This window comes from Pantoea sp. AN62, assembly GCF_050432985.1.
GTDB lineage: Bacteria > Pseudomonadota > Gammaproteobacteria > Enterobacterales > Enterobacteriaceae > Pantoea > Pantoea brenneri.
Window position 1 is genome coordinate 1 of sequence record NZ_JBNPYB010000015.1, and the last position, 57,671, is coordinate 57,671.

Annotated in this window: 51 protein-coding genes, 3 tRNA genes and 1 rRNA gene (1 of these 55 running past the window's edge); 32 read left to right on the forward strand and 23 right to left on the reverse strand. The window is 55.8% G+C overall.

From position 1 onward, the window contains the following. Positions 1–88 (forward strand): 5S ribosomal RNA (gene rrf / locus FHW04_RS17575); the annotation flags it as partial. Between the two features lie 168 nt (positions 89–256). On the opposite strand, the gene FHW04_RS17580 is transcribed toward rrf, so the two are convergent. The 14 genes from FHW04_RS17580 to msrP form a co-directional block, all read right to left on the reverse strand. Then, positions 257–1,018 (reverse strand): amino acid ABC transporter ATP-binding protein, encoded by a 762-nt coding sequence (locus tag FHW04_RS17580; RefSeq protein WP_031375137.1) that lies wholly within the window; start codon positions 1,016–1,018, stop codon positions 257–259. Positions 1,019–1,026: 8 nt separating this feature from the next. Then, positions 1,027–2,127, reverse strand: coding sequence for an amino acid ABC transporter permease (locus FHW04_RS17585; protein WP_089561901.1), 1,101 nt, complete (start codon positions 2,125–2,127; stop codon positions 1,027–1,029). A 15-nt stretch (positions 2,128–2,142) separates the two neighbouring features. Continuing rightward, on the reverse strand, positions 2,143–3,321 hold the full coding sequence (locus FHW04_RS17590) for an amino acid ABC transporter permease (RefSeq protein ID WP_031375135.1): 1,179 nt from the start codon (positions 3,319–3,321) through the stop codon (positions 2,143–2,145). A gap of 69 nt (positions 3,322–3,390) precedes the next feature. Beyond that, a complete protein-coding gene (locus FHW04_RS17595) occupies positions 3,391–4,416 on the reverse strand; it encodes an amino acid ABC transporter substrate-binding protein (RefSeq protein WP_031375134.1) in 1,026 nt (341 codons plus the stop codon). A 546-nt stretch (positions 4,417–4,962) separates the two neighbouring features. Next, positions 4,963–5,259, reverse strand: a complete 297-nt coding sequence (gene fis / locus FHW04_RS17600; RefSeq protein WP_003855228.1) for a DNA-binding transcriptional regulator Fis — start codon at positions 5,257–5,259, stop codon at positions 4,963–4,965. Positions 5,260–5,282: 23 nt separating this feature from the next. Next, positions 5,283–6,248, reverse strand: a complete 966-nt coding sequence (gene dusB, locus FHW04_RS17605) for a tRNA dihydrouridine synthase DusB (protein WP_031375133.1) — start codon at positions 6,246–6,248, stop codon at positions 5,283–5,285. A gap of 369 nt (positions 6,249–6,617) precedes the next feature. After that, positions 6,618–7,499: a 50S ribosomal protein L11 methyltransferase gene (gene prmA, locus FHW04_RS17610; RefSeq protein WP_031375132.1), complete on the reverse strand. Its 882-nt coding sequence runs from the start codon at positions 7,497–7,499 to the stop codon at positions 6,618–6,620. Positions 7,500–7,515: 16 nt separating this feature from the next. Continuing rightward, the gene (gene panF / locus FHW04_RS17615; RefSeq protein ID WP_031375131.1) at positions 7,516–8,961 is read right to left on the reverse strand and encodes a sodium/pantothenate symporter; all 1,446 of its coding nucleotides are present in this window, start codon (positions 8,959–8,961) and stop codon (positions 7,516–7,518) included. Further along, positions 8,951–9,193, reverse strand: a complete 243-nt coding sequence (locus FHW04_RS17620) for a YhdT family protein (RefSeq protein ID WP_069729022.1) — start codon at positions 9,191–9,193, stop codon at positions 8,951–8,953. The genes panF and FHW04_RS17620 overlap by 11 nt, the downstream gene beginning before the upstream one ends. Before the next feature lie 72 nt (positions 9,194–9,265). Further along, positions 9,266–10,615 carry an acetyl-CoA carboxylase biotin carboxylase subunit gene (gene accC / locus FHW04_RS17625; protein ID WP_031375129.1) on the reverse strand — a complete coding sequence of 450 codons (1,350 nt, stop codon included), beginning with the start codon at positions 10,613–10,615 and terminating at the stop codon, positions 9,266–9,268. An 11-nt stretch (positions 10,616–10,626) separates the two neighbouring features. Next, positions 10,627–11,088, reverse strand: a complete 462-nt coding sequence (gene accB / locus FHW04_RS17630) for an acetyl-CoA carboxylase biotin carboxyl carrier protein (protein WP_031375128.1) — start codon at positions 11,086–11,088, stop codon at positions 10,627–10,629. 25 nt (positions 11,089–11,113) lie between these two features. Then, complete coding sequence (gene aroQ / locus FHW04_RS17635) at positions 11,114–11,566, reverse strand: type II 3-dehydroquinate dehydratase (RefSeq protein ID WP_031375127.1); 453 nt, start codon at positions 11,564–11,566, stop codon at positions 11,114–11,116. A gap of 232 nt (positions 11,567–11,798) precedes the next feature. Further along, positions 11,799–12,404, reverse strand: coding sequence for a protein-methionine-sulfoxide reductase heme-binding subunit MsrQ (gene msrQ / locus FHW04_RS17640; RefSeq protein WP_031375126.1), 606 nt, complete (start codon positions 12,402–12,404; stop codon positions 11,799–11,801). Continuing rightward, a complete protein-coding gene (gene msrP, locus FHW04_RS17645; protein WP_031375125.1) occupies positions 12,405–13,409 on the reverse strand; it encodes a protein-methionine-sulfoxide reductase catalytic subunit MsrP in 1,005 nt (334 codons plus the stop codon). Between the two features lie 285 nt (positions 13,410–13,694). Here msrP and csrD point away from each other — a divergent pair, with 285 nt between their 5' ends. The 8 genes from csrD to tldD all read left to right on the forward strand — a co-directional run bounded on the left by csrD (position 13,695) and on the right by tldD (position 26,204). Beyond that, positions 13,695–15,644: an RNase E specificity factor CsrD gene (gene csrD / locus FHW04_RS17650; protein WP_089561902.1), complete on the forward strand. Its 1,950-nt coding sequence runs from the start codon at positions 13,695–13,697 to the stop codon at positions 15,642–15,644. 310 nt (positions 15,645–15,954) lie between these two features. Then, positions 15,955–16,998 (forward strand): rod shape-determining protein MreB, encoded by a 1,044-nt coding sequence (gene mreB / locus FHW04_RS17655; RefSeq protein ID WP_003855260.1) that lies wholly within the window; start codon positions 15,955–15,957, stop codon positions 16,996–16,998. Between the two features lie 148 nt (positions 16,999–17,146). Further along, the gene (gene mreC / locus FHW04_RS17660; RefSeq protein ID WP_031375124.1) at positions 17,147–18,169 is read left to right on the forward strand and encodes a rod shape-determining protein MreC; all 1,023 of its coding nucleotides are present in this window, start codon (positions 17,147–17,149) and stop codon (positions 18,167–18,169) included. After that, positions 18,166–18,654 carry a rod shape-determining protein MreD gene (mreD, locus tag FHW04_RS17665; RefSeq protein ID WP_031375123.1) on the forward strand — a complete coding sequence of 163 codons (489 nt, stop codon included), beginning with the start codon at positions 18,166–18,168 and terminating at the stop codon, positions 18,652–18,654. Before mreC ends, mreD begins: the two co-directional genes overlap by 4 nt. A gap of 8 nt (positions 18,655–18,662) precedes the next feature. Further along, positions 18,663–19,256: a Maf family protein gene (locus FHW04_RS17670; RefSeq protein ID WP_089561903.1), complete on the forward strand. Its 594-nt coding sequence runs from the start codon at positions 18,663–18,665 to the stop codon at positions 19,254–19,256. Then, a complete protein-coding gene (gene rng / locus FHW04_RS17675) occupies positions 19,246–20,715 on the forward strand; it encodes a ribonuclease G (RefSeq protein ID WP_046289276.1) in 1,470 nt (489 codons plus the stop codon). Before FHW04_RS17670 ends, rng begins: the two co-directional genes overlap by 11 nt. 157 nt (positions 20,716–20,872) lie before the next feature. Beyond that, positions 20,873–24,694: an AsmA2 domain-containing protein YhdP gene (yhdP, locus tag FHW04_RS17680; protein ID WP_089561904.1), complete on the forward strand. Its 3,822-nt coding sequence runs from the start codon at positions 20,873–20,875 to the stop codon at positions 24,692–24,694. Positions 24,695–24,758: 64 nt separating this feature from the next. Next, positions 24,759–26,204 (forward strand): metalloprotease TldD, encoded by a 1,446-nt coding sequence (tldD, locus tag FHW04_RS17685; protein WP_031375120.1) that lies wholly within the window; start codon positions 24,759–24,761, stop codon positions 26,202–26,204. A gap of 33 nt (positions 26,205–26,237) precedes the next feature. Here tldD and aaeR read toward each other — a convergent pair whose 3' ends face one another. Next, complete coding sequence (gene aaeR, locus FHW04_RS17690) at positions 26,238–27,155, reverse strand: HTH-type transcriptional activator AaeR (protein ID WP_031375119.1); 918 nt, start codon at positions 27,153–27,155, stop codon at positions 26,238–26,240. 232 nt (positions 27,156–27,387) lie between these two features. On the opposite strand from aaeR, the gene aaeX reads away from it, so the two are divergent. The 5 genes from aaeX (at position 27,388) to FHW04_RS17715 (ending at position 32,382) form a co-directional block, all read left to right on the forward strand. After that, positions 27,388–27,591, forward strand: a complete 204-nt coding sequence (gene aaeX / locus FHW04_RS17695; protein WP_031375118.1) for a p-hydroxybenzoic acid efflux pump operon protein AaeX — start codon at positions 27,388–27,390, stop codon at positions 27,589–27,591. 7 nt (positions 27,592–27,598) lie between these two features. Next, positions 27,599–28,531 carry a p-hydroxybenzoic acid efflux pump subunit AaeA gene (aaeA, locus tag FHW04_RS17700; protein WP_031375117.1) on the forward strand — a complete coding sequence of 311 codons (933 nt, stop codon included), beginning with the start codon at positions 27,599–27,601 and terminating at the stop codon, positions 28,529–28,531. 9 nt (positions 28,532–28,540) lie between these two features. Continuing rightward, positions 28,541–30,493 (forward strand): p-hydroxybenzoic acid efflux pump subunit AaeB, encoded by a 1,953-nt coding sequence (gene aaeB, locus FHW04_RS17705; RefSeq protein ID WP_069729028.1) that lies wholly within the window; start codon positions 28,541–28,543, stop codon positions 30,491–30,493. Positions 30,494–30,605: 112 nt separating this feature from the next. After that, positions 30,606–32,057, forward strand: a complete 1,452-nt coding sequence (locus FHW04_RS17710; RefSeq protein WP_046289275.1) for an NAD-dependent succinate-semialdehyde dehydrogenase — start codon at positions 30,606–30,608, stop codon at positions 32,055–32,057. A gap of 55 nt (positions 32,058–32,112) precedes the next feature. Beyond that, the gene (locus tag FHW04_RS17715; protein ID WP_031375115.1) at positions 32,113–32,382 is read left to right on the forward strand and encodes a barstar family protein; all 270 of its coding nucleotides are present in this window, start codon (positions 32,113–32,115) and stop codon (positions 32,380–32,382) included. Positions 32,383–32,435: 53 nt separating this feature from the next. Here the strand turns inward: FHW04_RS17715 and yhcN (FHW04_RS17720) are convergent, their stop codons facing one another. The 4 genes from yhcN (FHW04_RS17720) to argR all read right to left on the reverse strand — a co-directional run bounded on the left by yhcN (FHW04_RS17720) (position 32,436) and on the right by argR (position 34,390). Next, positions 32,436–32,699 (reverse strand): peroxide/acid stress response protein YhcN, encoded by a 264-nt coding sequence (gene yhcN / locus FHW04_RS17720; protein WP_031375114.1) that lies wholly within the window; start codon positions 32,697–32,699, stop codon positions 32,436–32,438. A 100-nt stretch (positions 32,700–32,799) separates the two neighbouring features. Then, positions 32,800–33,072 (reverse strand): YdgH/BhsA/McbA-like domain containing protein, encoded by a 273-nt coding sequence (locus tag FHW04_RS17725; protein ID WP_031375113.1) that lies wholly within the window; start codon positions 33,070–33,072, stop codon positions 32,800–32,802. Between the two features lie 95 nt (positions 33,073–33,167). Then, a complete protein-coding gene (gene yhcN, locus FHW04_RS17730) occupies positions 33,168–33,431 on the reverse strand; it encodes a peroxide/acid stress response protein YhcN (protein WP_031375112.1) in 264 nt (87 codons plus the stop codon). Between the two features lie 488 nt (positions 33,432–33,919). Next, positions 33,920–34,390 (reverse strand): transcriptional regulator ArgR, encoded by a 471-nt coding sequence (gene argR, locus FHW04_RS17735; RefSeq protein WP_031375110.1) that lies wholly within the window; start codon positions 34,388–34,390, stop codon positions 33,920–33,922. A 431-nt stretch (positions 34,391–34,821) separates the two neighbouring features. Here argR and mdh point away from each other — a divergent pair, with 431 nt between their 5' ends. Beyond that, the gene (gene mdh / locus FHW04_RS17740) at positions 34,822–35,760 is read left to right on the forward strand and encodes a malate dehydrogenase (RefSeq protein WP_069729029.1); all 939 of its coding nucleotides are present in this window, start codon (positions 34,822–34,824) and stop codon (positions 35,758–35,760) included. A gap of 46 nt (positions 35,761–35,806) precedes the next feature. Here the strand turns inward: mdh and mscM are convergent, their stop codons facing one another. From mscM to rsgA, 3 genes are all read right to left on the reverse strand, one after another. Continuing rightward, the gene (gene mscM / locus FHW04_RS17745) at positions 35,807–39,139 is read right to left on the reverse strand and encodes a miniconductance mechanosensitive channel MscM (protein WP_089561905.1); all 3,333 of its coding nucleotides are present in this window, start codon (positions 39,137–39,139) and stop codon (positions 35,807–35,809) included. A 14-nt stretch (positions 39,140–39,153) separates the two neighbouring features. Further along, complete coding sequence (asd, locus tag FHW04_RS17750) at positions 39,154–40,053, reverse strand: archaetidylserine decarboxylase (RefSeq protein ID WP_031375108.1); 900 nt, start codon at positions 40,051–40,053, stop codon at positions 39,154–39,156. Between the two features lie 212 nt (positions 40,054–40,265). Next, positions 40,266–41,315, reverse strand: coding sequence for a small ribosomal subunit biogenesis GTPase RsgA (rsgA, locus tag FHW04_RS17755; protein WP_069729031.1), 1,050 nt, complete (start codon positions 41,313–41,315; stop codon positions 40,266–40,268). 101 nt (positions 41,316–41,416) lie between these two features. Here rsgA and orn point away from each other — a divergent pair, with 101 nt between their 5' ends. From orn to FHW04_RS17775, 4 genes are all read left to right on the forward strand, one after another. Continuing rightward, complete coding sequence (gene orn, locus FHW04_RS17760) at positions 41,417–41,965, forward strand: oligoribonuclease (protein WP_089561906.1); 549 nt, start codon at positions 41,417–41,419, stop codon at positions 41,963–41,965. Between the two features lie 154 nt (positions 41,966–42,119). Then, positions 42,120–42,195, forward strand: a tRNA-Gly gene (locus FHW04_RS17765). 24 nt (positions 42,196–42,219) lie between these two features. Then, positions 42,220–42,295, forward strand: a tRNA-Gly gene (locus tag FHW04_RS17770). Positions 42,296–42,319: 24 nt separating this feature from the next. Further along, positions 42,320–42,395: transfer RNA gene (locus FHW04_RS17775), tRNA-Gly, on the forward strand. A 347-nt stretch (positions 42,396–42,742) separates the two neighbouring features. On the opposite strand, the gene queG is transcribed toward FHW04_RS17775, so the two are convergent. Continuing rightward, positions 42,743–43,882 carry a tRNA epoxyqueuosine(34) reductase QueG gene (queG, locus tag FHW04_RS17780; RefSeq protein WP_031377858.1) on the reverse strand — a complete coding sequence of 380 codons (1,140 nt, stop codon included), beginning with the start codon at positions 43,880–43,882 and terminating at the stop codon, positions 42,743–42,745. On the opposite strand from queG, the gene nnr reads away from it, so the two are divergent. The 13 genes from nnr to rnr all read left to right on the forward strand — a co-directional run. Continuing rightward, positions 43,881–45,401, forward strand: coding sequence for a bifunctional ADP-dependent NAD(P)H-hydrate dehydratase/NAD(P)H-hydrate epimerase (gene nnr / locus FHW04_RS17785; protein ID WP_031377857.1), 1,521 nt, complete (start codon positions 43,881–43,883; stop codon positions 45,399–45,401). The genes queG and nnr overlap by 2 nt on opposite strands. Continuing rightward, on the forward strand, positions 45,398–45,874 hold the full coding sequence (gene tsaE / locus FHW04_RS17790) for a tRNA (adenosine(37)-N6)-threonylcarbamoyltransferase complex ATPase subunit type 1 TsaE (RefSeq protein ID WP_031377856.1): 477 nt from the start codon (positions 45,398–45,400) through the stop codon (positions 45,872–45,874). Before nnr ends, tsaE begins: the two co-directional genes overlap by 4 nt. Continuing rightward, positions 45,871–47,541 carry an N-acetylmuramoyl-L-alanine amidase AmiB gene (gene amiB, locus FHW04_RS17795; RefSeq protein ID WP_089561907.1) on the forward strand — a complete coding sequence of 557 codons (1,671 nt, stop codon included), beginning with the start codon at positions 45,871–45,873 and terminating at the stop codon, positions 47,539–47,541. Before tsaE ends, amiB begins: the two co-directional genes overlap by 4 nt. A gap of 49 nt (positions 47,542–47,590) precedes the next feature. After that, positions 47,591–49,444, forward strand: a complete 1,854-nt coding sequence (gene mutL / locus FHW04_RS17800; RefSeq protein ID WP_094106264.1) for a DNA mismatch repair endonuclease MutL — start codon at positions 47,591–47,593, stop codon at positions 49,442–49,444. After that, positions 49,437–50,387, forward strand: coding sequence for a tRNA (adenosine(37)-N6)-dimethylallyltransferase MiaA (gene miaA, locus FHW04_RS17805; protein ID WP_089561908.1), 951 nt, complete (start codon positions 49,437–49,439; stop codon positions 50,385–50,387). Before mutL ends, miaA begins: the two co-directional genes overlap by 8 nt. Before the next feature lie 103 nt (positions 50,388–50,490). After that, a complete protein-coding gene (gene hfq, locus FHW04_RS17810; RefSeq protein ID WP_009087468.1) occupies positions 50,491–50,802 on the forward strand; it encodes an RNA chaperone Hfq in 312 nt (103 codons plus the stop codon). Between the two features lie 76 nt (positions 50,803–50,878). Beyond that, a complete protein-coding gene (gene hflX, locus FHW04_RS17815; protein ID WP_031376420.1) occupies positions 50,879–52,159 on the forward strand; it encodes a ribosome rescue GTPase HflX in 1,281 nt (426 codons plus the stop codon). Positions 52,160–52,386: 227 nt separating this feature from the next. After that, on the forward strand, positions 52,387–53,625 hold the full coding sequence (gene hflK / locus FHW04_RS17820) for an FtsH protease activity modulator HflK (protein WP_046289272.1): 1,239 nt from the start codon (positions 52,387–52,389) through the stop codon (positions 53,623–53,625). 3 nt (positions 53,626–53,628) lie between these two features. Continuing rightward, on the forward strand, positions 53,629–54,633 hold the full coding sequence (hflC, locus tag FHW04_RS17825) for a protease modulator HflC (protein ID WP_031376419.1): 1,005 nt from the start codon (positions 53,629–53,631) through the stop codon (positions 54,631–54,633). Between the two features lie 56 nt (positions 54,634–54,689). After that, entirely contained in the window at positions 54,690–54,890 is a 201-nt protein-coding gene (locus tag FHW04_RS17830; protein WP_031376418.1) for a DUF2065 domain-containing protein, read from the forward strand. A 166-nt stretch (positions 54,891–55,056) separates the two neighbouring features. Next, entirely contained in the window at positions 55,057–56,355 is a 1,299-nt protein-coding gene (locus tag FHW04_RS17835; RefSeq protein ID WP_031376417.1) for an adenylosuccinate synthase, read from the forward strand. Between the two features lie 218 nt (positions 56,356–56,573). Then, entirely contained in the window at positions 56,574–57,017 is a 444-nt protein-coding gene (gene nsrR, locus FHW04_RS17840; RefSeq protein WP_031376416.1) for a nitric oxide-sensing transcriptional repressor NsrR, read from the forward strand. Positions 57,018–57,033: 16 nt separating this feature from the next. Further along, a protein-coding gene (gene rnr, locus FHW04_RS17845; RefSeq protein ID WP_069729037.1) for a ribonuclease R crosses the window boundary here: on the forward strand, positions 57,034–57,671 show its 5' portion. Its footprint extends 1,855 nt past the window's final position; only the first 638 of its 2,493 coding nucleotides appear in the window; the start codon lies at positions 57,034–57,036; the stop codon falls past the right edge of the window.

Consider the following 57,671-nt stretch of genomic DNA (forward strand, 5'->3'; position numbering starts at 1 on the left):
CTGACCCCATGCCGAACTCAGAAGTGAAACGCCGTAGCGCCGATGGTAGTGTGGGGTCTCCCCATGCGAGAGTAGGGAACTGCCAGGCATCAAATAAGAGAAAGCCCTTCGCGTATGCGAAGGGCTTTTTTCGTTGTGGCAACCGCCAGAATTCCTCCTCTTTCCCCGCTGCTAACCACCGCATTCAGCAAGAGCCTGTTTTGCCGGCAATAAAAAACCCGGCACCAGGCCGGGTGATAAGAGCTTGCACGCTAAATCAGTGAATCACCTGCGACAGGAAGGCACGGGTACGTTCTGATTTAGGATGAGCGAAGAACTCCTGCGGAGGCGCTACTTCAACGATCTCACCCCGATCCATAAAGATCACCCGGTCGGCAACGGTGCGGGCAAAGCCCATTTCGTGAGTAACGCACAGCATCGTCATACCATCTTCAGCCAGGCCGATCATGGTATCCAGCACTTCCTTCACCATCTCAGGATCGAGCGCTGACGTCGGTTCATCGAACAGCATAATTTTTGGCTTCATGCAGAGCGATCGGGCAATGGCTACACGCTGCTGCTGACCACCGGAGAGCTGGCCAGGAAACTTGTGCGCATGCTCGGCAATACGCACTCGCTGCAGATAATGCATCGCCAGCTCATCGGCCTCTTTCTTCGGGATCTTTCTGACCCAGGAAGGGGCCAGCGTACAGTTCTGTAACACGGTCAGATGCGGAAACAGATTAAAGTGCTGGAACACCATGCCTACTTCGGTACGAACCCGCTCAATGTTGCGCACATCATCATTCAGATGAATACCATCGACGACAATGCGTCCCTGCTGATGCTCTTCAAGATGGTTTATGCAGCGAATAGTGGTCGATTTACCGGAGCCCGATGGGCCACACAGCACGATGCGCTCGCGGGGTTTAACCTGCAGGTTGATGTCTTTCAGTACGTGAAACTGCCCGTACCATTTGTTCACGTTCTCAAGCGAAATCATCAACGCGTCGGAAGAGTGTGTCATAGAGTGTGTCATGTAAAACCTCAGTGCGATTTACGCCCGGTGTGAAAGCGCTTTTCCAGATACTGGCTGTAGCGCGACATGCTAAAACAGAAAATCCAATAGACCAGCGCGGCAAAGACATAACCTTCGGTCGACATGCCCAGCCACGTCGGATCGACGGTAGCCTGCTGGACGCTGCTGAACAGATCGAACAGGCCGATGATGATCACCAGGCTGGTATCTTTAAATAGCGCAATGATGGTATTCACCAGACCCGGGATGGTCATCTTGAGGGCCTGCGGCAGAATTACCAGCATCTGCGTCTTCCAGTAGCCCAGCGCCAGTGACTCGGCGGCCTCATACTGACCTTTCGGCAGCGCCTGCAAACCACCCCGCACCACTTCAGCGACATAGGCGGACTGGAATAAAATCACCCCAACCAGCGCACGTACCAGTTTGTCGATGGTGGTGCCTTCAGCCATAAACAGCGGCAGCATCACCGATGACATAAACAGCACGGTGATCAGGGGAACGCCGCGCCAGAACTCGATGAAGATAATCGACAGCGTACGCACCACCGGCATCTTTGAACGACGTCCCAGCGCCAGTAAAATCCCCAGCGGCAGGGCGCCGGCAATCCCGACCGAAGCGATAATTAGCGTCAGGGTTAATCCACCCCACTGACGGGTTTCGACCCGCTCCAGTCCCAGATAGCCGCCATACAGCAGCAACCAGACAATCACCGGATAAACGACCACCCAGAGCGCGATGTAGCGTCCACGATACGGCAGGCTTTTAATAAACATCGGAACGATCGACAGCAGCCCAATCACCAGCGCCAGGTTAATTCGCCAGCGCAGTTCATGCGGATAGAGTCCATACATGAACTGACCGAAACGGGCATGGATAAACACCCAACAGGCACCCTCTTTGGTACAGTCGGCTCGGGTAGTACCGAACCAGTTAGCCTGAAAGATCAGCCAGTTCAGCGCAGGCGGAATCACGTGCGAGATGACCCAGATGCAAAACAGCGTAAGCAGGGAATTAAACCAGCTGGAGAATAAATTCTTACGCGCCCAACGCCAGGCGCGACTCGCCAGATTCGTCGGGACGGGGGGCGTTTCATGTGTAGTAACAGACATAGTCATCCCGTTCTCTTAACGCTCAACCAGCGCGATTTTGCGGTTGTAGAGGTTCATTAGCAGTGAAATCAGCAGGCTGATAATCAGATAAACGCCCATGGTGATAGCAATGGTCTCAATCGCCTGTCCGGTCTGATTGAGTACCGACCCGGCAAACAGCGACACCATATCGGGATACCCGATGGCGGCAGCCAGTGAGGAGTTTTTCACGATGTTCAGATACTGGCTGGTCAGCGGAGGAATGATCACACGCATCGCCTGCGGGATAATCACCTGTCGCAGGGTCACCGGATTAGGCAGGCCCAGCGATCGGGCCGCCTCATGCTGCCCGTACGGCACCGACTGAATTCCTGAGCGAATCACCTCAGCAATAAATGACGAGGTATAGATCGACAAGGCCAGGGTCAGCGCCGCCAGCTCAGGAATCATCACCGAGCCTCCGCGGAAGTTAAAACCGCGTAGCTGTGGCACGTCCCAGTGGGTCGCCGCGCCAAAACCAAGATGCGCAATCAGCGGGAACAGAATCAGCATCACGATAGCCGCCGGCCACGAGCGACGCAGCTGGCCGGTTTTCAACTGATGCTTACGGTTAAAGCGGTACAGCCCATAGCTGGCGGCTATCGCCAGCAGCAGCGCGATCACAAACGGCCAGCTACCGGGCGCATAGGTTGGCCACGGGACGTATAAGCCACGATTGCTGACATACGCCAGGTCAAAGGCATTCAGTGCCTGACGCGGGCCCGGCAGATTGCGTAACACCGCAAAGTACCAGAAGAAGATCTGCAGCAGCGGCGGAATATTACGGAAGGTTTCGATATAGATATTCGAGAGTTTCCGCAGCAGCCAGTTGTCGGAAAGGCGCGCCAGACCAATAGCGAAACCGAGAATAGAAGCAAAAACGATACAGAGCGCAGAGACCAGCAGGGTGTTGGTTAATCCGACCATAAACACGCGGGCGTAGGTATCTCCCTCGGTGTAATCAATCAAATGCTGAACGATACCGAAACCGGCAGTGCGCTCAAGAAATCCAAACCCGGAGGTGATACCGCGGTTAGCCAGGTTAATAATGGTGTTATGAACCAGATAACCCACCACACCAAGCACCGCGACTATCGCTATTAACTGATAAAGCCAGGCGCGAACCGTGGGATTACCGAATGAAAAATCCCTTTTCACGGTTGGGCGTTGTGACATGTTGAAACCTCAGTAACGAAAGCTGGGGTAGGGCACCGCAGAATACGGTGCCCGATTGGCGAGGGAGACTTAACGTACTGGCGGTGCGTATTGAATGCCGCCCTGGTTCCACAACGCATTCTGACCGCGAGCGATCTTCAGGGCGCTGTCTTTACCGACGTTACGATCAAAGCTTTCCTGATAGTTGCCCACTTGCTTGATGATGTTGTAGGCCCACTTATTGTCCAGCTTCAGATCCTTACCAAAATCACCTTCAGCACCCAGCAGGTGTGCCATATCTGGCGTGGTTGGTTTGGCGGTCATCTGATCAACATTTTTCGATGAAATGCCCATCTCTTCAGCGTTCAGCATGGCGTAGAGCGACCATTTAACGATGGTGAACCAGTCATCATCACCGCGACGGACTACCGGGCCCAGCGGCTCTTTTGAGATCACTTCCGGCAGCACGATAAATTCATCAGGTTTGCCCAGTTTAATGCGTAACGCATAGAGCTGAGACTGGTCAGAGGCCAGCGTATCGCAGCGACCGCTGTCCAGCGCCTTGGCGGACTCGTCAGAGCGGTCAAAAGTCACCGGCGTGTACTGCATCTTATTGGCTTTGAAGAAGTCAGCCACGTTCAGTTCGGTATCGGTACCTGCCTGAATACAGACGGTGGCACCGTCCAGCTCTTTAGCACTTTTCAGCCCGGCTTTCTGGTGAGTCAGGAAGCCAATGCCGTCGTAATAGTTGACGCCCGCAAACAGAAAACCCATGCCGCCATCACGTGAGGAGGTCCAGGTGGTATTGCGCGACAGGATGTCGACTTCGCCGGATTGCAGCGCAGTGAAACGCTCTTTGGCTGTCAGCGGGGTATATTTCACTTTGGTCGCATCGCCAAACACGGCTGCGGCCGCCGCGCGGCAGACGTCAACGTCGATACCGGTAAATTTGCCGCTGGCATCTGCATAGGAGAAGCCAGGTAAGCCATCACTGATACCGCATTGGACAAAGCCTTTCTTCTTTATCGCATCCAGCGTCGTGCCGGCGTGAGCCTGCTGAGCAACGGCCAACAGCGAGGCCGCAGCAACCAGCGTAGAGAGCATCATCTTTTTCATAAAGCATCCTGTGTGGAGGAGAATCATGTTGTTATGTTTGCGCACTTTAAAGTGCGTTTTTCCTGTCTGTGGCGGTCAGCCATTCACGACTCTGCAAAGCTGATGCCAGGTTTGCAGAAGCCTGAATTCTCATGAAAGTACGGTTAATAATCGGAAGTGATTTGAAAGTTCCGCTAATATCGCGCACCAAAAGGAAGCAATGCGAGTCGACCCGATCACATTTAGTGCAATTAGTTTCACTATATGGAAGCAATGTGAGCCATCGCTCAGGCGGAAATGTACGTAGAAGAGGCTTTGCTTTGAAAGGCGTACAGGATCACAGAAGCCAGTGCTGGCCGGGAATAGCTGGCGGACAGACGCGGCGGGCCGGAGGCGTCAGAAGAGAAGGTTAAGAAAGCGAGGCAGTGAAATATCACGTCAGCGATTGCAACTATAGTTACCATATTGACGATAACTGTTTCACTCGTTTTCCCGACGCTTTGTGGAACAGCGCACAAATAAAAACGCCAGCCCGAAGGCTGGCGTAATTAACAGACAGAACCAGAATCAGTTCATGCCGTATTTTTTCAATTTCTTACGCAGCGTACCGCGGTTGATACCCATCATCAGGGCAGCACGGGTCTGGTTGCCACGGGTATACTGCATCACCATGTCCAACAGAGGCTGCTCGACTTCAGCCAAAACCAGCTCATACAGGTCACTGACATCCTGACCGTTCAGTTGAGCAAAATAGTTCTTCAGTGCCTGTTTAACCGAATCACGCAAAGGTTTTTGAGTTACCTGATCCTGTGAGTTAACGGTAGAAACGGTCAGTACGTCAGAATTTACGCGTTGTTCGAACATAGTTCTTTCAGCTCTTTATTTCGTTACGCAAGATTTTCGAAGTATGCCTCCAACGCCTCCAGCTGTTCGCTGGCATCCTCAATGGCGTTGAATGTGCGCCGAAACTGGTCATTCGGGGCGTGCTCCTGCAGATACCAGGAGACGTGCTTTCGCGCTATACGGTATCCCTTGCCTGAACCGTAAAAGTCGTGCAGCTCACGTATATGCGAAACAAGCAAGCGCTTGACCTCTGCCATTGGCAGCGGGGCAAGCAGCTCCCCAGTGTCCAGATAATGCTGGATTTCCCGGAAGATCCACGGTCTTCCCTGAGCAGCGCGTCCTATCATCAGAGCATCGGCCCCTGTATAGTCGAGCACCGCTCTGGCTTTATGCGGGTCAGTTATGTCTCCATTCGCGATAATCGGAATAGAAACACTCTGCTTAACTGTCCGAATGCTGTCATATTCAGCTTCCCCGTTGAACAGGCAGGCACGAGTGCGGCCATGTATCGTCAGAGCCTGAATACCACAGCGTTCAGCCAATTGGGCAATCGCGACACAGTTCCTGTTTTCAGGATCCCAGCCAGTACGAATTTTCAGTGTTACCGGCACATCCACTGCATTGACCACTGCGGAGAGGATTGACTCCACCACGGCGGGATATTGCAGCAAGGCTGAACCCGCCATTTTGCGGTTAACCTTCTTGGCAGGGCAGCCCATATTAATGTCGATAACCTGTGCACCGGCCTCAACATTAATCCGTGCAGCTTGCGCCATTTCGCTGGGATCGCAACCGGCGATTTGCACGGCGCGAATGCCTGGCTCATCGCTGTGCACCATACGTAAACGAGATTTGTCGCTGGCCCAGACTTCCGGGTTCGAAGACAACATCTCAGAGACCGCCATGCCTGCACCCATTTCATGACACAGCGTCCTGAATGGCCTGTCGGTAATCCCGGCCATCGGTGCTGCAATCAGTCGATTTCTCAGCTGGAGGTTTCCAATACGCATGAAGTCAGAATGGCCATACTGTGTCTGCAAGGCGGCGTATATTACGCATTTTTTCCGGAAGATGAAAGGCCAAACTTTGAACAATTGGCAAGAAAGATCAATGAAATCCGGGTCATTACCACTCGACTTACAAATTAAGCTTAAATATCATTGGATTAGAGATTTATGCTGAAATTGTGAGCAAACGTTTTTCCGAAAAAGCAGATGCGTTAGCCAGATAATAAACGTCACATGCCGTGATTAACGATACAAGCAACCATTGAGAATGCAGAAAGCCCGCAACTTACGCTACGGGCTGGCTGAATATGCTGTTAAGCCCTTTCAGCATTGACCTGAAGAGCGTTCAGGCGACGACCGCACTTCGCGGATTCAGGCTTTCACACCGGTAATCCGGCACCACTCTTCTTTGACGGCCACCGGGTCAAGCGCGAACTGCGCTGCATAGGCTTCACAGACGCCCTCCGCCTGACTCTCCAGTACACCAGAAAGTCCCAGATGGCCACCTGGCTTCGGCAGTACGCTAATCAGCGGTGCCAGCTCACGTAACGGGCCTGCCAGGATATTGGCGACCACCACATCCGCCTGCAGGTTTTCCGGCTGCTGGTGGGGCAGGTAGAGCGACAGACGATCGGAGACGCCATTGCGCTCAGCGTTATCGCGGCTGGCCTGGATCGCCTGTGGATCGATATCGATACCAATCGCCTGCGCCGCACCGAGCTTCAGCGCAGCGATCGCCAGGATCCCGGAGCCACAGCCAAAGTCGATCACCGTTTTACCGGTCAGATCCAGCCCATCCAGCCAGGTCAGGCACAGCGACGTGGTCGGATGCGTGCCGGTGCCGAACGCCAGGCCCGGATCGAGCATCACGTTCACCGCCTCTGGATCCGGCACATCGCGCCAGCTTGGACAGATCCACAGCCGCTCGCCAAAACGCATCGGGTGAAAGTTTTCCATCCACTCGCGTTCCCAGTCTTTATCCTCGATCTGTTCGATCTTGTGCCGGAAATCGGCACCTAACAGCGGATGTTGCGCCAGTTCAGCGACGATGGCCGCCATATCGCTTTCTGCATCGAACAGGCCAATAACGTCGGTATCGCCCCACAGGCGGGTTTCACCCGGCAGCGGCTCATAGACCGGGTTGTCATGGGTATCCTGAAAAGTGACCGAAACAGCACCGGTCTCCATCAGCACATCGCTCAGCGTTTCAGCGTGCTCACCCGAGCTGTTTATCTTGATTTGAATCCACGGCATAACGTCTCTCTTACATTCAGTGTTGCGGCGCGTCGGCAGTTTGCGGCGCGCGTCCAAACAGGTTGCCGACTAAAAATGCCAGCAGGCTTAAAAGCAGGGAAGGCACAATCGGGTGGAAACCCATGATTTGCAGGTTAAGGCTCGCCAGAAACGCGTAACAGCCGCCGCCGGTGACCATGCCGGTAATCGCGCCCGCAGCATTGGCGCGTTCCCAGTAAAGGCCCAGCACCAGTGGCCAGAGGAATACTGCTTCCAGGCCACCAAACGCCAGCAGATTGAGCCAGATAATCATATCGGGCGGATTCCAGGCGGCGATCAGCAACAGGATGCCGAGCGCAAAGGTAATGGCACCAGACAACAGTCGCAGCCGCGGCTCATTTTCCATCTGCTGCGGTGCCACGCGCAGATAGAGATCTTTAATCAGCGTAGCGGATGCCTGCAACAACTGGGCATTGATGGTCGACATAATCGCCGCCATTGGCGCCGCCAGAAACAGCCCGGCCGCCAGCGGCGGAAGCACGGTAATCATTAACGTCGGGATCACCCGGTCCGGCACCGTCAGATCGGGCAGTATGGCCCGGCCCAGCGCACCCGCCAGATGCATACCCAGCATCAGGACCACCACCACGATGGTGCCCAGAATGATCGCCCGATGCACCGCCTTGCTGTCTTTATAGGAGATGCAGCGCACGGCAGTATGGGGCAGGCCAATTACGCCAAAGCAGACCAGCACGATAAACGAACTCAGAAAGGTCGGGGTAATGATCTCGCCCGGTCCCTGCGGCGACAGCAACTGCGGATCGATAGCGTGCAGCTTTTGCACTGCGGTGCCCAGTCCGCCTGCCTGGTGGATCACGGCGAACAGCAGCAGGAACGTGCCGATCAGCATCACCACGCCCTGCATCGCGTCATTGAGCACGCTGGCACGGAAACCGCCAAAGGCGGTATAGAGCGCAATGGTGCCACCGAAAATCAGTAAGCCGGTGTCATACGGGATGCCTGCTGCCGTTTCCAGTAACCGCGCGCCGCCGATAAACTGCACCGTCATGGCCCCGATGAACGCGACCAGCAGGCTCAGGCTGGCCAGCCAGATCAGCAGCGGACTTTGATAACGCGCATAGAGCATGTCATTCAGCGTTACCGCGTTGTGCTTACGCGCCAGAATAGCGAATTTCTTGCCCAGCACGCCGAGTGATAGCCAGACGGCAGGAACCTGAACCATCGCCAGCAAAACCCATCCCAGACCATATTTGTAGGCGGCACCGGGCCCGCCAATAAACGAGCTGGCGCTGATATAGGTGGTGGTGAGAGTCATGGCCAGAACGAACCCGCCCATGGAACGGCTGCCAAGGAAGTATTCGGTCAGAAAGTTGCCCTGACGCTGTTTACGGACCGCGAAGACGGACAGTCCGGCAATCAGCACCAGATAAATTAATAAAGGCAGGATAATTTCAAAATTCATTTTTATCCTCCAGCGACATGTCGCGGAAAATCACGCGGACCATCAGCCAGCATAAAAAAATGAACAGCAGGGGAGCAAACACGCAGGAAAGTTCGAACCAGCGCGGCAAGCCAGTGATCCCCGTTTCGCTCCCGCCCAGCCAGGCGGAAAGCCCCCAAACGGCCAGCCAGAGCAGGGTCAGATAGAGTGACCAGCGGGCCTCTTTATGCGCCTGTATAAAACGAGCATCCATGTTTCAACCTTAACGCCAGCGGCAAAAGAAAAAGGCCGGGTTAACCGGCCTCAGACTATCTCAGCGTTGCGATTACTTCTCGTGCAAGCCGAGTTTTTTCTCCAGATAGTGGATATTGGTTCCACCGTGCTGGAAGTTTTCGTCGGACATGATCTTCATCTGTAGTTCAATGTTGGTCTTGATACCGTCGATGATCAGTTCCGCCAGTGCATTCTTCATGCGGGCAATCGCCACTTCACGGGTTTCGCCGTAGGTGATCAGCTTGCCGATCATGGAATCGTAGTAAGGCGGCACGCTGTAACCGGAGTAAATATGCGACTCCCAGCGCACGCCAAAACCGCCTGGCGCGTGGAAACGGGTGATTTTGCCCGGACTTGGCAGGAAAGAGACCGGATCTTCAGCATTGATACGGCATTCAACCGCATGTCCGCGAATAATCACATCTTCCTGTTTGATCGACAGCGGCTGACCGGCAGCGATACGCAACTGCTCTTTGATCAGGTCGACGCCGGTAATCATCTCGGTCACCGGATGCTCTACCTGAATACGGGTGTTCATCTCAATGAAGTAGAACTCGCCGTTTTCATACAGGAACTCGAAAGTACCTGCACCGCGGTAGCCAATCTCAATACAGGCTTTAGCACAGCGATCGCCGATGAAGCTACGCAGTTCCGGCGTGATGCCTGGCGCTGGCGCTTCTTCCACCACTTTCTGGTGACGACGCTGCATTGAGCAGTCGCGTTCGCCCAGATAGATGGCGTTGCCCTGACCGTCGGCCAGTACCTGAATCTCGATGTGACGAGGATTCTCCAGATACTTCTCCATATAAACCATGTCGTTGTTGAAAGCCGCTTTGGCTTCCGCTTTCGTCATGTTGATGGATTGTTCCAGATCTTTGTCGCTGCGCACCACGCGCATACCGCGACCGCCGCCGCCGCCGGAGGCTTTGATGATCACCGGATAACCGATGCGCTTAGCGAAGGCACGGTTCTTTTCCATGTCATCGGTCAGCGAGCCGTCGGAACCAGGAACGGTTGGCACACCGGCTTTCTTCATCGCATTAATTGCGGACACTTTATCGCCCATCAGGCGAATGGTATCAGCTTTCGGGCCAATAAAGATAAAGCCAGAGCGCTCAACCTGCTCGGCAAAATCGGCATTCTCAGACAGGAAGCCGTAGCCAGGGTGAATCGCCACCGCGCCGGTGATTTCCGCTGCGGAGATCAGCGCCGGGATGTTGAGGTAACTTTTGACTGACTGCGCCGGGCCGATGCAGACGGTTTCGTCCGCCAGCAGCACGTGCTTCAGGTCACGGTCCGCGCTTGAGTGTACCGCCACAGTCTTGATGCCCAGTTCTTTACAGGCACGCAGAATGCGCAGCGCGATCTCACCGCGGTTAGCAATAACAATTTTATCCAGCATGGTCCGCCCCGTTATTCGATGACAACCAGTGGCTCGTCAAACTCGACCGGCTGACCGCTCTCGACCAGAATGGCTTTCACCACACCAGATTTGTCGGCTTCGATCTGGTTCATCATCTTCATGGCTTCGACGATGCACAGAGTATCGCCGGCGTTAACTTTCTGACCCACTTCGATGAAGGCTTTTGCGTCCGGGCTTGGGGTGCGATAGAAAGTCCCGACCATCGGCGAACGCACGATGTGGCCGCTGATTTCCGCGGGCGCTGCTTCTGCGATGGCAGCCACCGGTGCCACGGCAGTCGCCAGGGCAGGTTGCTGTACCGGCGCAGCATACGCCTGCTGCATCATCGGATAACCAACATTTGCAGGTGCACGGCTGATACGAACGGACTCTTCGCCCTCGGAGATTTCCAGCTCGGAGATGCCAGATTCTTCAACCAGTTCGATCAGTTTTTTAATTTTACGAATATCCATGAGTGGGGTTCCGTACTCAGTTTGATTAATTAGTTTGAGACAGGCGTTTTACTGCCGTTTGTAAAGCCCATGTGTAGCCGTCAGCGCCAAGCCCACAGATGACGCCAGCAGATACATCAGAAAGATAGGAGTGATGGCGGAAGGGCTCGCGTGCATGCACATTTGAGAGATGAACCTCAATAAACGGAATCGAAACCGCTAACAGGGCATCACGCAGCGCGACGCTGGTATGGGTAAACGCGGCAGGATTGATAATGATGTAATCCACATTGCCTTTGGCCTCATGAATGCGATCAATCAGCTGAAACTCAGCGTTGGATTGCAAGTGGCTTAACTCCACATTCAGTTGGTCTGCCTGACGTGTAAGATCATCCACAATCTGCTGCAGCGTGGTGTGACCATACTTGTCAGGTTCACGGCTTCCCAGCAAATTCAGGTTGGGTCCGTTTAAAAGCAGAATATGTAATTTATGCGCCATCTTGCTGCCATCTCCCGCAATCATTGAGGCATCGCGTAAAATACCTTGCCAATCTCCATTTGTCACCTTTCACGATGAAAAACAAGACCCGCTTTGCAATAAAGCCGGGCATTATATCCGTTTCGTGTCATTTCGCAGCAAAATACTGGTCTTATCTGCGAAGATGATCGGATGTGATCCGAAGGCCACATCTTTTAGCAGATAGTCAGGGAGGAAAACAACCACAGAAGGACTAGCGAGGCCACCATTTGAGGAACTTTTTGTAACGCCACGCTAACAACAAGGCGGCCAGTCCGGCATAGATAAGTGGCTGGGGCGACAAGGTTTTGACCGACCAGATGTAGTGAATCGGCACCAGGATCGCCACCAGATAGACGGCGTTATGCAGAGTTTGCCAGCGTTTGCCGAGCTTACGCTGCGCCCGCTGGAAGGAGGTCAGCGTCAGGGCCAGCAGTATCAGCCAGCTGATAATCCCCAGTGTCAGATAGGGACGAGAAATTAACTCACTGCCGAGCAGTCGCAGATTATCGGCACCCAGTTCCAGCAGGTAGTAGCTCAGCAGATGAAGAGAGGCCCAGACAAAGGTCCAGACACCCAGCAGACGGCGGGTCCGGATCAACAGCGGCTGTTTGCCATAGCGCGCCAGAGGCGACACCAGCAGCGTGCCCAGCAGCAGTTTCAGCGCCATGCGCCCGGTAAAATGTTGAATATCTTTCGCCGGGTCCGCACTTAATCCGCCCTGCAGGGCAGCCAGGATCAGATAAACCAGCGGCAGCAGGGCCGCCAGATGCAGGATCACCTTGAGCCAGGTGATCTGTTTTAACGACAGGCGTACCACTCAGTAATTCTCCCGCAGGTCGAGTCCGCGATAGAGTGAAGCGACCTGCTCTGCATAGCCGTTAAACAGCAGCGTAGGTTGACGCTCCACTTTCAGGCTGCCGCCGGGGCCAATAAAGCGCTCGGTAGCCTGCGACCAGCGCGGATGATTGACGTGCGGATTAACGTTGGCATAGAAGCCATACTCATCTGCCGCAATCTGATTCCAGGTGGTCGGTGGCTGATTCCCGGTCAGGGTGATTTTGACGATCGATTTAATTCCTTTAAAGCCATATTTCCACGGCACCGTCAGGCGAATTGGCGCGCCGTTCTGCGGCGGAAGCGCCTTACCGTAAACGCCGGTACTCAGCAGTGTCAGAGGGTGCATCGCTTCATCCAGCCGTAGCCCTTCAACATAGGGATAATTAAGCCCGCCACCGATAAAACGGTCTTTCTGGCCCGGCATCTGTTCAGGATCGTACAGCGTCTGAAAGGCGACGAAACGCGCTTTGCTGGTGGGTTCGGCCAGAGAAATCAGCTTATTCAGTTCAAAGCCGACCCACGGTACCACCATCGACCAGGCCTCTACACAACGCATGCGGTAGATACGCTGCTCCATGGCAAAGCGTTTGAAAATGTCATCCATGTCCAGGGTGATCGGTTTCGCCACTTCGCCATCAATCGTCAGTTTCCACCCATCGGTTTTCAGCGTGCCGGCATTGGCCGCGGGATCGGCTTTATCCAGACCAAACTCATAAAAGTTGTTATAGCCAGAAACCTTCTCTGCCGGCGTTAAGGTCAGGTCGGCCTGATACTGTGGCGGTTTGCTAAAGTCCAGCGCCCGACCGGCGGGGGCGGGCGGGCGATCGTTGCCCTTGAACCAGCTGAGAATGTCCGCATTGGCTACGCCCGGCAGACCGATCGCCGCCGCGCTCAGTCCCAGCGTTTTCAGCACCTGGCGGCGCTTCATATTAAAAATGTTTTCCGGCGTTACGTCGGCTTCCGTCAGATCAGTGTTGCGCTTCATGGTGCACTCTCCAGCCGTGGTCTTATTGACCAGCATGATGACTATTACTGATTGCAGCCAGTTTCGCCGTTAAAATGTGAAATTTCCTGGCTGCCGGAGACGATGAGAATGCACCGAAAAGCGCTGGGATCAACGCCAGCGCCCCTTTCCCGACGATATACTTCCGCTTCAGTCGTCACGGCGCTGCCGCTAAACGCAAATTATGCTATTTTGCTCGCGTTTTCGTCAGGCTGACGGTACAAGGGTGGGTGATCCGGTTATCACCGCAGTAACACAGGCACAGGGATGCGATTAACCACAAAACTATCTGCGTTTATTACCTTTCTTAGCATACTGGCAATGTTATTAATGCTGGTGGGCTGTGCTTTTAGCGTTTTCTGGTTCAGTCATCAGCGGGTCGAACAGCGCGCACAGGTGCTGGCAACCGAAGTGGATCAGGCGCTGCTTGTCCAGTCGCCCGACCAACTGCACAGCTGGATTACCCGATTAATGCCGATCATCAACGCCGAGCAGATTCAACTCTACAGCGGCGACCACATCTTTTTCTCTCTCTCCCGTCACGAAAACCTGATGCTCGACCATCAGCCCAATCGCTTTGTCCAGTTTGATGTGCCGTTAATCCATCAGCCCGGAGTGCATGTGCGGGTGGTCACCCTCGATCCTGCCCGCACCTGGCTGCGCTCCATTATCGGGACCTATGCGATGGGCACGGTATCAACGGTGGTGCTGGTGATGAGCCTGCTGCTGTTTATTCTGCACCGCTGGTTACGTCGCCAGTGGCGCGGCATGGAGCACCTGGAAATACGCGCAGAGGCGATTATTGACGGTGAGCGTGGGGTAGTACCGAAACGTAATCTGGATGAGTGGCCGCCCAAGGCGAGCCGCGCGCTGGATGTACTGCTCTCCGATTTACAGGAAGCGGGTGAACAGCGTTTGCGTATCGATACGCTGATCCGCACCTTTGCTGCTCAGGATGGCCGTACCGGTCTGAATAATCGCCTGTTCTTTGACAGTCAGCTCGCCACGCTGCTGGAGGATCAGGAGGATGTCGGTACCCATGGCGTGGTCATGATGGTACGGCTGCCGGATCTGGACACGTTGAGCGAAACGCTGGAGCCAGGGTTGATCGATGAGTATCTGTTTAACATCGTCAACATGCTCTCCACCTTTGTGCTGCGTTATCCCGGTGCTCTGCTGGCACGCTATTTCCGCAGTGATTTTGCGGTGCTACTGCCGCATCGCAGCCTGAAAGAGGCCAACAGCATCGCCGATCAGCTGATCAACGCCGTCGATTCGCTGCCGCCGATGCGAATGGTCAATCGCGATGATCTTATTCACATTGGTATCAGCGCCTGGCACAGCGGGCAGACGGTGCCGCAGGTGATGGAAAATGTCGAAATGGCGACCCGACGCGCGGCGCTGTTAGGGGGCAACAACTGGACCAACGGAGCCGGTAATCCTCAGGATGCCGGACGTGGAAGTGTGCGCTGGCGTACCCTGCTGGAAAACACCCTCAGTCGCGGTGGTCCGCGCCTGTACCAGAAACCAGCCGTCAATATTGAAGGCAAGGTGCAGCATCGCGTGATGCTGACTCGTATCTTTGATGGTGATAAAGAGGTTTTGGCAGCAGAATATATGCCGCTGGTCCAGCAGCTCGGCATGGCCGATAGCTGGGATCGCCAGCTGGTCACCCGCATTGCCGCCTTATCTGAACTCTGGCCGGAAGAGACGCTGGTGATACCGGTCACTATCGACTCGCTGCTGCACCGATCTTTCGTGCTCTGGTTGCAGAATATGTTGCTGCAATGCCCCAAAGGACAAAGAAAGCGATTTTTATTTGAACTTGCCGAGGCAGATGTCTGTCAACACATCAGCCGTTTAACGCCGGTGTTCCGCGCCCTTAAGGCATTTGGCTGTCGTGTCGCGGTTAATCAGGCCGGTTTAACCGTGGTCAGCAGTGCCTACATTCGCCAGCTGCCGGTGGAACTGATCAAACTTGATGCCGGTCTGGTACGCAATATTGAGCGTCGCACTGAAAATCAGCTGTTTGTACAGAGCCTGCTGGAAGTGTGTAAATCGACCAATACCCAGGTGTTTGCTGCCGGCGTCCGCACTAAAGCGGAGTGGCAAACGCTGGTGGCGTTAGGAGTGGCAGGTGGACAGGGTGACTTCTTTGCCCCTTCGCAGCCGGTAAACAGTAATGTGAAAAAGTATTCTCAACGTTACCGTATTTAGTGGATTGCGCCCTTTTTGACGGTGACGCAGGCTTTTTTTAGCCTTGAGTCCGGGTCGGGTCGCAAAACTGGCTGCCGGAAATGTTAGATTTTATGTCGGAAACCCAGGCCTGAAAGGCGATAAAAACCGGCACCGATGGCGTCTTATCGCCATTCCGCTGTCAATGATGGCCGGTTCCGATGACTTAAACGCAATTTGGCGTCTTTTTTCACCGAAGCAGAACGTTTTTGCGCCTTGTGGCAGCTTCGTGTGGTTGGTAAAGTAAGCGGATTTTATTTTCCGCCCCCAGCTTGCAGGATTATCCCTTAGTATGTTTAAAAAATTTCGTGGCATGTTTTCCAATGACTTGTCCATTGACCTGGGTACCGCGAATACCCTGATTTATGTGAAAGGACAAGGCATCGTGCTGAACGAGCCTTCCGTGGTCGCTATTCGCCAGGATCGTGCCGGTTCACCGAAAAGTGTCGCGGCCGTTGGTCATGACGCAAAACAGATGCTTGGCCGAACGCCAGGCAATATCGCAGCTATTCGCCCGATGAAAGATGGCGTAATCGCTGACTTTTTCGTCACCGAAAAGATGCTGCAGCACTTCATCAAACAAGTTCACAGCAACAGTTTCATGCGTCCCAGCCCGCGCGTGCTGGTCTGCGTACCCGTCGGGGCAACGCAGGTAGAACGTCGCGCCATCCGTGAGTCTGCTCAGGGTGCTGGCGCACGTGAAGTCTTCCTGATTGAAGAGCCAATGGCTGCGGCGATTGGCGCTGGCCTGCCGGTATCAGAAGCGACCGGTTCAATGGTAGTCGATATCGGTGGCGGTACCACAGAAGTGGCGGTGATCTCGCTGAACGGCGTGGTGTACTCCTCGTCGGTGCGTATTGGTGGTGACCGTTTCGATGAAGCTATTATTAATTATGTGCGTCGTAACTACGGTTCACTGATTGGTGAAGCTACCGCAGAACGTATCAAGCATGAGATCGGCTCAGCCTATCCGGGCGATGAAGTTCGCGAAATTGAAGTTCGTGGCCGTAACCTGGCTGAAGGTGTACCGCGCGGCTTTACGCTGAACTCCAATGAAATTCTCGAAGCGCTGCAGGAGCCGTTAACCGGCATCGTTAGCGCGGTGATGGTCGCCCTGGAACAGTGTCCGCCAGAGCTGGCGTCGGATATCTCCGAGCGCGGCATGGTGCTGACCGGCGGTGGTGCGCTGTTGCGTAATCTGGATCGTCTGCTGATGGAAGAGACCGGCATTCCGGTGGTTGTCGCTGAAGATCCGCTGACCTGTGTGGCACGCGGTGGTGGCAAGGCGTTGGAAATGATCGACATGCATGGCGGCGATTTGTTCAGCGAAGAATAATTGCCTCAACCGGCTGAGAACGTCATGACGATGCGCAGGGAGTCGCGTGTCAACCGGCGCACTATGCGCCGGTGCAATGCGTCCAGCTCAGGGAAGCGCGGTGTCATACCGGGTTTCCTTACCTGTCGTCGAGGATCACGCAGATTATATGAAGCCGATTTTTAGCAGGGGACCATCCCTGCAGTTGCGTCTTTTCCTGGCCGTCATCGTGGCGATTGCCATTATCATTGCTGACAGCCGTGTGGGTTCTTTTACCCAAATACGCAACTATCTGGATACGTCGGTCAGTCCGTTTTACTTCCTGGCCAATGGGCCGCGCCAGATTCTGGATGGCGTGTCGGAGTCGCTGGCGTCACGTCAGCAGCTTGAGCAGGAAAACAAAGCCTTACGTCGCGAGCTCTTCCTGAAAAACAGTAACCTGCTAATGCTGGGGCAATACAAGCAGGAAAACGCACGCCTGCGTGAACTGCTGGGTTCACCGCTGCGTCAGGATGAGCAAAAGATGGTAACGCAGGTCATCTCGACCGGCACTGACCCTTATACCGACCAGGTGGTGATCGACAAAGGCAGCGTTAACGGTGTCTATGAAGGTCAGCCGGTCATCAGTGATAAAGGGGTGGTCGGACAGGTGATTGCGGTCAGTCAACTGACCAGCCGCGTATTGCTGATTTGCGATGCATCGCACGCGCTGCCGATCCAGGTATTGCGTAATGACATTCGCGTCATTGCCGCCGGTAATGGCTGTACCGAAGATCTCCAGCTTGAGCATCTGCCGGGTAATACTGATATCCGGGTCGGTGACGTGCTGGTGACTTCCGGTATTGGCGGCCGCTTCCCGGAAGGTTATCCGGTGGGTGTGGTTTCCTCGGTTAAAGTCGATACCCAACGCGCTTATACCGTGATTCAGGCACATCCGACCGCCGGCCTGCAGCGTCTGCGCTATCTGCTGCTGCTGTGGGGCGCCGACCGCAATGGCGATATGCCGCTGCCGCAGGATGAAGTGCATCGCGTCGCCAACGAACGACTGATGCAAATGATGCCGCAGGTTCTGCCGCCAGCTGGAGAAATGGGACCGCCAGCGCCAGCCGCCCAGATGGGTCCGCCGGCACCGGCGAACGGCAGCAGTGCCGGACAGGGCAGTACTTCGCGTTCACGCGGAGGTCAGCCTTGAGTCGATATCGCAGCCAGGGACGTTGGGTCATCTGGCTCTCTTTCCTGGTTGCGCTGGTCCTGCAAATCATGCCGTGGCCGGATCAGATTTATATGTTCCGGCCCTCATGGTTATTACTGATCCTCATCTATTGGGTGCTCGCCCTGCCGCATCGGGTAAACGTCGGCAGCGGCTTCCTGATGGGCGCCATTATGGATCTGATCGCCGGCTCCACCCTCGGAGTGCGTGCGCTGGCGCTCAGCATCATCGCCTACCTGATCGCCTTTAAGTTCCAGTTATTCCGCAACTTAGCGTTGTGGCAGCAAGCGTTAATGGTTATGGTGCTGTCTCTGGCTATGGATGTGATTGTCTTCTGGGCGGAATTCCTGGTTATCAACGTTTCATTCCGACCTGAAATTTTCTGGAGCAGTGTCGTCGACGGTATCCTCTGGCCATGGCTATTCTTACTCATGAGAAAGATTCGTCGTCAGTTTGCTGTTCAATAAGGAAATTTATGGTAACCCTTTATCTTGCTTCCGGTTCACCGCGTCGGCGTGAGCTGTTAACGCAGCTTGGCCTGACCTTCGAGCGCATCGTGACTGACGTTGAAGAACAGCGGCAGCCAAATGAAGTGGCTGAACACTATGTTCGTCGCCTGGCCAATGACAAAGCGCAGGCGGGCGTCCGGCTGGCCGCGCAGGATCTGCCGGTGCTGGGTGCCGATACGATCGTCGTGCTGAACGGTGAAGTACTGGAAAAGCCGCACGATGCGGTCCATGCGGCCGAAATGCTGCATAAGCTCTCCGGGCAGACTCATCAGGTGATGACCGCAGTGGCACTGGCCGATCGTCATCAGGCGCTGGATTGCGTGGTTACCACCGATGTGACATTTCGCACCTTAACCGCCTCCGATATCACCGACTATATTGCAACCGGTGAGCCGATGGATAAAGCCGGCGCATACGGCATTCAGGGCAGGGGCGGGAACTTTGTCCGCAAAATTAATGGGAGCTACCACGCGGTGGTTGGACTGCCTTTGGTTGAGACCGAAGAGTTGCTCAGCCATTTTCAGTCACTGCGTGCCGTAAGGGGTCAACATGACGGCTGAATTACTGGTTAACGTCACGCCTTCTGAAACGCGTGTTGCCTATATTGATGGTGGCATACTGCAGGAAATCCACATTGAGCGCGAAGCCCGACGCGGTATCGTCGGTAATATCTATAAAGGCCGGGTGAGCCGGGTGCTGCCGGGCATGCAGGCCGCGTTCGTCGATATTGGTCTGGATAAAGCCGCGTTTTTGCACGCCTCAGACATCATGCCGCACACCGAATGTGTGGCGGGTGATGAAAAGAAAAACTTCATCGTACGCGATATCGCTGAGCTGGTGCGTCAGGGGCAGGATCTGGTGGTGCAGGTGGTGAAAGATCCGCTGGGCACTAAAGGTGCACGCCTCACCACTGATATTACACTGCCGTCGCGCTATCTGGTGTTTATGCCAGGCGCGTCGCACGTGGGCGTCTCTCAGCGTATCGACAGTGAAAAAGAGCGCGAACGTCTTAAGGCGGTGGTCGCCGACTATTGCGATCATCTGGGCGGTTTTATTATCCGCACCGCCGCAGAAGGCATCGGCGAAGAGGAGCTGGCGCAGGACGCGGCGTTTCTCAAGCGTCTGTGGACCAAAGTCAGCGAGCGCAAAAAGCGCAACCAGACCCGCTGTCTGCTCTACGGTGAGCTGGCCTTAGCCCAGCGTATTTTGCGCGATTTCGCCGGCGCAGCGCTGGACCGCATCCGGGTCGATTCGCGTCTGACCTGCGATATGCTGGTGGAGTTTACCAGTGAATATATTCCGGAAATGGCCGGTAAGCTGGAGCTCTACAATGGCAAACAGCCGATATTCGATCTGTTTGATGTAGAAAATGAGATTCAGCGCTCGCTGGATCGCAAAGTTGAACTAAAGTCTGGCGGATACCTGATCATCGATCAAACCGAAGCGATGACCACCATCGACATCAACACCGGTGCCTTTGTCGGCCATCGCAATCTTGATGAGACAATTTTTAATACCAATGTTGAAGCCACTCAGGCGATAGCGCGTCAGCTGCGACTGCGTAATCTTGGCGGCATCATCATTATCGACTTCATCGACATGAGTAACGAAGAGCATCGCCGTCGGGTGCTGCACTCGCTGGAGACCGCCCTCAGCAAAGATCGGGTGAAGACCGGCATCAGTGGTTTCTCGGCGCTGGGCCTGGTGGAGATGACGCGCAAACGGACGCGTGAAAGTATTGAGCACGTGCTGTGTGAGGATTGTCCGGTGTGTAAAGGACGCGGCACGCTGAAGACGGTTGAAACGGTCTGTTATGAAATCATGCGTGAGATTGTGCGGGTACATCATGCCTATGATGCTGACCGCTTCCTGGTCTACGTCTCGCCGACCGTCGGCGAAGCGCTGAAAACCGATGAGTCTCATGCGCTGGCAGAGGTCGAAATCTTTGTCGGCAAACAGGTCAAAGTCCACGTTGAAGCGCTCTATACCCAGGAGCAGTTTGACGTGGTGATGATGTAATATCAGACCCGTCAGCCCGACCGGCTTTGCTCAAATCGTCGGGCTAAAAAATCGCCCTTGTCTGGGATAACATGCGTCTTTCCGGCGCAGTTGTCTGAAGACGGCCGGGTAACAGAACTAACTATCCGTCGTTTACGGAAGGCAAGGAGAGATGTGAGTGAGGCAGTTGCCGAGGATCTTGTTACTGCTGGTCGCCGCGATCATCGTGATTGTCGCGCTGCTGGTCAGCGGGCTGCGTCTGGTGATGCCGCATCTCGACAGCTATCGTAATAACCTTCTGCAATTCGTCTCGGATCGCACCGGCGTGCCGGTTCACGCCAGTAAGCTGCAGGGAAAGTGGGAGAATTTTGGCCCCACTCTGCAGGTCCGGGATCTCAGCGTCGATCTGCAGGAAAACGGCAAGCTGACCATCGCCCGCATCAATCTGGCGCTCGACGTCTGGCAATCCCTGCTGCACTGGCGCTGGCAATTCCGCGACCTCACTTTCTGGCAGCTGCATCTCGACAGCAACCGCCCGCTGCTGGACAGCGACAAAGAGAAGAACAGCTTCCGGCCGGCGCAAATCAATGAACTGTTCCTGCGCCAGTTTGACCACTTCGACCTGCGTGACAGCACCATTCGTTTTCGTACCCCTTCCGGGCAGCATGCCGAGCTGGCTATTCCGCGACTCACCTGGCTGAATGAGAAAACCCGCCATCGGGCAGAAGGTGAAGTCAGCCTGTCGAGCTTTACCGGCCAGCACGGCGTGGTTCAGGTACGGCTCGATCTTAATGACAGCAACGGCCTGCTGAATGATGGCCGCATCTGGATGCAGGCCGATGACGTGGATATGCGTCCGTGGCTGGGCCGCTGGATGCGGGATAATACCCGGCTGGACAGCGCCCGTTTTAGCCTGGCTGCCTGGGTTAACCTGCGCGACGGCGATATTTATGCCGGTGACCTGCTGCTGAGCCGCGGCGGTGCCAGCTGGCAGGGCGAAACGGGCCAGCATACGCTGCAGGTGGACGGCCTGACGGCGCACCTGTCGCGCTTCCAGAACGGCTGGGTGGTGAATGTGCCACAAACCCGCCTCAGCACCGATGGCAATCCGTGGCCGGCCGGTCACTTCTCGCTGTTATGGCGACCGGAAGATAAGCAGATGCTGGGTGCCAATGGTCAGCCTGAAGTGCGGGTACGCGCCACCCAACTGGCGCTGGATCATATTGCACCGATCGTGCCGCTGTTTGCGCCGCTGTCGCCAGCGCTGTTTGAGAACTGGCGTACGCTGCGGCCGCAGGGCACCATTGATGGCCTCGCCCTGGATATTCCGTTACAGCAGCCTGACCAGACCCGTCTGCAGGTGAAATGGCGCGACTTCAGCTGGCAGCACTGGAAGCTCCTGCCTGGCATCAGTCACTTAAGCGGCGAAGCGCGTGGCAGCCTGAATCATGGCCAGGTCAGCGTTGATATGGGCGCGGCGACCGTACCTTATGGCGATGTTTTCCAGGCTCCGCTCGAGATTAAACAGGTTACCGGTGCCGTGCGCTGGCAGCGCGATGAACATGGCCTGACGTTGACGGGCGAAAACCTCGATCTGCAGGCGCGCTCGCTGTGGGCGCGGGGTGACTTCAGCTATCAGCAAAACAGCGGAGGCGAGCCGCGGCTGGACATTCTTGCTGGTATCCGGATAACCGATGCGGGCGATGCCTGGCGCTATTTCCCGGTGCCATTGATGGGCAACGGGCTGACGCATTATCTGAGCGGAGCGGTGAAGGGCGGTAAAGTGGATAACGCCACGCTGCTGTTTGCCGGTAACCCGGCGCTATTCCCGTTCAAGCACAACGACGGTATGTTCCAGGTCTGGGTTCCGCTGCGCCAGGCGACCTATGCCTTCCAGCCCAAATGGCCGGCGCTCAGCAATCTGGATATCGATCTTAACTTCCTGAACGATGGCTTATGGATGAACGCCCCGACCGCTCGCCTTGGCGACGTTGAGGCGCGTAAGGTTAGCGCCGTTATCCCGGACTACCTGAAAGAGAAGCTGATTATTGATGGCGACATCAGCGGAGAAGGGAAACAAATCGCCGATTACTTCCAGCAGACGCCGCTGAAAGCGTCACTCGGCGCAGCACTGGAGCAGCTGGAAATTAAAGGCACCACCCGGGGCCACCTGAATCTCGATATCCCGCTTGATGGTCAGCAGGTCCACGCCAGCGGTAACGTGGTCATGAACAATAACGCGCTGTTTATCAAGCCGCTAAAAACCACTCTGACCAACCTTACCGGTCGTTTCCGTTACAACAACGGTAATCTGGAGAGTGAAGAGATGCAGGCGCGGTGGTTCGGTCAGCCGCTGGGCGTCAGTTTCAGCACCAAAGAGAACCCGGATGATTTTGGCGTTAAGGTGAAACTGCTGGGGGACTGGCAACCGGCTAAAATCAGCCAGATTCCTGCCGCCGTAAGCCGCCAGCTCGCTGGACATCTGCCGTGGCAGGGCGACGTGGATATCACGCTGCCGCATCGCGGCGGCGCGCGGTACGAAGTAGAGCTGAACGGCGATGGCAAAGAAGTGAGCAGTCGCTTACCTTCACCGCTGGATAAAAAGGCCGGTGAGGTGATGCCGATTGCTATCAAAGCCAGCGGCGACCTGCAGCATTTCGATCTCAGTGGCAGCGTGGCGACACGCCATCGGTTTAACAGCCGCTGGCTGCTGGAGCCGACCTTACGCGTTGATCGCGGCATCTGGCTGAATGACGCAGCGAAAACGCCGGCGCTTCCCGATCATGCCGGTATGGTGCTTAATCTGCCACCGCTGGATGGCGAAGCCTGGGTAGCGATGATGGCTGGCGGAAGTGGTAGCGCTGGCGGCAGCGGCGGAGAACGTCAGCTGGGCGGCGTGACGCTGCCGGGCAACCTCACACTGCGCAGCCCGGCGGTAACGCTGGCGGGGCAGCAGTGGCATGCGGTAGACGCGACGCTGGCAGAAACGGCCGGTGGCAATGCGCAGGTCAGCATTAACGCCGAGGAAATACGCGGTAAGCTGGAAATAGCCGCGAAGGCGCCGTGGCAGATCGGGCTGGATTACCTCTATTACAATCCGCAATGGGACCATGAGGCACAGCAGGGCGGCAACGCCAGCTCTCAGCAAGCCAGCCAGATTAATTTCAGCGGCTGGCCAGCCTTGCAGTTGCGCTGCGCGGAGTGCTGGGTGCTGGGACAGAAATATGGACGGGTCGCGGCGACGCTGCAACCGAAAGGCGATACGTTAGCACTGACTAACGGCACGGTAGATACCGGCAGCTCGCAGCTGAAAATTAAGGGTGAATGGGTTAACCGTCACGATGACCCGCGCACCTCACTGAAAGGCACGCTGAAAGGGCCTAATATCAATAACGCCACCAACTGGTTTGGCGTGAATACCCCGCTGCGCGATGCGCCGTTCAATATCGATTACGATTTGCACTGGCGTGCGGCACCGTGGCAGCCGTCAGCCGAAACCCTGAGCGGCACCCTGAAAACCCACTTTGGCAAAGGCCAGATTGCGGATGTGAACACCGGTACCGCCGGACAAATCCTGCGTCTGTTCAGCTTCGACGCGCTGCTGCGCAAACTGCGCTTCGATTTCAGTGACACCTTTAACGATGGCTTCTATTTTGATTCGATTAACGGTACCGCCTGGATCGAAAATGGCGTGATGCGCACCGATAACCTGCAGGTCGATGGACTGGAAGCGGACATCGCCATGCAGGGCAATATGGACCTGGTTAAGCGTCGGATCGATATGGAAGCCGTCATCACCCCGGAAATTTCTGCCTCGGTCGGTGTCGCGGCGGCGTTCGTGGTTAATCCGGTGATTGGCGCGGCGGTGTTTGCCGCCAGTAAAGTTCTGGGACCGGTATGGAACCGGATATCGCTGCTGCGTTATCACATCAGTGGCCCGCTGGATAAACCGGAAATCAATGAAGTACTGCGTAAACCGCGTGAAACTGACAACAAGTGAATTTGACGCGGTACCGGAATTACCGCAGGCTATGATTATCCGAGCACATAATGAGTGAGAAACGATGACTCTGAACCTGGTAAGTGAGCAGTTACTAACTGCTAACGGCATTAATCAGCAGGACCTTTTTTCCCTGTTAGGGCAGCTTTCAGAACGTCGTCTGGATTATGCCGATCTCTATTTTCAGTCCAGTTTCCACGAATCCTGGGTGCTGGAAGACAAAATTATTAAAGATGGCTCTTACCATATTGACCAGGGCGTCGGCGTGCGCGCCGTCAGCGGTGAGAAAACCGGCTTTGCCTACGCCGATCAGATCACGCTGAATGCGCTGCGTCTGTCATCGGAAGCGGCGCGCAGCATTGTTCGCGAACAGGGCAACGGTAAGGCGCATACCCTTTCCGCGGTGATGAACCGCTCGCTCTATTCCACCGTTGATCCGCTCAGCAGTCTGACGCGTGAAGATAAAATTGCCCTATTGCACCGTGTCGATCAGGTGGCCCGCGCTGCCGACCCGCGGGTGCAGGAGGTCAACGCCAGCCTGAGCGGTGTGTACGAGCAGGTGCTGGTCGCCGCGACTGATGGCACGCTGGCAGCCGATGTTCGTCCGCTGGTGCGTCTCTCGATCAGTGTGCAGGTTGAAGATCAGGGTAAACGTGAACGCGGCTCAAGCGGCGGCGGTGCACGTACCGGTTATGAATTTTTCCTCGCCGATGAAAATGGCGATGTGCGGGCTGATGCCTGGGCGCGTGAAGCGGTGCGGATGGCGCTGGTTAACCTCTCTGCTGTGGCGGCACCTGCCGGTACCTTGCCGGTGGTGCTGGGCGCAGGCTGGCCGGGTGTCCTGCTGCATGAAGCCGTCGGACACGGACTGGAAGGCGACTTCAACCGTCGTGGCACCTCGGTATTCAGCGGCAAGATGGGCCAGCTGGTGGCGTCAGAACTCTGTACCGTGGTTGATGACGGTACCATTGAAGGACTGCGCGGTTCACTGGCGGTCGATGATGAAGGCGTTCCGGGTCAGTACAATATGCTGATTGAGAACGGCGTACTCAAAGGCTACATGCAGGATAAACTCAATGCGCGCCTGATGGGCGTCAGTCCTACCGGTAACGGTCGTCGTGAATCTTACGCCCACCTGCCGATGCCGCGCATGACCAACACCTACATGCTGGCCGGTAAGTCGACGCCGCAGGAGATCATCGAAAGCGTTGAATATGGTCTGTATGCGCCCAACTTTGGTGGCGGCCAGGTGGACATCACCTCAGGCAAGTTTGTCTTCTCAACCTCAGAAGCGTATCTGATTGAAAAGGGCAAAATCACCAAACCGGTGAAAGGGGCGACGCTGATTGGTTCCGGCATTGAAGCGATGCAGCAAATCTCAATGGTGGGTAATGATCTGGCGCTGGATAAAGGCGTTGGCGTTTGCGGCAAGGAAGGCCAGAGCGTGCCGGTTGGCGTCGGTCAGCCCACTCTGAAGCTGGATAAACTGACGATTGGCGGCACCGCCTGATAGTCTGTTAACAACCCGCCGGCAGGCGGGTTGTTAGCTTTTACGCTGCTGTTGATACTGTTCCGCCACCTGCTGGAAATAGCCGGTCAGATAGTCGATACAGACCTGCACCTTAAGCGGCAACTTATCCTTTTCGGTATAGAGCGCATAGACCGGACGGGGCTCGGATTGATACTGCGGAAACAGAATATCGATCTCACCGGCGTTGATCTCATCAATAACCCACATCATCGGCACATAAGCGATGCCGTTACCCGCCTTCAGCCAGCGAATCAGGGTCAGGGAATCATTGGTGACAAACCGTCCCTGCGGCGCCAGTCGCGTCACCAGACCTTCAGGCGCAATCAGCTCAAAGTTATTATCGGGACGTACGCTGTATTCCAGCCAGGCAAAATTATCGATATCCCCCGGTTTTTCCGGCGTGCCGTGCTGCGCCAGATAACTCTTAGCTGCGCACACCACCATCGGCATTGCCCCAAGGCGCCGCGAAAACAGGCTGGAATCTTTTAACGCTCCGACCCGAATCACCAGGTCCAGACCATCGGCGATCAGGTCCGGGGCCGGAATGCCGGTGACCAGATTAACGCTCAGTCCCGGATACTCACGCAGCATATCGCTGGTCATACCGGCCAGCACGTTCTGCGCCATGGTCGAGGAGCTGCCAATACGCAGCACGCCAATCGGCGTGTTGTTAAAGGCATAAAGCTGCTCGTGCACCTGAGTGGCTTCGGCCAGCATGCGACGACAGCCCTGATAATAAATTTTACCCGCTTCGGTCAGGCCGATGCTGCGAGTACTGCGATTAAGCAGTTTAACCTGCAGCTCATCTTCCAGTTTTGCCACTATCTGGCTGATAGAAGAGACGCTCAGATGAAGCTGGCGCGCGGCAGCGGTAAATGAACCCAGTTCAACCACTTTGGCGAAAATGGACATGCCCTTCAGTCGTTCCATTATTTACTCTGGCTTAAAAGTGATTTAGATCACATTCTGTAGAAAACTTATAGTCAGGCGCGTTACTATAAGCGCGCCGGGGTATCTCCCGGTGATTCTTCATTGCCTGATGCCCTTCGATGATACGCTATTATTAAGCCAGCTGGGGTTCGGATAGAGCAGCCAGTGGGTTTTCCTGCGGCATCTGACGAGGCAAAGGAGTCTTCCGGCAAGGTCGAACTAAGGATTTCTGATGAGTGTGCTTCCGGTATTTGTCATGTTTGGGCTCTCTTTTCCGCCCGTTTTCATCGAATTAATTATCTCGCTAATGCTGTTCTGGTTAGTGAAACGCGTGCTGACGCCGAGCGGTATTTATGATCTTGTCTGGCATCCGGCACTTTTTAATACAGCACTTTACTGCTGTGTGTTTTACCTTGTATCCCGTTTATTTGTCTGAGGTTTAAGTGAAAGCACTCATAAGAAAAATCGCGCGTTACGCGATTACGATCCTGCTGGTCATCATTGCTGTGGTGATTATTTTCCGTGCCTGGGTGTTTTATACCGAATCGCCCTGGACCCGTGACGCAAAATTCGCTGCCGATGTCGTCGCCATCTCACCCGATGTCACCGGTCTGATTACCGACGTCCCGGTTCACGACAACCAGCTGGTGAAGAAGGGCGATACCCTGTTTGTGGTCGATCGGCCGCGCTACCAGAAAGCGCTGGATCAGGCACAGGCTGATGTCGAGTATTACCAGGCGCTGGTCAGCGAGAAACGCCGTGAAGCGGGACGTCGTAACCAGCTGGGCACCTCGGCCATGTCACGCGAAGCGATCGACCAGGCTAACAACGATCTGCAAACCAGCGAACATCAGCTGGCGAAATCGGTGGCGACCCGCGATCTGGCGAAGATCGATCTGGAACGCACCACCGTGAAAGCGCCGTCCGATGGCTGGGTGACGAACCTGAATGTCTACGAAGGGGAGTTCATCACCCGCGGCTCGGTGGCGGTGGCGCTGGTTCAGCAGCACTCCTTCTACGTGCTGGCCTACCTGGAAGAGACCAAACTGCACGGCGTTGAACGCGGCTTCCGCGCTGAAGTGACGCCGCTTGGCAGTAATGTAGTGCTGCGCGGTACGGTAGACAGCGTGGCTGCCGGCGTCACCAACAGCAGCAGCTCGGTCGACAGCAAAGGCATGGCAACCATCGATTCTAATCTGGAGTGGGTCCGTCTGGCGCAGCGTGTGCCGGTACGTATTCGTCTTGATCAACAGCCAGGCAACCGCTTCCCGGCAGGCACGACGGCAACGGTGGTCATCACCGGTCAGGCCGATCGCCAGCCGGAGCAGGTTTCGCCAATGACCCGACTGTTCAATCGCCTGCGTGAGTTTGGTTAAGAGGGCGATATGATCGAGTTTTTGCGTTTCCCGGTGAAGCTGACCTTCGCGCTGGTTGCAGCGCTGATGATTGGCTTTCACCTTAATCTTGAAACGCCCCGCTGGGCGGTGATGACCGCGGGCATTGTGGCCGGCGGTACCGCCTTCGCAGCCGGTGGTGATCCCTATTCAGGCGCACTGCGTTATCGCGGCATTCTGCGTATTATCGGGACCTTCATCGGCTGTATCGCCGCGCTGACCATCATGATTGCCACGGTGCGCGCGCCGGTGGTGATGCTGCTGCTCTGCTGCATCTGGGCCGGGCTTTGCGTCTGGCTCTCTTCGCTGATCAAAGTTGAAAACTCCTACGCGCTGGGGCTGGCGGGCTACACCGCGCTGATTATCGTGGTCACCGCAGACGCCAGCGGTGGCCTGACGCTGGCACCGCAGTACGCGGTAGAGCGTTGCAGTGAGATCGTGCTCGGGATTCTGTGCGCCATTCTGGCGGATATGATCTTCTCGCCGCGCTCGATTAAAAAAGTGATCGACGCTGAAGTGGATTCCCTGCTGGTGGCGCATTATCAGCTGCTGCAACTGTGCGTGGCGCACGGCGATAAAGAGGAAGTCGATAAAGCCTGGAGCGCGCTGGTACGGCGTACCACGGCGTTAAACAGCATGCGCAGCCAGCTGATGATGGAATCTTCGCGCTGGCAGAACAGCAACCGTCGTTTGCAGATGCTCAACACCCTCTCTCTGACCCTGATTACTCAGGCGGCAGAAACCTTTCTGATCCAGAACTCACGACCTGACTACATTCCACCGCAGTACCGTTTGCTGATTGAAAAAGAGGCCACAACAGCTGACGAGGTTCATAAGCGGATGAAGGTGATGCGGCGGGTGATTGGCGCCAGCGGCAAAACCACGCCGGTTACGCTGGTGAGCTGGGTCGGTGCGGCGACAGAATATCTGTTGCTGCGTAACGGCATTAAAAGTAACAGCCGTATCACCCCGCTGGAGGAGGAAATCCTGCAGCGTGAGGTGCTGATTCAGGCGCGATCGGCTGAGACCCATCATGCGATGATCAACGGCATCCGCACCTTTGTGGCTACCGCGCTGGGATCGCTGTTCTGGTTATACACCGGCTGGACTTCCGGCAGCGGCTGCATGGTGATGCTGGCAGTGATTACCGCGCTGGCGATGCGCATGCCGAATCCGCTGATGATGGCGAAAGATTTCCTCTACGGCATGACGGTGGCGGTGCCGCTCGGTGCACTCTACTTCATCTATGTGCTGCCCAATACTCAGCAGAGCGCGCTGCTGCTCTGTATCGCTATCGGCCTGCTGGGCTTTGTTGGCGGGATCTTCATTCAGCGACGGCAGCTTGGCACCCTGGGTGCGTTAATCGGTACCATCAACGTGCTGGTGCTGGATAATCCGATGAAGTTCGAATTTAACGTCTTCCTCGATAATGTGCTCGGCCAGGTGATTGGCTGCTTCGTGGCAATGATGGTGATCCTGCTGATCCGCGATAAATCTAAAGCGCGTACCGGCCGCAAACTGCTTAACCGCTTTATGTATGCTGCGGTGTCGGCGATGACCACCAATCAGGCGCGCCGCCGTGAAAACCATCTGCCGGCGCTCTATCAGCAACTGTTTCTGCTGCTGAATCTGTTCCCCGGCGATATCGACAAATACCGTATCGCGCTGACGCTGATTATTGGACATCAGCGGTTACGCAATGCGGAAATACCGGTGAATGATGATTTGTCAGCCTACCACCGGCAACTGCGCTACACCGCCGATCGGGTGATCTCCGCCAGCAGTGACGACAAGCGCCGCCACTATTTCGAGCGTCTGCTGCAGGAGCTGGAGGTATATCAGGAAAAACTGGTGCATTACGACGCGCCGATTAGCGTCACCGAACCGGTAAAACGGCTGGCGACCATGCTGAACAAGTATCAGAACACCCTCATCCAAATCTGAAACCGGCCGCTGCCCGCCGCAGCGGCCTGCTCAATGCCATCCCGTCACAAAACCTGTCGCTTTTGCCAACTATACTCTTCGGACGGAAGGATAAAATGACAGGAGCGAATCAATGACATCACTGCAATCAAGCGAACTATTCCAGACTGGCTATTTAGCCGATGGTCAATGGCATCGCACCTCCACCACTTTTGACGTCACCAATCCCGCCACCGGCGAGGTGATCGCGCAGGTCGCTAAAGCGGGCAAAGCAGAAACCGAACAGGCGATTGCTGCCGCCGAACGGGCATTCCCCGGCTGGCGTGCCCGGACGGCCAAAGCGCGCGCTGAGATCCTTTATCGCTGGTATCAGCTGATGATTGAGAACAAACGCTGGCTGGGCCAGCTGATGACTGCCGAGCAGGGCAAGCCGCTGAAAGAGGCGGAAGGCGAAGTCGAGTATGCCGCCAGCTTTATCCAGTGGTTTGCTGAACAGGCAAAACGCGCCAACGGGGAAATTATCCCACCAGCCAAACCGGGTTCCCGTATCCTGGCAACGCGTGAACCGATTGGCGTCGTCGCCGCTATCACGCCGTGGAATTTCCCGATGGCGATGCTGACCCGCAAGCTGGGTCCGGCGCTGGCAGCGGGTTGTACCGGCATCATCAAACCGGCGAATAATACGCCGCTCTCGGCCTTCGCACTGCTGGCGCTGGCGAAACAGGCGGGCGTGCCGGATGGGGTGCTCAACGCGGTGGCAGGTGATACGCATGCTATCAGCGACGCCATCATGGCCAGTAAAGCCGTGCGTAAAATCTCGTTCACTGGTTCGACAGCGGTCGGCAAGCTGCTGATGCGCAATGCCGCAGAAACCATGAAAAAGGTTTCAATGGAGCTGGGAGGCAACGCGCCTTATATCGTGTTCGAGGATGCGGACATCGATGCGGCGGTGCAGGGCGCCATCGCTAACAAATTCCGAAATGCTGGCCAGGTCTGCGTCAGCGTTAACCGCTTCTACATTCATAACGCCATCTATGACCGTTTTACCCGCCAGCTGGCAGAGGAAGTGAACAAGCTGAAAGTCGGCAACGGCATGGACGAAGGGGTGATCGTCGGGCCGCTGATTGAAGCCTCTGCGCTGGAAAAAGTGGAGCAGCACGTGCAGGACGCGGTCGCCAAAGGCGGTAAACTGCTGGCAGGCGGTGAACGCCACGCGCTGGGCGGCAACTTCTGGCAACCGACGGTAATTACCGAGGCGCACGAAGAGATGCAGCTGGCGCAGGAAGAGACCTTTGGCCCGGTCGCCGCCTGCTTCCGTTTTGATGAAGAAGATGAGGTGATCCGCCGTGCTAACGACACGCCATTCGGTCTGGCGGCCTACTTCTACACCCAGAATTTGCAGCGGGTATTCCGCGTCTCTGCCGCGCTGGAAAGCGGCATGATCGGCATTAATGAATGTGCCGTATCGACCGAACTGGCGCCGTTTGGTGGCGTGAAAGAGTCTGGCCTGGGCCGCGAAGGTTCAGTGCTGGGCATGGAAGAGTATCTGGAGGTCAAAGCGCTGCACCTGGGCGGTTTGGGCTAGCGGATATGAACGGGCGGCGCGGGTCGCCCGCAGACGGAGGATGGGAGCCGTCAGCATGAAAACCGAGCGTTTTGATTTCAATGAGATCGTCGATCAGGCCCACTTCTTTCGCCAGTTCAGCGAGCGCTTTGCGCTGGAGGAGCGGCGGATCTGCGACCTGGATGGATTATGGGATGTGGTCACTGGCGAATCATTGCCGATGCCGCTGGAAATTGAGTTTGTGAACCTGGGGAAAGGGCAGCGACGACGTTATGGCGCGCTGATTCTGCTATTTGATGAAGCGGAAGAGGAGCTGGAAGGCCAGCTGCATTTTAACGTCAGATGAAAAAGGGCCCCGGCGAGCGGGGCCAAAGGGTTCGTCATAAATCTGACGAGGAATTACTTATACAGCTGAGCGGTGAAGTGATAGTTATCACCGGTGCGCGCTTCAATCACTTTATAGGCGCTGGCACCCTGTTCATCGGCTTTCTGAGACAGCTCAGCGCGATAATCCATGGGGGCACCCGCTGTACCGCTGATGGTTACGGTGCCCGCAGGCTGCAGATTCTGCGCTTGCTCGCCGGTTACCAGCTGTGCGGCAGATGCGCCGAACGCCATAACGGAAAGCAGGCTGACTGTAGCGATGGTTGTTTTGATTTTCATTTTTCGTCTCCTCAATACGTTCAACAACCTGCGGTGAAAAGAAGAAGCGGGTCGTCGACTCTTGTCTCTCATGCGCCTTTCACGGCGTCATAACGGTTAATTATTTATACAGCTCAGCGGTGACGTGATAGGTGTCATCCTGGTTGTTTTCGATGATGCGATAGTGGCTGGCACCCTGCGCATCGGCTTTCTCAGACAGGACCTGACGGATATTGGTCTGATCGCCGTCCCGACCGCTGACGCTGATGGTCTGGTTCATCGGTTGCAGATTCTGGCTCTGTGCCTGCTGGTTTGAGACCAGGCTGGCTGCGCTGGCACCGACTGAGAACACGGAGGCCAGACTGAGTACGGCAATAGCAAATGTAGTTTTCATGATCAACTCTCCTGAAACTGTGTTGCCTCATCCCACCGAGGCGCATAACCGCGCGTCAAAAAGTGGGCTGCTGGCGATATTGGGTTGCGCTGGGCTTAGTTGTACAGACGGGCGGTAGCGTGATAGTTACCGTTGTTGTAAGCCTCAATCACGCGGTAGGCTTTTGCACCCTGCTGATCGGCTTTTTCGCTCAGCTGCTGATTAATTTCCATCGGTGAGCCCGCTACGCCGCTGACGCTAATGGTACCCGCCGGTTGCAGATCCTGCGCCTGCGCAGCGGTGACAGATTCTGCTGCTACAGCACCAAAAGAGAGGGCAGAGAGAATGCTCAGGGTTGCGATAGTAGTTTTTACGTTCATGTATTTTTCCTCGTCGTCAATTTTTATCTTTTTAGTTGGTGTGATTTGCATCACGAAAAGAAGTATAGAACTAATAACGGAAGAAATTAATACCCCGCTAATAATGTTTTTTTGTGATTCTTTATCCTTATGGCTACTTTTAATAACTCAACGTTATAAAAAACGGCGGAAAAATGACCTTTTCGCTGTTTTTTATTGCAAAAACAGGCAGATAAATCACTTTATCTTTTTGTGCGAAAATACGTGGTCGATCAGACTGGTCTTTGATTTAGATCTGGGTAATGTCGCCAGAGTGGTGATGTAAAGCAGTGTAAAATACCGCAAAAGGTTAAGCAGACCAAAAGGTATGACCAATATTCGCATTGGCGAAAGCAGGACAGAGTGCGGATTAACTGTTTGATCTACTGGAGAATAGGGCAGGGTAAGTGGCAGGGCGAGCAGAAAGGGCGGTTGAACGGTCGCGTGAGGCCCGATCAACCACCCTGTTATCAGAGTTCCTGTTCAAACAGGTTAAGAATCGCCCCGTGCAGCTGCTTAACCGTAAAGTCGCGCGCGCGGGTGATAAAGATGGTGTCATCGCCAGCGATGGTGCCGAGGATGCCTTCCGATTTACCCAGTGAGTCGAGCAGGCGCGCAATCAGCTGCGCAGCGCCTGGGCTGGTATGAATCACCACTAGCGCATCATTGTAATCGATGTCGAGAACCAGGTTTTTTAACGGGCTGGTGGTGGTCGGCACGCCAAGCTCGGCGGGCAAGCAGTAAACCATCTCCATCTTGGCATTGCGGGTGCGTACCGCGCCAAACTTGGTCAGCATACGAGAAACCTTTGACTGGTTAATGTTCTCGAAGCCTTCATCCTGGAGCGCCTGAACGATTTCGCCCTGGGAACTGAATTTTTCTTCTTTTAATAAGGCTTTGAAAGCCTTGATCAGATCGTCTTGTTTCGATGGGTTTCGCATAGGTTACCAATAAATAGAGGGAATAACCGCACATCCGCCCGCGGCAGAGTGGTGATTATGCATTTAAATGCATTTTTATGCAATCGGTTGATTGATGAGCAGGGTTCGGGCGGCTAGCGGGCGGCGATAATAGCAAAGAAATCGTCTCAGACCAAAACCCCTGTCACAGCACCGAAAGGCGAAGGTTGCAAAGTTGTTATATTATTGGTGGTGTAGTAACAGAAAACGCACGTAGCCGTTCTCTGTCTGCCGACGGCAAAGTTGTCGGTCATTCAGGTATTAAGATGATATGTAACTTTTGAATCCGGAGATCACGTGTGAAAATACGTAGAATTAACAACGGATACGCGTCATCACCTGAGCTGTTGATTAAGGTCTGACACAGATGGAATTCCGGCTCTTCTCTGCCCCACCTTAATAAGGAGTTAAGAATGAAAGTTGCCGTACTCGGTGCCGCTGGCGGCATAGGCCAGGCGCTCGCACTTCTACTCAAAACCCAGCTTCCCGCAGGTTCAGAACTTTCACTGTATGACATCGCGCCGGTAACGCCGGGCGTTGCCGTCGATCTCAGCCATATTCCTACTGCGGTGGCTATCAAGGGATTTAGTGGAGAAGACGCCACGCCAGCATTGCAGGGTGCCGATGTGGTACTGATCTCCGCCGGTGTGGCACGTAAGCCCGGTATGGACCGCGCCGACCTGTTCAACGTTAACGCTGGCATTGTGCGCAACCTGATTGATCAGGTGGCGACCACCGCGCCAAAAGCGTTAATCGGCGTGATCACCAACCCGGTCAATACCACGGTGGCGATTGCGGCTGAAGTCCTGAAAAAACACGGCGTCTACGACAAAAATCGGCTGTTCGGTGTTACCACGCTGGATATCATTCGCGCCAATACTTTTGTCGCGGCGTTAAAAGGCAAGCAACCGGGTGAGATTGAGGTACCGGTTATCGGCGGCCATTCCGGCGTGACCATCCTGCCGCTGTTGTCGCAGGTGCCAGGCGTCAGCTTTAGCGAGCAGGAAGTGGCTGATCTCACTAAACGCATCCAGAATGCCGGGACCGAAGTGGTAGAGGCCAAAGCCGGTGGCGGTTCTGCTACGCTGTCGATGGGTCAGGCTGCGGCACGCTTCGGTTTATCGCTGGTGCGGGCGCTTAACGGCGAGGCCAACGTGGTGGAGTGTGCTTATGTTGAAGGGGACGGCGAATATGCGCGTTTCTTCTCACAGCCGCTGCTGTTGGGCAAAAATGGCATTGCCGAACGCAAATCGATTGGTAGCCTGAGCCCATTCGAGCAGCAGGCGCTGAACGGTATGCTGGAGACGCTGAAGAAAGATATTGAGCAGGGCGAAACGTTCGTGAAGCAGTAATCACCGCGTAAACCCAACAACGCCCGGCTAAGCCGGGCGTTGTCGTTTACAGGCCGCCCGATTTATAGGCGCGTGCGGCCGGTGCCCCATTGCTGGCCGGCAGCTTCTTGCCCAGTGTTTCCATCCGCATCTGGAATGGCGGGAACGGCATCTCAATGCCGTGCTGCTCAAATCCGCTCAGAATCAGCTGATGCAGTTCGTGACGCAGCGGCATGCGATGTCCCATCTCTGCTGCATGCACGCGCAGTTCAAACAGCTGGATCCCCTGCTGTAAATCGACCAGAAACGCCTCAGGCGGCGGCGTATCCAGTACATAGCTGCAGCGTTCAGCAGCCTGTTTCAGGATGGTGGTCACCTGTTCACTGCTCACCTTCGCTGGCGCAGGAATGGTCAGCACCACGCGCGTCACCGAATCTGACAGCGACCAGTTAACGAACTGCTCGGTGATAAAGGCCTTATTCGGCACGATGATCTCTTTGCGGTCCCAGTCGGTAATGGTCGTAGCGCGCGTATTGATGCGGGTAATGCTGCCGGTCAGCTCGCGAATGGTGACGGTATCGCCGATGCGAATCGGTTTCTCAAACAGGATGATCAGACCCGAGATAAAGTTGGCGAAAATTTCCTGCAAACCAAAACCCAGTCCGACACCCAGCGCGGCCACCAGCCATTGCAACTTCGACCACTCAATGCCGATCAGCGAGAAGCCAATCAGCCCGCCAATCAGCAACAGCAGATATTTGGTCAGCGTGGTGATGGCGTAGCCGGTACCGGGCGTCAGGTTAAGGTGCTGCAGCAGTGCCAGCTCCAGCAGCGCCGGCATATTACGCACCAGCTGAGTAGTGATAATAAACACCAGAATCGCGATTAGCACCGACCCCAGCGTGATCGGCTGAATAGACTCCACGCCCTGCACCGAGGTGCTGACATCCCACAGCTGAATATTCTCCAGAAAGCCGAACGCGGAGTGAATCTCCGACCACAGTACGATCACCGACACCAGCGCAATCAGCGTCAGGATTGAGCGCACCAGCCGCAGTGACTGGGCACTGATGGCATCCAGATCGATTACCGGCTCTTCGATTTCAATCGCGTCGGTATTTTGTGCGCCTTGCTCTTTCTCTTCTTCGCTGCGCGCACGGTTAGCCAGCATGTCAGCACGACGCTGACGGGCGCGGTCAAAGCCGAGACGACGACGCTGAATCAACATCCAGCGGCGGATGATGTGATAGATCACCAGCAGCAGGAACCAGATGGCTACCGAGGTTTCCAGCCTTGCCAGCAAAGCCTGTGCCGTCGCCAGGTAACCAATCGCCGAGGCGAGGGCTGCCATCAGCGGCATGGCGATCATCAGGTTCCACAACATGCGGTTGACCATGTTGTCGCCGTTGCCCTCTTTATCCAGATAGAGCGGAATACCGGCGCGTTTCAGGCTGACGGTGACGATGCTGATCGCGCCGCAGATCAGAATGAAGCAGAGACGTCCCAGTGACGAGGAGAACTGGCGATCTTCCAGATTGCTGAAGGCGATTAACAGCATGATCAGCGGCACAATCAGCCCGATACTCAGGGAGTAATAGCGCATGGCGCGCGCCACGCGATTCTGCGGCCAGCGGAAATGAACGATAAACAGACCGTTGGGGCGGGCAAAGGCGGCGCTAATCATAAAGGCCCACAGCAGGGGCAGCGTAGCGGTAATCCCGTCACCAATGGCGACCGCAATCGGGTAGGGCCAGGCGTTCTGCAAACCATAACCCAGCGTCCCCCACAACACCGGCAGCGGCAGCGCCACCAGAATCGACCAGAAAACGGTACGGATGGTCAGCCGGAAGCGATCCTGCGTCACTTTGCCGACTTTACTGGCGGAGCGCTCAAGGAAGGCATTGAAGTGACGCCGTGAGCTGATGCTAAAGCCGACCAGCAGCAGGGCGGCAATGATCGGCAGCACGGTGCTGCGGCTGGTAAACATCATTGCCATCGCTTTGCCGAGCTGTCCCAGCGTATCCAGCGACAGCAGGCGTGACAGATCCTTAGCCAGATCGAGCGGGTAACTCAGGCCGATCGGGCTGACGTCGGCGGTCCAGAACAGATAACGGTGGGTGGCATCTTTCACTTCGGTCAGCGCATCCTGCAGCTGTGTATTGCCGACCTTCAGCTTGGTGATCTCCAGGATCAAGGTATCGCAACCGGAGATCAGCGAGTTAAGCAGTTCGCGCTGGGTACGAAGCTGGGCATCAAGGATGCGCTTCTGCTCGCTGGTATAGGGCTGGCCATCGGCCTGGTGACCCTTACGAAGCGCCTCCTGGCGCTCCAGCAGATCTTCATAGGAGAGACGCTGAACCCGTAACTGGGCCATCTCATTATCAATCTGCTGAGACTTTGGCATTTCCGGCAGGCGCGCCACCTGGGCGCGCAACGCTTCGCCCAGCAGATTGGAGGCACCCAGCCACTGGGACTGTTCGCGCAGGGTAGAGAGCGCCTGACGCACCTGAATAATTTGATTGGTGGCCAGCCGCTGCTGCGACGCCACCAGATCCATCCGCTGCGCCTGCTGATTCAGGGCGACGGAGAGATCGCGGTTAATGCGGAATTGATCGCTGATTGCCGGTGGCAAATCACCACTGTTTTCGGCCAGCTGTTCGGTACGCGCCAGCGCCAGTTCGGCTTCACGCTGACGTTGATCGTTGAGCTGATTGCGCAGTGCCTGCAGATAGTTATCCAACTGGGCAGCCTTACGCTGGTGCATTTCGGCCCGCATCCGCGCCAGTTCCTGACGATTGTTGGCGGAGAGTTGCGCCAGTTCCAGCTCATCGACGCGCGCTTTATTGGCGGCATTTTCCGCCTGACGCGCCGCCAGTTGTAGCTGGCCCTGCGGCGAAGTGCTGTTGCTGGCACCCTGCAAACGACGCTCACTCTCGGTCATGGCGCGGCGTGCTTCGGTCTGCTGCTGCGGCAACTGCGACAGTGAGTCACTGATCTCGCGCGCCCGATCCTGCTCCTGTTGCGCCTGGCGACCCTCTTCCAGCAGCTGACTGCTGACCTGCAGAATCTCCTGATCCAGTTCGGCGCTGCTCATGTTGCTGCGCACGGTTTTCGCGCTGTCGCCGATCGTGGCGATCTGCTGGCGTAACTCGCGTGCCAGACGCGGAAAATCGTCAATAACCTGCTGGTATTGCGCGGCGCGCTCCAGCGAGTCATCACGTTCAGAGAGGAAGTTTAACGCTGCTTCAATCGACTGGATTTGTTCCGCCTGGGCCGGTGAGCTTTTGGCAGCTTTAGTCTCTTCCAGTTGCTGTTTAAGCTGGCTGGCGTCAGGCAGGCTGGCCGCAAGGGCCGGGCTGCTGAGCCACAGGCTCAGCAGCAGGAGGAGAATCGAACGCACAGGAGATACTCAACTTAGTCGACGATAACGTCGGAAACGTCTGTTGCTACCGGCAGGGCAATCGCCAGCGGTTGACCCAGACGGGTTTTGCTCTCAGCTTCGAGGCTTTCAGCCAGTTTAACCCGGCCAGGTGCGAACAGGTTGATAACGGTTGAGCCCAGCTTAAAGCGGCCCATTTCCTGGCCTTTCAGCAGCACCACCGCCCCTTCATCATCGGCCGCCGGATAATGCCAGCGCTTAATTACCCCTTCACGCGGCGGCGTAATGGTACCGGCCCACACCGTCTCGATGCTGCCGACAATGGTGGCACCGACCAGAATCTGCACCATCGGTCCGATATCGGTTTCGAAATAGCAGATAACGCGCTCGTTACGGGCAAACAGGTTAGGAATATTGCGCGCGGTCAGCGGATTAACCGAGTAGAGATCGCCAGGTACGTAAATCATCTCACGCAGGATGCCGTTGCACGGCATATGCACCCGGTGATAGTCGCGCGGTGCCAGATAGGTGGTCACGAACTCGCCGTCGACAAAGCGGGCGGCCATCTGCTCATTACCGGCCAGCAGGGCTTCAAGCGTGTAGTGATGACCTTTCGCCTGGAAAATCTGGTCGCCATCAATGTGGCCGAGCTGGCTGATTGCGCCATCAGCGGGCAGGGCGATCAGGTTGGCGTCAGCATCCACCGGACGCGCATCGTCTTTTAACGGACGGACGAAGAAGTCGTTAAAGGTGCGATAGCTGGCGGTGTCAGGCTTGCGCGCTTCCGCCATGTCGACTTTGTAAAACCAGACAAAGATGTCAATGACCAGTTTGGTCAACCAACCACCGCGGCGACTGGCGCCCCAACCGGCGAGTTCAGTCAGCCATTTCTTCGGGAGAATATGATTCAAGCCGAGTTTCAAACGATCAAACACCTTAGCCTCCTGGCTATTTTCATGACGTTGATAAAAAAGGGAGCGGATTGTAGCAGCGCCCCGGTCAGATGGCGACTATAGCCGATTTATGGCGCGCGGCGAATCATCGGCCGCAGGCCGATCCGCGCGTGGCACTGTGGCCCGGCGACCCTTTGCTGTAGGTCGCGCCGCGCGGCGGATGAAACTCTGAGGTCAGGACGCGGTTATACCGGTTAACTATCGCCGTCAGGGAAATTTTTACGCGTTTTTACCTGCGCCATGCTTTCCAGAATGCGGTGGTAGTTATCAAAACGGGAAACGTTGATTTTACCTTGCTCTACCGCTTCACGGATCGCACAGCCGGGATCGCTGCCATGCTTACAGTCACGGAATTTGCAATCGCCGAGGTAGGCCCGAAATTCGACAAATCCACGGGTGATTTGTTCCGGTTCAAGGTGCCATAAACCGAACTCACGTACCCCTGGCGAATCGATCACATCGCCGCCGTGCGGGAAGTGGTACAAGCGCGAGGCGGTGGTGGTGTGCTGGCCCAGTCCGGAGCCATCCGACACTTCATTGGTCAGAATGGCGACCTGCTCCTCTTTATCGAGGCCGAGCAGAGCATTCAGCAGGCTGGATTTGCCGACGCCAGACTGGCCGGCGAAGATGCTGACGCGGTCAGTTAACGCCGCTTCCAGCTCATCAAGGCCGTTTTTCGCCCGGCTGGAAACCATCACCACCCGATAACCAATCTCGCGATAAATATCCATCTGCTGATCAACAAAAGCGCGCGCCTTATCATCCAGCAGATCGGTTTTGTTCAGCACCAGCAGCGGTTCGATATCCAGCGTTTCGCTGGCGACCAGATAGCGGTCGATGATGTTAAGCGACAGTTCCGGCAGGATCGCCGACACGATAATGATCTGATCGATATTGGCGGCGATCGGTTTCACGCCGTCATAAAAATCGGGACGGGTTAACACGCTGGTGCGTTCATGCACCGCCTCGACAATGCCTTTACCGCCGCTCAGCGCCGGACGCCACATTACGCGGTCGCCGGTTACCAGCGAGCGGATCGTGCGGCGAATATTGCAGCGGTGGGCGACGCCTGCGCTGTCCTCGACATCGGCGTGCATGCCAAAACGGCTGACAACGACCCCATCTGCAGTTTCACCAAACAGATTATCATCCGCATCCGGACGCTCTCTGCGTTGGTTGAGACGGCGATCGTGGTTAGCGCTTACGCGACGTTGTTGGCCCTTCGACAGTTTATTTTTGCTCACTCACCCTCACAGCGTTAGCCAGATTTCGCCCGGCTGGGCAAAACGTCTATGATACACCTTATTCATCCTGAATGACGACTACAGCAACCGCAGGAAACAGCATGGCTACTGGAAATGAACAGAATCTGATCTGGATTGATCTTGAGATGACCGGACTGGATCCGGAGCGCGATCGTATTATTGAGATTGCCACCCTGGTAACGGACGCCAATTTAAACATCCTGGCGGAAGGCCCGGTGATGGCGGTGCACCAGTCCGATGCGCAACTGGCGCTGATGGATGACTGGAATGTTCGCACCCATACCAACAGCGGATTGGTGGAGCGGGTGAAGGCGAGCCAGATTGACGATCGGGCAGCGGAGCAGGCGACCATTGCCTTCCTGCAGCAGTGGGTACCGGCCAACACCTCGCCGATTTGCGGTAATAGCATTGGTCAGGATCGGCGTTTCCTGTTCAAATACATGCCTGAGCTGGAAGCCTACTTCCACTATCGTTATCTGGACGTCAGCACGCTGAAAGAGCTGGCGCGCCGCTGGAAGCCCGATATCCTGCCCGGCTTTAAAAAGAGCGGTTCGCACCAGGCGCTGGATGACATCCGCGAATCAGTGGCGGAGCTGGCTTACTACCGTGAGCACTTCTTGCAGCTTTAATCGACAACGGGTGCGCAGGAAATCGACAGATTGCTGCTTTAATCGGCAATCGCGCTGAAAGCGCAAAATTTTGCTTTCAGAGGCTTGCAGCAGCAACGATTTCTCGTATAATGCGCACCCCGTACCGGTGAAGAATTTATTAACGGTACAAGGCGCGGGAATAGCTCAGTTGGTAGAGCACGACCTTGCCAAGGTCGGGGTCGCGAGTTCGAGTCTCGTTTCCCGCTCCAGATTTAATTAGCAGTACCCTCTTTGCGGGAATAGCTCAGTTGGTAGAGCACGACCTTGCCAAGGTCGGGGTCGCGAGTTCGAGTCTCGTTTCCCGCTCCAGATTTTTTAGCAGTGCCCTTCTATGCGGGAATAGCTCAGTTGGTAGAGCACGACCTTGCCAAGGTCGGGGTCGCGAGTTCGAGTCTCGTTTCCCGCTCCAGTTTTACGTCAGACCCTATTAAGTAATTATCAGGTTATTAATTGTTGCGGGCCCGGATAGTTCCCAGAAGGTTATCCACAGCGCTGCATGCCCTCATTTACGCCTTATTCCCCGATCTGTAAAATGCTTTTGAACAGAGTTATCCACAGCTTTATCTGTTAACCGAAGCGATAGACTCATTATTAAATAAACACAACTTTTCGGTAAGTAGTTGATAATTAACAATATGAAAATATTTCAGATTGTTATTTACCTGCGTTATCAGCCTTATGGCAGTTGAATGACAACGGCTTTTTATTTTTATTCACAGCATGTGGAAAACGCGATCCTGCCGGCTGGCTGTACACTCATGCATCACGCGGTAATCCCTTCTCGACTGCACGAACCAGGCGCTTTTGCTGTGCGGGCTGCACGTCGATAACCACCTGCTGACGCTTATCCTGCTGCCGGGCGATGGCCCACCGGATATGTTCATCCAGCAAATCACTCTCACCCAGCCGCTGCTCCAGCACCGGAATAATCTCCGATGACCAGGGCGCATTACCCAGCGCCACGGCGATATTGCGCAGCCAGCGTAAATGACCGATGCGCCGAATCGCCGATCCCTCCGTAATACGCAGAAACTTTGCTTCATCCCATTGAAACAGATCGATCAGTTCGGGCGCATGCAGGGCGGCGCGCGGCGAAAAGTCACTTTCATCGCTGAGCTGCCCGTAACGATTCCACGGACAGATCAGCTGACAATCGTCACAGCCATAAATCCGGTTGCCCATCAGCGGACGAAATTCTTCCGGAATGGCCCCTTCGAGTTCGATAGTGAGGTAGGAGATGCAGCGCCGCGCATCGACCACATAGGGTTCAACGATGGCGTTGGTCGGGCAGATAGTCAGGCAGGCGACGCAGCGTCCACACTGCTCCGGCTGAGGCGTATCCACCGGCAGCGGCAGATCGATCAGCAGCTCGCCGAGGAAAAACCATGAACCCGCCTCGCGATTAAGAATCAAAGAGTGTTTACCGGTCCAGCCCAGTCCGGCTTTGGCCGCCAGCGGGCGCTCAAGCAGCGGGGCGGAGTCAACAAACGGCCGGAAATTAAGCTCACCGCAATGCTGCTGGATCATTTCTCCGAGCTTTTTCAGTCGATTGCGCAATACTTTGTGGTAATCACGACCAAGTGCATAACGGCTGACATAGCCCAGCCGGGGATTTTTCAGCGTACTGGCAAAAGCCGCTTTGGCCGGCAGGTAGTTCATGCGAACGCTGATGACGCGCAGCGTACCGGGTAGCAGTTCATGCGGACGCGCCCGCATCATACCGTGGCGCGCCATCCACTCCATCTCGCCATGATATTGCTTGTCCAGCCACGCCTGAAGACGCGGCTCTTCCGCACTCAGATCGGTATCGGTGATGCCGACCTGCTGAAAGCCGAGATCCAATCCCCACTGTTTAATCTGTTGTGCGAGTTGATGAAGATCGAGAGGGTATGACATGAGTGACCAGGGTTCGAAGAAAAACAGCCGCAGTTTACCATATTCTGTCTGGCCTGCGCAGGCTGTGGCGCAGCTGGAGCGTGAAGGCGCTGATGCGCTCGGCATCACCTTATATGAACTGATGCTGCGCGCCGGACAGGCAGCCTATGAACATCTTAACGCCTGCTGGCCTGACGCCAGACACTGGCTAATCCTGTGTGGTCATGGCAATAACGGCGGCGATGGCTACGTGGTGGCCCGTCTGGGGCAGGCGGCGGGCCGGCAGGTCACTCTGCTGGCCTGTGACGGTGAGAAACCGCTGCCCGAGGAGGCGCAACGTGCCCGCGACGCCTGGCTGGATGCGGGCGGCGAAATTCATGCCGCCGATGCCGCCTGGCCAGAGCAGGTCGGGGTCATCGTCGATGCGCTGCTGGGAACCGGCATTAATCGCGCGCCGGGCGAACCTTACCGCACCCTGATTCAGCAGGCGAATGCCCATGCTGCGCCGATCCTTGCTATCGACATGCCTTCCGGCTTAGTCGCCAGCACCGGCAGTGCGCCCGGCGAGGTGATACAGGCCACGCACACCCTGAGCGTGGTGGCGCTTAAGCCGGGCCAGATTACCGGCAAAGCGCGGGACTTTATCGGCGAGCTGTTCTATGCCGATCTCGGCCTGCAGGCTTTTCTGGCGGCGGAAACCGCTCCGATGGCGCGCTATGATGCCAGCGCGCTTGCACAGTGGCTCAGACCGCGTAAGCCGACCTCGCATAAAGGCGATCATGGTCGCCTGCTGGTGGTGGGCGGTGATGCCGGTACCGCCGGCGCGGTTCGGATGACGGCAGAAGCAGCGCTACGCAGCGGCAGCGGGTTAGTGCGAGTACTTACTCACAAGGATAATATTATCCCGATCCTGACGGCGCGGCCGGAAATCATGGTCGATGAACTAACCGATGAACAGCTCAGCGCGGCCCTGGAATGGGCGGATGTGATTGCGATTGGACCGGGCCTTGGGCAGCGGGATTGGGGCAAGCGGGCGCTGGAACGGGTCGCGGAATGCGAAAAGCCGATGCTTTGGGATGCGGATGCACTTAACCTGCTGGCAATCAGTGCAGAGAAACGTCAGAATCGCATCATTACGCCGCATCCTGGCGAAGCGGCGCGCTTGCTCAACATCAAGACCAGTGAAGTTGAGAGTGACCGCTTACATGCAGCGCAGAGCTTAGCCCAGCGCTACGGCGGCGTGGTGGTACTGAAAGGTGCCGGAACCCTGATCGCCAGCGAGCAGGGTGAAATGGCGTTTGCCGATGTAGGCAATGCCGGTATGGCCTCCGGCGGCATGGGCGATCTCCTGAGTGGGATTATCGCTTCGCTGGTGGGCCAGAAACTGGCGCTGTTTGAGGCTGCCTGTGCCGGCTGCGTCGCGCACGGCGCCGCAGCCGATGCGGTGGCGGCACAACGTGGCACGCGCGGTATGCTGGCAACTGATTTACTTGAGCTGCTGTGGCAATTTGTTAATCCTGAGATGAATCAAGAAGCATGAAGACCTGTGTTATTTCTTTGCCCGATGAGGCGGCTACGCTCGGTTTGGGCGCTCAACTGGCGCGTGCCTGTGGCAACGCGGCGGTCATTTATCTCTATGGCGATCTGGGGGCGGGTAAAACCACCTTCAGCCGCGGCTTTCTGCAGGCGCTGGGACATCAGGGCAACGTAAAAAGCCCAACCTACACGCTGGTCGAGCCTTACACCCTGGGTGAGCGCTCACTTTATCATTTTGATCTCTATCGGCTGGCCGACCCGGAAGAGCTGGAATTTATGGGCATCCGCGACTATTTCAGCGGTGACGCCATCTGTCTGGTTGAATGGCCACAGCAGGGCGAAGGGTTTCTGCCGCCGCCCGATCTCTCCTTAACGCTGCGCTACGTCGATGATGCGCGTGAAGCGGAGCTGGCGGCCCATACGCCGCTGGCAGAGCAGTGGATTGCGTCACTCGCACAACACAGGGACCCGGCATGAAGTCACGGATGAAATTAGCCTTAGTGACCCTGCTGTTGCTGGTCTGCGCGCCGCTGTTTGCGGCCACCCTGTCTGATATCAAAGTCGCCAACGGCGATAGCCAGGCCACGGTGACCCTGAGCTTTGCCGGGCAGCCAGTGTATGGTTTCTTCCCGCTACGCAACCCGGACCGGGTGGTGCTGGACGTGCGCCAGAGCGGAGTGGTGCAGGGACTGCCGCTGAACTTCAGCGGAGAAAACATTGTAAAGCGCATCCGGACCAGCACGCCGAAAGACAAACAGAGCGTACGGCTGGTGTTTGAGCTGACGCAGCCGGGCAAAACCCGGGCGGTGACGCAGCGTAACGGCAGCAGCTACAGCGTGGTGTTTACCATTACCGGCTCACGGCCGGCCGTAACCCGCCCGACGCCGACGCCCGATCCTGCGCCGGTCCGCGCCCCGGTTCAGAGCGCAGCCGCCGCGAACCCGTTTAACGCCAATCCAGTCACCGCCGTCACCAGCACAGCCAGCACGGTACGTCCGGGCAGCGCGGTCAGCCGCAACGACACGGTGATCGTGGCGATTGATGCCGGACACGGCGGTCAGGACCCCGGCGCTATCGGACAGCGCGGGCTGAAAGAGAAGAATGTCACCATCGCTATCGCCCGTAAGCTGCGGGTGTTACTGAATAACGATCCGATGTTCAAAGGCGTACTGACCCGTGATGGCGACTATTTTATTTCGGTGATGGGCCGTTCTGACGTGGCGCGTAAAGCGAATGCCAACGTGCTGGTCTCAATTCACGCCGATGCCGCGCCAAGCCATGCGGCGACCGGTGCGTCGGTCTGGGTGCTGTCGAACCGTCGCGCCAACAGTGAAATGGCTAACTGGCTGGAGCAGAAAGAGAAACAGTCTGAACTGCTGGGCGGCGCAGGCGATCTGCTGGCGAACAGTCAGGCGGACCCTTATCTCAGCCAGGCGGTGCTCGACCTGCAGTTTGGTCATTCACAGCGTGTCGGTTATGACATTGCCCAGCGCGTGTTGCAGCAATTACGCGGCGTCACTTCGCTGCATAAACGCTTACCAGAGCATGCCAGCCTTGGCGTGCTGCGTTCGCCGGATATTCCTTCGCTGTTAGTGGAAACCGGTTTTATCAGTAATTCCTCGGAGGAGCGACTGCTTGGCAGTAGCGCACACCAGGATAAGATTGCGCAGTCGATCTATAAAGGTCTGCGCACTTATTTCCTGGCGCACCCGCTGCAATCCATCCCAAAGGAGGAAAACCGGCCGCTGGGCTCGTCGCCAGCGGTTAGCGTCGCCAGCAACCCGGCGACCGGCGTGACGCAATATACCGGTGCCACTCAGCGCCACACGGTGACGCGCGGCGAGACGCTGTCTGGCATCGCCGCGAAGTATGGCGTCAGCATGGCCACCCTGCGTGAGATGAATAAGCTGAAGCGCGATGTGGTATGGGTTGGGCAACGCCTTAAAGTCCCGGCCAGCGCTGCCGTCAGCCGGACCACGCGAGCCACCACGCGCGGTGTGGTCCGTCATAAAGTGGTACGTGGCGACTCGCTGACCGGCATTGCCGCCCACTACGGCGTCAGCCCGAAGGCGATAATGCAGACCAATAATCTGAAGTCGACCAACGTAATGTTGGGGCAGAACCTGAAAATTCCTGCATCCTGAATGTTTGCCCGGCCACTGCGCCGGGCTATCAGCTAAAAGGATATCCACCATGCCGATACAAATTTTACCGCCGCAACTGGCGAACCAGATCGCGGCGGGTGAAGTGGTCGAGCGTCCTGCATCGGTTGTGAAAGAGCTGGTGGAAAACAGCCTTGATGCTGGCGCAACGCGCATTGATGTTGAGATTGAAAAGGGCGGCGCGAAGCTGATACGCATCCGTGACAACGGATGCGGCATCGTAAAAAGCGAACTGGCGATGGCACTGGCCCGCCATGCCACCAGCAAGATTGCCTCACTGGATGACCTGGAGGCGATCATGAGCCTCGGTTTCCGGGGCGAAGCGCTGGCCAGTATCAGCTCGGTCTCTCGCCTGACTCTGACCTCACGTACCGCCGATCAAACTGAAGCCTGGCAGGCCTATGCCGAAGGGCGAGATATGGCCGTGACGGTCAAGCCTGCTGCGCATCCGTGCGGCACCACGCTGGAAGTGCTGGATCTGTTTTACAACACCCCGGCACGCCGCAAATTCATGCGCACTGAAAAAACCGAGTTTGGTCACATCGACGAAGTGATTCGCCGCATCGCGCTGGCCCGCTTTGACGTGGCGATTTCACTCAGTCACAACGGCAAAATGATGCGTCAGTATCGGGCGGTGAGTGAAGAGAGCCAGCGCGAACGACGGCTGGCAGCCATCTGTGGCGTGACCTTTATGCAGCATGCGTTACGCATCGACTGGCAGCACGACGATCTGTCACTGCGCGGCTGGGTAGCCGATCCGACCGGTTCGCGTCAGGTCAGCGACCTGCAGTATTGCTACGTAAACGGCCGCATGATGCGCGACAAACTGATCAATCACGCGATCCGCCAGGCTTTCCAGACCCAGCTGCAGGAGGACCAGCAGCCCGCCTATGTGCTCTATCTGGAAATCGATCCGCACCAGGTGGATGTCAACGTTCATCCGGCAAAACATGAGGTGCGGTTTCATCAGTCGCGGCTGGTGCATGATTTTATCTATCAGGGTGTGATGAGTGTGTTACAGGCGAGCGCGGCCCCGGTATTGCCGACGCTGCAGGCAGAGGAGCCCGCGCCGCGCTGGCAACCCGAGAATCGTCAGGCGGCCGGGGGGAACCATTTTTCACAGCCCGCCGCGCGTCGCAGCGAGTCAGCGCCGGCAGCACCGACGCCGGGACCAGCGCCAGCCTGGCAGAACAAAGAGAGCGGTTATCGTCAGCGGGAAGGCGCGGTGTATCAGCAGTTGCTAAAAACGCCTGCCACGGGCGCGCCACCAGCGAAGCCGGCTGAACCGGCACCGCGTGCCGTCGTCCAGGCGTCACCGCTGGCGGCGCATGCCCAGAGTTTTGGCCGGGTACTGACGGTGCTGCATCACCACTATGCGTTGCTGGAGCAGGACCAGAGACTGCTGCTGCTGTCTCTGCCGGTGGCGGCGCGCTGGTTAAAACAGGCGCAGCTTCAGCCCGGCGAAACCGGCTTAAAACCGCAGCCGTTATTGATCCCGGTGCGGCTTAAAATTGCCCAGACCGAGCGGCAGGCTGCACAGAAAAACAGCAGTCTGCTCAATCAGATGGGAATAGAACTGCAGCTGGAGGGCGACCACGTGACTCTGCGCGCGGTTCCTTTACCGTTACGAACACAAAATTTACAAATCTTGATTCCTGAACTGTTAGGCTATCTCGCCCGGCAGCAAGATAACTCTGCGACGCAACTGGCCCAGTGGCTGGCGCGGCGTCAGGATGCAGAGTCATCTGACTGGAATCACTCACAGGCGATTAACCTGCTGGCTGAGCTGGAACGGCTCTGTCCACAGTTATTAAAATCGCCGCCTTCAGGTCTGATACAGGCCATAGAGATTGAGAGCGCGATTGACGCGTTGAAGCATGAGTGAACTAAACCAGGCTGGCCGGCCAAAGGCTATATTTTTGATGGGACCCACGGCGTCTGGCAAGACGGCGTTAGCGATTGAGCTGCGTAAGCATTTGCCAGTGGAACTAATCAGCGTAGATTCTGCCTTAATCTATCGTCAGATGGATATTGGCACGGCGAAACCGTCGGCTGAGGAGTTAGCAGTGGCGCCCCATCGGTTGCTGGACATACGCGATCCCGCGGAAGCCTATTCGGCGGCCGAGTTTCGACGCGATGCGTTAGCAGAAATGGCGGATATCGTTCAGGCCGGACGAATTCCGTTGCTTGTTGGTGGAACCATGCTCTACTTCAAGGCGTTACTTGAAGGATTGTCGCCGTTGCCCTCGGCCGATCCCGAGGTTCGTCAGCGGATAGAGCAAACGGCGCGTGAAAAAGGCTGGGAAGCTTTACACCGCCAGCTGTGTGAAATCGACCCGGTTGCCGGCAGTCGTATTCATCCGAATGATCCGCAGAGACTTTCGCGAGCACTGGAAGTTTTTTTCATTTCGGGTAAAACTTTAACGGAACTGACAAAAACGTCCGGTGAAGCGTTACCCTACGATGTGTACCAGTTTGCCATCGCCCCCGCGAGCCGCGAGCTGTTACACCAGCGCATCGCGTTGCGTTTTGAGCAGATGTTGGCGTCAGGATTTGAAGCGGAGTCTCGGGCCCTGTTTGCACGAGGTGATTTGCATACGGACATGCCTTCCATTCGTTGTGTTGGTTATCGCCAGATGTGGTCTTATTTATCGGGCGAAATCGATTATGACGAGATGGTTTATCGGGGAATTTGCGCAACCCGGCAACTTGCTAAGCGTCAGGTTACCTGGTTACGCGGCTGGGAAAACGTTCACTGGTTAGACAGTGACGAGCCCCAACTGGCACGTGACAGGGTGCTACAGGTTCTTAGTGCGAAGCATGGGTGATTGTGTACAATTGACGGGTTATCGTGCGCAAATTTTTACGCAGTTTTTTCAGAACCATAGGTTCTACAAGCAACAAACAACAAGCATATAAGGAAAAGATAGAATGGCTAAGGGGCAATCATTACAAGACCCGTTTTTGAACGCACTGCGTCGTGAACGTGTTCCGGTTTCGATTTATTTGGTTAACGGTATCAAGCTGCAGGGTCAGATTGAGTCATTTGATCAGTTTGTAATTTTGCTGAAAAACACGGTAAGTCAGATGGTTTATAAACACGCCATTTCTACCGTTGTTCCTTCGCGCCCGGTTTCTCACCATAGCAATAATACCGGTGGCGGCAGCAACAATTACCATCATGGCGGCAGCAACACATCTGCGCAGCCACAGCCACAACAAGACGGTGATAACGCAGAATAACGCGTCGCCGTACAGCCAGGACCGGAGAGCATGAATGGTTTTCCGTCCTGGTCTTTTATTTTAGCGAGGTTATAGCTTGTTTGACCGTTATGATGCCGGTGAGCAGGCCGTACTGGTACACATCTGGTTCTCCCAAGACAAAGAAGTAGAAGATCTTCAGGAATTTGAAACCCTGGTTTCTTCTGCTGGCGTTGACGCGCTGCAAGTGATCACTGGCAGCCGCAAAGCGCCACATCCCAAGTATTTTGTCGGTGAAGGAAAGGCCGTTGAAATTGCCGATGCGGTAAAAACAACAGGAGCATCGGTCGTCTTATTCGATCATGCCCTTACGCCCGCTCAGGAAAGAAATCTCGAGCGCCTGTGCGAATGCCGGGTGATTGATCGTACCGGCTTAATTCTCGATATCTTCGCGCAACGCGCACGCACCCACGAAGGTAAATTGCAGGTTGAGCTGGCACAGCTACGCCATCTTGCCACGCGTCTGGTACGCGGCTGGACGCACCTTGAACGCCAGAAAGGCGGGATCGGCTTACGCGGTCCGGGTGAAACGCAGTTAGAAACTGACCGTCGCTTATTACGCGGCCGTATCAGCCAGATTTTATCCCGTCTGGAACGGGTAGAGAAACAGCGTGAGCAGGGACGTCAGGCACGCGCCAAGGCCGATGTGCCAACCGTGTCGCTGGTGGGCTATACCAACGCCGGTAAATCGACGCTGTTTAACGCCGTGACCTCAGCCAACGTCTTTGCTGCCGATCAGCTGTTTGCGACCCTTGATCCGACGCTGCGCCGCCTGAATGTCGCCGATGTCGGTGAAGTGGTGCTGGCGGATACGGTCGGCTTTATCCGCCATCTTCCTCACGATTTGGTTGCTGCCTTTAAAGCGACCCTTCAGGAGACGCGTCAGGCGACGTTGCTGCTGCATGTGATTGACGGTGCTGACGTTCGCGTCACAGAAAATATTGAAGCCGTTGATACCGTACTGGAAGAGATCGACGCTGACGAAATTCCCACCTTACTGGTCATGAATAAGATCGATATGCTCGATGGCTTTGAACCACGCATCGATCGTAACGAAGAAAACCTGCCGATTCGCGTCTGGCTGTCTGCCCAGACCGGTGCCGGTATTCCGTTATTATGGCAGGCGCTGTCTGAGCGGCTGTCGGGTGAAATTGCCCAATACGAATTACGTCTGCCACCCGAAGCGGGGCGCTTGCGCAGCCGTTTCTACCAGTTGCAGGCGATTGAGAAAGAGTGGAATCAGGAAGACGGCAGTGTAGGATTGCAGATTCGTATGCCAATCATTGAATGGTTGCGCTTATGCAAACAGGAACCGTCGCTGACCAGTTATATTGTTTGATATTGCCCAAACGCATTTACCTTAAAAATTGAAGATTGTCGCACTTTCGTTGCAGACCCGAATACGCAGGCGTTACCCGAGTATTTCGGATTTCAGCAAGGCGGCAACTGAGTGAATCCCCGGGAGCTTACGCAGGTAAGTGACCGGAGTGAGCGAAGGCAGCCAACACCGCTGCAATCCGAAAGATGAAGGGTAAAAACCGCAAATACAATAAATGGAGTAGAGACATGGCGTGGAATCAGCCCGGAAATAACGGACAGGACCGCGACCCGTGGGGAAGCAGCAATAATCAAGGCGGCAACTCTGGGGGGAATAAAGGAGGACGGGAATCCGGGCCTCCTGATCTGGATGATATCTTCCGTAAGCTGAGCAAGAAGCTTGGTGGTCTGGGCGGTGGCAAACAGAACGACAACGGTCAGCGCGGCTCCGGCAGCGGCGGCAAAATTGTTGGCATCGTAGCGGTTGCAGCTGTCGTGATCTGGGCAGCAAGCGGTTTCTACACCATCAAAGAAGCGGAACGTGGCGTGGTAACGCGCTTCGGTAAGTTCAGTCATCTGGTTGAGCCAGGTCTGAACTGGAAACCGACCTTTATCGATCAGGTGCGTGCCGTTAACGTTGAAGCGGTACGTGAACTGGCCGCGTCAGGCGTGATGCTGACTTCGGATGAGAACGTGGTGCGGGTTGAGATGAACGTCCAGTACCGGGTTACCGATCCGGAACGTTATCTTTATGCCGTTACCAGCGCGGATGACAGTCTGCGTCAGGCCACCGACAGCGCACTGCGCGGCGTCATTGGCCGTTCCACCATGGACCGTATCCTGACCGAAGGTCGTACTGTGGTCCGTAGCGATACCCAGCGTGAAATCGACGAAACGATTCGCCCTTACAATATGGGCATCGCGGTGCTGGACGTAAACTTCCAGGCGGCTCGTCCACCGGAAGAGGTGAAGTCTGCGTTTGATGATGCGATTGCCGCACGTGAAAACCGCGAGCAGTATGTCCGCGAAGCGGAAGCCTACGCCAACGAAGTTCAGCCACGAGCTAACGGTCAGGCGCAGCGTATTCTGGAAGAAGCCCGTGCGTATAAAGAGCGGACGGTGCTGGAAGCGCAGGGTGAAGTGGCGCGGTTTGCCAAAATCCTGCCTGAGTACAAAGCGGCACCAGAAATCACCAAAGAGCGTCTCTATATCGAAACGATGGAACGCGTGCTCAGCCATACCCGTAAAGTACTGGTTAACGATCGGGGTAATAACCTGATGGTGCTGCCGCTCGATCAACTGATGCGTGGCGGTCAGGCGTCAACCGGCCACAACGGTCAGAAAGGGGGCAGTGCCGCATCGCAGCCTGCGCTCTCCGATCGCAGCGCCAGCCGCAGTGACACGTCGTCATACAGTCCGGACAGCATCATGGATCAGCGTCGGGCTAACGCTCTGCGCAACGACAGCCAGCGCGAAGGGAGAGAGTAATCGATGCGTAAGCCAATAGTAGTATTAATCATCGTCGTGCTGGTGGCGCTCTATGCGTCGCTGTTTGTGGTGCAGGAAGGTCAACGCGGCATCGTACTGCGCTTCGGTAAGGTTCTGCGCGACGACGAAAACAAACCGCAGGTGTTTGAACCGGGTCTGCATTTCAAGATCCCATTCTTGGAAACGGTTAAAACACTGGATGCTCGTATTCAGACCATGGACAACCAGGCCGATCGCTTCGTCACTAAAGAGAAGAAAGATCTGATCGTCGATTCCTACATCAAATGGCGTATCAGCGACTTCAGTCGTTACTATCTGGCCACCGGTGGCGGCGATGTGTCTCAGGCGGAAGTACTGCTGAAACGTAAGTTCAGTGACCGTCTGCGTTCTGAAATGGGGCGTCTGGATGTTAAAGACATTGTGACCGATTCGCGTGGTCGTCTGACCACCGACGTGCGTGATGCGCTGAACACCGGTAGTGCAGGCAGCGATGACGAAATCGCCACCCCGGCCGCCGATGATGCGATTGCCAGTGCAGCGGCCCGCGTAGAGCGTGAAACTAACAGCAGCGAACCGGCACCGAACCCGAACAGTATGGCGGCGTTAGGTATTCAGGTCGTAGATGTACGGATTAAGCAGATCAACCTGCCGACCGAAGTTTCAGATGCGATCTTCAACCGTATGCGTGCAGAGCGTGAAGCCGTAGCACGTAGCCAGCGTTCACAAGGTCAGGAAGAAGCAGAAAAACTGCGCGCCCAGGCTGATTACCAGGTAACGCGTACGCTGGCCGAAGCCCAGCGTGAAGCGCTGATTACCCGTGGTGACGGTGATGCGGAAACGGCGCGACTGTTTGCTGCGGCATTCAGTCAGGACCCGGACTTCTACGCCTTTATTCGTAGCCTGCGTGCCTATGAAAACAGCTTCAATGACAATCAGGATGTGATGGTGTTAAGCCCGGACAGCGACTTCTTCCGATATATGAAGGCGCCCTCTAACGCGACACGTTAAGAACTGATATAACCTACAGGCCGACAATGTTGTCGGCCTTTTTTTTGGGTATCAGTATGAAAACAAGCATCTGGATGGCACTGGCGCTGGTATTAGTGCTGGAAGGGTTGGGACCGATGTTCATGCCACGCGCCTGGCGCCGCATGATTCTGGCGATGACGCAGCTGCCCGATCGCCTGTTGCACCGTTTTGGCGGCGGGCTGGTGGTAGCCGGAATGGTAATCTATTGCATGCTTAGCCTGCACGGCAACCTGTAACAACTGCTGGCCTGGTGCACAAATTGTGCCTGCTGCGCCTGTTTTCCCCAACATGTTGTAGTGATCAAAATGCTGGCAAAAAAGCGCGCAATCGTATGCTAAAAGTGCTGAAAACCACCGGATCAGATGGTAGAATCCTTTTTTAAGCAATCGGTGATTTTGAGAAATGGGTAAGAACGTCGTCGTACTGGGCACCCAATGGGGTGACGAAGGTAAAGGTAAGATTGTAGACCTTCTGACTGAACGCGCGAATTACGTTGTGCGTTATCAAGGCGGCCACAATGCGGGCCACACACTTGTCATCAACGGTGAAAAAACCGTCCTCCACCTTATCCCTTCTGGCATTCTGCGCGATAACGTCACCAGCATTATTGGTAACGGCGTAGTGCTCTCTCCTGAAGCCTTAATGAAAGAGATGAAAGGCCTCGAAGAGCGCGGGATTCCGGTACGCGAACGTCTGCTGATTTCTGAAGCCTGTCCGTTGATTCTGCAGTATCACGTTGCCATGGACATGGCGCGCGAAAAAGCGCGTGGTGCTAAGGCGATCGGGACTACTGGCCGCGGTATTGGTCCGGCTTATGAAGATAAAGTCGCACGCCGTGCACTGCGCGTCAGCGATCTGTTCAACAAAGAGACCTTTGCCGCCAAGCTGAAAGAAGTGGTCGATTTCTACAACTTCCAGCTGGTGCACTACTACAAAGAGCAGGCGGTCGACTTCGATAAAGTGCTGAACGATGTGATGGCGATTGCCGACATCCTGACCAGCATGGTGGTTGACGTCTCTGAGCTGCTGGACGGCGCGCGTAAGCGTGGCGATCTGATCATGTTCGAAGGTGCGCAGGGTACGCTGCTGGATATCGATCACGGTACCTATCCGTACGTTACCTCGTCCAACACCACCGCTGGCGGCGTAGCGACCGGCTCAGGCATTGGCCCGCGCTATGTCGATTACGTGCTGGGTATCGTGAAAGCGTACTCAACCCGCGTCGGTGCTGGTCCATTCCCGACCGAACTGTTTGACGAAACCGGTGAGTTCCTGTGTAAGCAGGGTAACGAGTTCGGTGCCACCACCGGCCGTCGTCGTCGTACCGGCTGGCTGGATGCGGTTGCCGTGCGTCGTGCGGTGCAGATCAACTCTCTGTCCGGTTTCTGCATGACTAAACTGGACGTGCTGGATGGCCTGAAAGAGGTCAAAATCTGCGTGGCTTACCGGATGCCGGATGGCCGTGAAGTCACCACCACGCCGCTGGCGGCAGAGAACTGGGAAGGCATTGAGCCGATCTATGAAACGATGCCGGGCTGGAGCGAGACTACTTTTGGTGTGAAGACGCTGGAGGGCTTACCACAAGCTGCCCGCGACTATATCAAGCGTGTAGAAGAAGTGACGGGTGTTCCGGTTGATATTATCTCAACCGGCCCGGACCGCAGTGAAACGATGATTCTGCGCGATCCGTTCGACGCATAATCACCCAGGCCGGACCTTGTCCGGCCTTTGTTTTTCCACTCTTTGATGCCACTTAATTCCCCTTCGCTTGTCCAACCCGGTGCTGGCTTAAAAAAACGCACGGTTAATCAGACTCTGGTTTATCATCGTAGCCACTCGCATGGCGATCCGATTTATTCCTGACATCAATCGCAAGGCGGGTTATGCGATGCCACTTTTGATGATTCACTGAGGTTACTGTGCAGCTGACGAGTTTTACTGATTATGGTTTACGGGCCCTGATTTATCTGGCCGCGTTGCCCGAAGGCCAGCAGACCAACATCACTGAAGTGACCAACACCTATGGTGTGTCACGTAATCACATGGTCAAAATCATTAATCAACTGAGCCGGGCGGGATATATCGCAGCAACGCGCGGCAAAAATGGCGGGCTTCGTCTTGGCATGCCGGCCAGTCAGATTGTGATTGGCGACGTAGTGCGTAAGATGGAACCGCTACAATTAGTGGACTGCGCATCCTGTTCCATTACGCCCGCCTGTCGCCTGAAGAAGGCGCTACATGACGCGGTACAGCGCTTCCTGCAGGAACTGGATAGCTACACGCTGGCGGATTTGGTTGAAGGGAATACCCCACTTTATGAAATCATATTGTCCGAACCGCCGGTGGCAATAAATACTCAATGACATCGGAGGAACCGCTATGTCAAAAGATCCTTTTCAGGATAGAGAAGCTGAAAAATACGAAAACCCCATTCCAAGCCGTGAATTTATTCTGGCGCTATTAGAAAAACGCGAAAAACCGGCCAGCCGCGAAGAGCTGGCGCAAGAGATGAACCTGCAGGAAGAAGAGCATATTGAGGCGCTGCGTCGCCGTCTGCGCGCCATGGAGCGTGATGGTCAGCTGGTGTTCACCCGCCGTCAATGCTATGCCCTGCCGGAGCGTCTGGATCTGCTACGCGGGAAGGTCATAGGCCACCGTGATGGCTACGGCTTCCTGCGGGCAGAAGGTCAGAAGGACGACCTCTACCTCTCCGCCGAACAGATGAAGTTTTGCATGCACGGCGACGTCATTCTGGCCCAGCCGCTGGGTGCCGATCGTAAAGGCCGTCGCGAAGCGCGCGTGGTGCGGGTACAGGAACCACGCAATAACCAGATCGTTGGCCGTTACTTCACCGACGCCGGTGCTGGCTTTGTGGTGCCGGACGACAGCCGTCTGAGCTTTGACATCCTGATCCCACCGGAAGAAACCATGAATGCCCGCATGGGCTCGGTCGTGGTGGTGGAGTTAGTTCAGCGTCCAACCCGTCGCAGTAAAGCGATCGGTAAAGTGGCTGAGAT

Excerpts from the sequence above, each read along its gene's own strand:
- mutL (WP_094106264.1), top strand. The coding sequence starts at position 47,591 with ATGCCGATACAAATTTTACCGCCGCAACTGGCGAACCAGATCGCGGCG.
- FHW04_RS17710 (WP_046289275.1), top strand. The coding sequence starts at position 30,606 with ATGACATCACTGCAATCAAGCGAACTATTCCAGACTGGCTATTTAGCC.
- queG (WP_031377858.1), bottom strand. The coding sequence starts at position 43,882 with ATGTCATACCCTCTCGATCTTCATCAACTCGCACAACAGATTAAACAG.
- hflK (WP_046289272.1), top strand. The coding sequence starts at position 52,387 with ATGGCGTGGAATCAGCCCGGAAATAACGGACAGGACCGCGACCCGTGG.
- FHW04_RS17580 (WP_031375137.1), bottom strand. The coding sequence starts at position 1,018 with ATGACACACTCTATGACACACTCTTCCGACGCGTTGATGATTTCGCTT.
- yhcN (WP_031375112.1), bottom strand. The coding sequence starts at position 33,431 with ATGAACGTAAAAACTACTATCGCAACCCTGAGCATTCTCTCTGCCCTC.
- tldD (WP_031375120.1), top strand. The coding sequence starts at position 24,759 with ATGACTCTGAACCTGGTAAGTGAGCAGTTACTAACTGCTAACGGCATT.
- tsaE (WP_031377856.1), top strand. The coding sequence starts at position 45,398 with ATGAAGACCTGTGTTATTTCTTTGCCCGATGAGGCGGCTACGCTCGGT.
- msrP (WP_031375125.1), bottom strand. The coding sequence starts at position 13,409 with ATGAAGCGCAACACTGATCTGACGGAAGCCGACGTAACGCCGGAAAAC.
- aaeB (WP_069729028.1), top strand. The coding sequence starts at position 28,541 with ATGATCGAGTTTTTGCGTTTCCCGGTGAAGCTGACCTTCGCGCTGGTT.
- accB (WP_031375128.1), bottom strand. The coding sequence starts at position 11,088 with ATGGATATTCGTAAAATTAAAAAACTGATCGAACTGGTTGAAGAATCT.
- hflC (WP_031376419.1), top strand. The coding sequence starts at position 53,629 with ATGCGTAAGCCAATAGTAGTATTAATCATCGTCGTGCTGGTGGCGCTC.
- hfq (WP_009087468.1), top strand. The coding sequence starts at position 50,491 with ATGGCTAAGGGGCAATCATTACAAGACCCGTTTTTGAACGCACTGCGT.
- orn (WP_089561906.1), top strand. The coding sequence starts at position 41,417 with ATGGCTACTGGAAATGAACAGAATCTGATCTGGATTGATCTTGAGATG.
- mdh (WP_069729029.1), top strand. The coding sequence starts at position 34,822 with ATGAAAGTTGCCGTACTCGGTGCCGCTGGCGGCATAGGCCAGGCGCTC.
- dusB (WP_031375133.1), bottom strand. The coding sequence starts at position 6,248 with ATGCGTATTGGAAACCTCCAGCTGAGAAATCGACTGATTGCAGCACCG.
- FHW04_RS17590 (WP_031375135.1), bottom strand. The coding sequence starts at position 3,321 with ATGTCACAACGCCCAACCGTGAAAAGGGATTTTTCATTCGGTAATCCC.
- accC (WP_031375129.1), bottom strand. The coding sequence starts at position 10,615 with ATGCTGGATAAAATTGTTATTGCTAACCGCGGTGAGATCGCGCTGCGC.
- nnr (WP_031377857.1), top strand. The coding sequence starts at position 43,881 with ATGAGTGACCAGGGTTCGAAGAAAAACAGCCGCAGTTTACCATATTCT.
- FHW04_RS17835 (WP_031376417.1), top strand. The coding sequence starts at position 55,057 with ATGGGTAAGAACGTCGTCGTACTGGGCACCCAATGGGGTGACGAAGGT.
- aaeX (WP_031375118.1), top strand. The coding sequence starts at position 27,388 with ATGAGTGTGCTTCCGGTATTTGTCATGTTTGGGCTCTCTTTTCCGCCC.
- rng (WP_046289276.1), top strand. The coding sequence starts at position 19,246 with ATGACGGCTGAATTACTGGTTAACGTCACGCCTTCTGAAACGCGTGTT.
- csrD (WP_089561902.1), top strand. The coding sequence starts at position 13,695 with ATGCGATTAACCACAAAACTATCTGCGTTTATTACCTTTCTTAGCATA.
- yhcN (WP_031375114.1), bottom strand. The coding sequence starts at position 32,699 with ATGAAAATCAAAACAACCATCGCTACAGTCAGCCTGCTTTCCGTTATG.
- aroQ (WP_031375127.1), bottom strand. The coding sequence starts at position 11,566 with ATGGCGCATAAATTACATATTCTGCTTTTAAACGGACCCAACCTGAAT.
- fis (WP_003855228.1), bottom strand. The coding sequence starts at position 5,259 with ATGTTCGAACAACGCGTAAATTCTGACGTACTGACCGTTTCTACCGTT.
- argR (WP_031375110.1), bottom strand. The coding sequence starts at position 34,390 with ATGCGAAACCCATCGAAACAAGACGATCTGATCAAGGCTTTCAAAGCC.
- FHW04_RS17725 (WP_031375113.1), bottom strand. The coding sequence starts at position 33,072 with ATGAAAACTACATTTGCTATTGCCGTACTCAGTCTGGCCTCCGTGTTC.
- miaA (WP_089561908.1), top strand. The coding sequence starts at position 49,437 with ATGAGTGAACTAAACCAGGCTGGCCGGCCAAAGGCTATATTTTTGATG.
- FHW04_RS17595 (WP_031375134.1), bottom strand. The coding sequence starts at position 4,416 with ATGAAAAAGATGATGCTCTCTACGCTGGTTGCTGCGGCCTCGCTGTTG.
- FHW04_RS17620 (WP_069729022.1), bottom strand. The coding sequence starts at position 9,193 with ATGGATGCTCGTTTTATACAGGCGCATAAAGAGGCCCGCTGGTCACTC.
- FHW04_RS17670 (WP_089561903.1), top strand. The coding sequence starts at position 18,663 with ATGGTAACCCTTTATCTTGCTTCCGGTTCACCGCGTCGGCGTGAGCTG.
- mreC (WP_031375124.1), top strand. The coding sequence starts at position 17,147 with ATGAAGCCGATTTTTAGCAGGGGACCATCCCTGCAGTTGCGTCTTTTC.
- FHW04_RS17715 (WP_031375115.1), top strand. The coding sequence starts at position 32,113 with ATGAAAACCGAGCGTTTTGATTTCAATGAGATCGTCGATCAGGCCCAC.
- panF (WP_031375131.1), bottom strand. The coding sequence starts at position 8,961 with ATGAATTTTGAAATTATCCTGCCTTTATTAATTTATCTGGTGCTGATT.
- aaeR (WP_031375119.1), bottom strand. The coding sequence starts at position 27,155 with ATGGAACGACTGAAGGGCATGTCCATTTTCGCCAAAGTGGTTGAACTG.
- FHW04_RS17830 (WP_031376418.1), top strand. The coding sequence starts at position 54,690 with ATGAAAACAAGCATCTGGATGGCACTGGCGCTGGTATTAGTGCTGGAA.
- mreB (WP_003855260.1), top strand. The coding sequence starts at position 15,955 with ATGTTTAAAAAATTTCGTGGCATGTTTTCCAATGACTTGTCCATTGAC.
- amiB (WP_089561907.1), top strand. The coding sequence starts at position 45,871 with ATGAAGTCACGGATGAAATTAGCCTTAGTGACCCTGCTGTTGCTGGTC.
- FHW04_RS17585 (WP_089561901.1), bottom strand. The coding sequence starts at position 2,127 with ATGTCTGTTACTACACATGAAACGCCCCCCGTCCCGACGAATCTGGCG.
- prmA (WP_031375132.1), bottom strand. The coding sequence starts at position 7,499 with ATGCCGTGGATTCAAATCAAGATAAACAGCTCGGGTGAGCACGCTGAA.